Genomic DNA, 46,959 nt, shown 5'->3' on the forward strand with positions numbered 1-46,959 from the left:
CTATCCGCGCGCGCTCCGCGCCTCGACATGCGCGATCGGCTGCCACCCATCCCGGCAGAGACCGGGAGTCCCGGGAAACAAGGCGGATCGTGACCGACACGACTCACGAGAACGCGGCCGCGCCCGAGAAGGACCAGGCCATCGAGACGACCCCCACAGCGGTGCCCGTCGAGTACTCCGCCAGAGTCGTCCGACTCGGCGACATCATCCCCGTCGCCGTCGAGCCGGAGGCCGCTCCGGACATCACCGATTCGGGCGACGAGGACCTCGAGCACAAGACCTTCACCGACTTCGGCGTCACCGACCCGATCGTCGACGCCCTCGAGGACAAGGGGATCATCCATCCTTTCCCGATCCAGGCGCTCACCCTGCCCCGCTGTCAAGTTTTTGCGCAGAATTACACCCCTTCCTGTCTGCACACCGCATAAAACCGGGGAGGTGACAAGGCAATAAGAGGGCTGGGCGACGAAGCGCAGACACAATTTTTTCAACAGTTTGTTGACGCGAACCTATTGAGTCACTAAGATAAACGATTAAAGCGTCAAAGCCGGAGGTTCTGCATGACTGCTTCACCGTCGAAGCTAAACGAGCACGATCAGATTATCTCCACCCTTCAACAGCTGGTTGAACCAATGAAAGCAACACTTGTCGGACCCGCCGAGATCATCGTTCACGATCTCACTCGGCTCCCGAATTCAATCGTCGCGATTGGCGGCGATGTCACCGGTCGATCGATCGGCGATCCGGCGACCGACAAGCTCCTTGACGCCGTCGCCTCCGGAAATCTGCACACCAGCATCGGATACCGGACAACGTCTCCGAGCGGTAAGGAGCTTCTCTCAACAACCGCCATCATCCGCGACTCGACCAACCAGCCCGTCGCCGCCCTGTGCATCAACCGCGACATCTCCAGCTGGGAGATCCTTCATTCCCTCACGGGCGCGCTCGCGGGCCTCTCGCTCCCAACTTCCGCCGAAGAGGAGCAGGCGACGACCGAAGTCTTCGTTAGAGACGTCGACGAACTCGCGACGCTCCTCCTCTCACGAGCCGTTGCAGAGTCGGGGGTTCCCGTCGACGAGATGAGAAAGGAACACAAGGTCGAGGTCGTCCGACTCCTCAAAGCGAGGGGCTTCTTCCTCCTGCGGGATGCAGCGGAAATGGCCGCCGAAGCCCTCCACTGCACGCGATTCTCCATTTACAACTACCTTAACGAGACCGAGGGGGAATGATGACCGCTACTGACGAGGACTTCAGCCGGCACCTGTCGCGCTGGGGCACGCATTCGGCGAAATGGGATCTGCTCGCCAAGGACCTCGGCGAGAACGCGATCGCCCTGTCCGTCGCGGACATGGAGTTCGTCTCCTGCCCCGAGGTCCGAGAGGCGATCGCCGACGCCGCCGCCCTCGGCGCCTACGGCTACACCGAGGTCTTCGACGACTTCGCCGAAGCCGCGACCGCGTGGATGACCCGCCGCCACGGATGGTCCTGCGAGGTCGAGGACGTCCACTTCTTCCCCCGAGTCGTCCAGTGCGTCGCCGCCCTCGTCGATCACGTCCTGCCACGAGACGATCGACCGGTCCGCGTCGTCACGCTCGATCCGGCCTACTCGCCCCTCCTCGAGGTGTGCGAACGCGCGGGCACCGATCTCGTCCGCGTGCCCATGCGCGACACCGCGGCCTCCGCCTCGATCGACTGGGAGGCCCTCGAGGAGGCGCTCGCCGACGCGGACCTGTTGCTGTGGACGAACCCCCACAATCCGACGGGCAGGATCTGGAGCGTCGACGAGCAGCGCCGACTCGCCGAGCTGCTGCGCGAATGCCGCGCCCTCGTCCTCTCCGACGACATTCACTGCGACTTCGAGCGCCCCGGCGGGCAGCGCTATTCGGCCCTCGCCAGCGTCGCGAAGGACCTGTGGATGAGCGGACGGATCGTCCACTGCGCCTCTCCCGGCAAGACCTTCAACATCGCGGGCCTCGAAGCGACGGCGATCTGCGTCCACGGGCCCCTCGGCGCCGAGCTCGAGGCGGCGAAGAGGCGCATGGGTCTGCACAACCCGAATTACTTCGCCATCCCGGCGGCCATCGCCGCGTGGACGAAGGGCGACGCGTGGGTCGACGCCCTCGCGAAGGAGATCGACGCCAACCTCGAAGCCGCGAGGCCCCTCCTCGCGCGCCTCCTGCCGGAGGCGAGGGTTTCGGACCCGGACGGCACCTATCTCCTGTGGATCGACGCCTCCGCGTACATCGGCTCCGAAGCCGACCTCGTGCGCGCCGAGCGCGCCGCCTCCGTCACGGTCAGCCCGGGACCCGATTTCGGTCCCGCATACGATCGATTCTTCCGTATCAACACAGCACTCCCCCGTCAAGAACTCCTCGAGGGGATCACCCGGCTCGCCGGGGCGCTCACGAGGAACTGACGACCCATATCGAAAGGACAACGATGTCTCCTACAACCCCCACCACCCCGGCGAAGGCCGAGCGCAGGACTCCGAGCCTGCTCCTCGCCGCAGTCCCGGTCATCACGCTGATCGTCCTGTTGGGAGGTGGCTACATCTTCGCTGAACTCCCGGTCGAACCCCTCCTCATTGCCTCGGCTGTCGTCGCTGGCCTGGTCGCCTGGCGTCTCGGGTACTCATGGAACGAGATCATGGACTCGGTCGCGGAGAAGATCGCGAAGACGATGCCCGCGATCCTCATCCTTATCTCGGTCGGCCTCCTCATCGGCACGTGGATGGCGGGCGGCACGATCCCGATGCTCATCTACTACGGCCTGAAGATCATCGATCCGCAGTACCTCGCGGTCATCGCCCTCGTCGTCACCGCGATCGTCTCCCTGTGCACGGGCACCTCCTGGGGCTCCGCTGGCACGGTCGGCGTCGCCTTCATGGGCGTCGCGGTCGGCATGGACGCGAACCTCGCGATGGTCGCCGGCGCAGTCGTGTCGGGCGCCTACTTCGGAGACAAGCTCTCCCCCCTGTCGGACACGACGAACATCGCCTCGATGGCAACCGGCGTCAACCTGTTCACGCACATCCGCCACCTCCTGTGGACGACCCTCCCCTCCTTCCTCACGGCGGCCGTCGTCTACCTCCTCTTCGGCCTCGGCTTGTCCGGTGGCCAGGTCCCCGAGAAGGTCGGCACGATCCTCGGCACCCTCGATTCGGCATTCAACTGGAACCTCCTGCTCCTGCTGCCGGTGATCATCGTCCTGGGCGGTTCGATGTGGAAGAAGCCGACGATCCCCGTGATCCTCGTGTCCAGCGCGGTCGCGATGTTCAACGCCGTGGTCTTCCAGGGCATCTCCTTCAAGGACACGGTCGTCGCAGGCGTCAACGGCTTCAACGTCGAAATGGTCGGCAAGACCGGCTTCGACGCCGAGAACGTCATCGAGGACGTCACGCGCCTCCTCAACCGCGGCGGCATGAACTCGATGATGTCGGTCCTGCTCATCTGCTTCTGCGCGATCACCTTCGCCGGCGTCGTCTCGGTCTCCGGTTCGCTCGACGTCCTCATCTCGAAGCTCCTCAAGCCGGTGCGCTCGACCTTCGGCCTCATCGCGGCGACGATCGCGACGGGCCTCGCGACGATCGGCATCACCTCGAACGGCCAGGTCTCCCTCCTCATCCCGGGCGAGATGCTCCGCGGCGAGTACGTGAAGCGCGGCCTCGACCCGAAGAACCTCTCGCGCACGATCGAGGACTCGGCGACCCTGTGGGAGCCGATCCTCCCCTGGACGTCTGCTGGCGCCTACATGGCGGGCACGCTCGGCGTCGCGACGCTCTCGTACCTGCCGTGGGCGGTGTGCAACTGGATCGCCATCGGCTTCGCCCTCCTGTGGGGCGCGACCGGCATCGGCATCGCGCGCCTGAGCGAGGAAGAGAAGGCAGCTCTCCAGGAGGCCTGAGCCTCCATCACACGCCACTCCTCGTGGACGGGAGTTGCGCAATCGAGCGGGGTCCGGAGCTTCGGTTTCGGGCTCCGCTCGTCGGCGTTTGAGCCTCTCGCGTCGATACGCGGCTGATGGCAGGGCGGTCGACCTGTTCCGCACGAACTACCTCGAGGTCGCTCACAACGATGCCACGCCCGTCACCTATCCTTACGCCTGGCCAGGCCCTGTAAACACCGGCGTTGCCAGCGAGCGCGATCTTAACCACGACGGAAAGACGGACGGGCCGTCAGACGCCTGGGGGTTCGGAAAGTTCCCCGGCCAATACGGTTTCATCGTCTACTCGAAATACCCGATCAAGACCGACACGATCCGCACCTTCCAACACTTCCTGCGGAAGAACATGCCCAGAGCGCTCCTGTCAACCAATCCGGACGCAACACAGTGGTACTCCGATGAGCAGATCGCCCACCTCTCGTTGTCCTCAAAGACACACGCTGATCTCCCCATCGATATCGACGGCACGATCATCCACATCCTCGCAGCCCACCCGACTCCACCTTCATTCGATGGGCCCGAGCAGCGCACTCACTCGAACAGTCACCGACGACATACGAACCTCTTTCGTACGACAATTTCACACTATCGCCTTACGCACTGACCGACAATAGCTGAGCACAGTTCACCCTCGCCCACTCCACCCGCCCACTCCACCCGCTCACCCCAAGTTCTGAAGGTAGTATCATTAATCTTTATTAGCTCTACCTAACTTAGATAATGGAGTCCGAATATGGAGAATCAGACAGCAACGACAGACCAGACCGTCACCCTAGACGCAGACGCACACAAGACCGCAGACCTCCCCACAGCTCAGCAGGCCACCGCGCCTCAGCCTCCAAAGACCAACCCCCTGAAGGAATGGGGAGTCCGCGAAGTCGTGACCGCAATCCTGCTGAGCGCCCTGACCGTCATCGTCATGTTCATCGGCGCATCACTCACAATGTTCGGCTTGGATCTGCAGATGCTTGCATCCGGTGGCCTCGGCGTTTTCCTTGCCGCCCCCGTCTTCATGCTGATGACCCTGCGCGTCAACCGCCTCGGCACAACCTTCATTTTCACGACGATCGCGTCGATCCTCTTCACCGTCCTCGGAAACTACCTGTACCTGATACCCTTCTATGTCGTTGGTGGCATCATCCTGGACCTGATCTTCCTGCGCACTCCTGAACATCGCCAGAACTCCTGGTGGATCACCGCCACATGGACCGTTTTCTCCGGCCTGTACCTGCTGTCAACGATGATCCCCTTCATGGGCAATCTGCAGAAGTACATCGACGACGTAGTCGCAGCCCGTGGCTTCACCCAAGAATGGGTCGACACGTTCCTGAAGTACTACTCCAACCCCGCGTGGGTTTTCGGCATCTTCATCGCGACGATGATCGCCGGCTTCCTGGGCAGTTTGATCGGCCGGAAGCTGATGGCGAAGCATTTCTCGCGCGCCGGCGCACTGTAAATCTGCGTTGTCAATCTGCGCCTCAACCTGCGTTGTAAATCCGCGCTCAAACCTTCACTGCAACCCCACACCGTAAGCCCGATGAGCCCCATCCTGACATCCGAGCCGACCGCGTCCACTACCCCCACGCCAGCCTCCACGCCGACACTCGAAGGCGCGAGTACACAGGCCAAACCCGCCGACGCCCGCCCCACGTACGAGTCCCACTTCCCCGGGTTCACCGTGGCAACGGAAGTGATCGTCTTGGCGCTTGTCATGGTCACGGCGGATTGCGATCTGAAACTGTTCCCGATGCTCGCATTGAGCCTCGCGTCGCTGGTCTACATGATCGTTGCCCGCCAGGCGCGCGCCGCTTTCAGTATGCTGATCTACTTGGCGGTCCTCGGTCCGATTTACGTGGGGTACATGGCGTACGGGATGCGCCCAGTCTTCCTGTCCCCCATTCAGATCTACCAAGCGTGGAACACGTTCCCCGTTCTGGCAGCAGCGTGGATTGTCTTCATGACGCCACCCGGGATGATCAGCGCCTCGCTCGCCCGCATCCACTGCCCAAAGAAGATCATTCTGGGCGTACTGGTGTTTCTGCGATTCTTCCCGACTTTCACGGCCAGCTGGCGCCTGCTTCGCGACGCTCTGCGCAAACGAGGCCTCAGTCGCCCCACCCAGATGATCACCAATCCGCTCGACACCTACGAATACGTCATGGTTCCATCTCTGCTTGCTCTGGTTGATTCCGCTGATCAGTTGTCGTCGTCGGCAGTCACGCGCGCGGCCGAGGCCCCTCACGCGCGCACCAGCTACTACAACATTCCAGTGCGCACGAAAGACGTTGTCTGCGTCGTCATCGCTGGCATCGTCTGCGCCTCCGTTTACTACGCGAACGGCCTCGTCGCATGAACCCGACCAGCGTCGATGTGCCCCTGGCGTGCTTACGCGGAGTTTCGTTCTCATACAAGGATGCTCCGCAAACAATTCACGAGGCCACCTTCAGCGTCAATGCCGGTGAGTGTGTGGTGTTATGTGGCCCTTCGGGTGGCGGGAAAACCACTCTGATCCGCCTGATTAACGGGCTTGCCGGCGGTTTCTATAAGGGAACAACTACCGGTAGCGTGTCTTTGGGCGATCAAGATGCAGCGAGCCTTGCTCAGTGGGAGCGAGCCGAAAAAGTCGGCAGTGTTTTCCAGGACCCGTCATCGCAATTCTTCTCTAGCCAATTAGCAGGAGAAATAGCTTTTACCTGCGAGAACCTAGGCTACGGCCACGAACGCGTCGTGTCCCTTACCGACCAGGCAATCTCTTCTTTCTCTTTGGATAACCTGCGTTCCATCCCGAACGATTCACTTTCATCAGGGCAAAAGCAGAAGGTCGCTATCGCGTCCGCACTGGGACCTCGTCCCTCTTTGCTCGCCATGGATGAGCCATCGTCCAACTTGGACGAGGACGCGTCGGCACACCTCGGGCGCACCCTCAAAAAGTTGAAGCAGCAGGGCTTCGCGATGGTCATCGCCGAGCATCGCCTGGCATATCTGATGGACGTCGCTGACCGTTTCCTGCTGGTGCGTGGTGGCCGAATTGAGCGCGAGCTGACGCATAACCAGGTAATGGACCTTCCAGAGGAAATCCGCCTTGAGTGGGGGCTCCGCGATCCACGCTGGACCTCACGTCCCACCCTCCCCCGACCTCACCAGCACCCAACGGGCACGTCGGCGCACGACTCCACTTCGCAAGCCTGGAATCAGCCGACGCTTCAGATCCGCGAACTCGGTGCTGCCTACGGTTCACGCAGTATCTTCACCAACGTGTCATTCAGCGCCAACGAGGGAATGATTGTTGCTCTGACCGGTGATAACGGGGCTGGCAAGACGACCCTTGCACGCATTTTGGCGGGCTTGAAGAAAGCGTCCGGGGGCAGTGTTATCGTCAACGGAAAAGCCTGCAAACGACGCGATCTCCTCCGGCGTGTCTGGTTCAGCCCCAACGACGTCAAAGCGGAATTCTTCACCCCCAGCGTCGAAGAAGAAATTATGCTTCAAGTGCGCACTGACGAGGAGCATAAAGAGAAAGCGCGCTCAGTCCTGCGCAACCTTGGCCTGTGGGAGATGCGCAAGCAGCACCCCGTAACCCTGTCGGGCGGACAAAAACAGCGACTGTCCATCGCCTGCGCAATCATGTCCGACCGACCCGTTCTGGTCCTCGACGAACCAACAAGCGGGCTTGACGCTCTCAATATGGAGCTCGTGTCGCGCGCCCTCGAATGCGCGGCCGAGGCAGGCAAAGCGATCATCGTCGTCACACACGACAACGAGTTCCTGCGCCGTTGTTGCACGCACTCCTACGTCCTCAACATGAAAGAAGGACAGTCCATGAAGGCAGATGGTTCCACGGACAGCCTCAATGGCCCCTCGGCGAAAGATGACCCCCAGGCGAAGAAAGAAAAGACCGCTGGCTTGAAAGAGCTGTATCTTCGACTGACGAAGCCGGCACACGGAATGATTATCCGTGGCATGGTCATGTCCGCTTTGTCAGTTGCCGTCGGCTTCGTGCCGTATGTCATCGCGATCCTCATTGCGCAGGACGCGTTACGTGGCCAACTGCCACCAGCGTCGACTCTGGTCATCATGTCCGTGGTTGCCATCGTGTGCGCTGCCGTCGACCGTATGTTGTTCGGCGCAGGCACTGGCGTCTGCCACGTTGCGGATGCTGATTTCAGAGTCCATGCCCGCCACATTTTGATCGATCACTTCTCGAAGCTACCGCTCGGTTGGTTCAATGACCGCAGTTCTTCGGAGGCGACGCAGGCTGTTTCCGACGATGTTCTAGGTATGCACCAGACCATCGGGCATGCTCCCACCGAGATCGTGCGCGCGGTCCTTTCCCCACTAATCCCATTGGTCATCCTGTTTATTGCCGACTGGCGAATGGCACTGGCATTCCTTGCCTACATCATCGTCTTCATCGGCATTTCAGGGATGTTCATGTCCCGCGACTACGCGACGCTGTCCGAGCAATACAACGCCGCAAAGATCGAGCTTTCTTCGTCGATCGTCGAAATCGCTGAGGGCATCGAAGTTGTGAAGACCTTCGGTAGCACACGCAAAGCCGGTTCACGCTATCGCGAGGCGGTCGAACGCCTGACGGAAGTCACCTTCGAGTGGACGAAACTAACTGCCGGACCGTTCTCGATGCTCAGCGCATTCATCTCGCCGGGCACGGTCCTGGCGTGCCTCGGCCTGGGCTCCAGCCTCTTCATCTCGAAGGGCTGGTTCGACTTCGCGTCCGCTGTCCCCTTCCTTGTCTTAGGGCCCTCAATCCCGTCGGGCCTGGTGACCGTGGCATCGTCCATGGGATTCTTGCAGACGGCATTGCACAATCTCGAACACATCGGGCAGGTACTTTCCACCGACCAGCTACCTGAACCCGACAAGCCAGAGCCTCTGCCAGCGACTGACGTGGATATCGCGTTCGACGACGCCTCGTTCGCCTACACGCAGGACGGAAAGTTCGCGCTCGACCACGTAGACGCGCACATCGAAGCCGGGAGCGTCTGCGCACTGGTTGGCGATTCGGGCAGTGGCAAGACAACATTCGCGCGCTTGATCCCACGCTTCTGGGATCCGACCAGCGGGAGCGTCAGCCTTGGCGGACACGACCTGCGGAATATCTCCACACAGTCCCTGTTGTCGCAGGTAGCCATCGTTTTCCAAGAGGCCATGATGCTGTCACTCCCCATTCGTGACAACATCAAACTCGCCTGCCCTTCCGCCACGGACGAGCAGATGATCGAAGCCACACGCGCGGCACAAATCCACGATCGCATCTGCGAATTCCCCGCTGGCTACGATTCCGTCATCGGCTCAGCCGACTGCAACCTGTCGGGAGGCGAAGCTCAGAGGATTGCCATCGCCCGCGCAATTCTGCAGAATGCGCCGATTCTGGTCCTCGACGAGGCCACCGCACACACCGACCCCGAAAACGAAACTGCGATCCAGACTGCTCTGAATCACCTGTCGCACGGTCGCACGACCATCGTCATCGCGCACCGGCTCAACACGGTTTCCGGAGCGGACATGACGCTCGTCCTCGAAGACGGTCGCGTGCTCGAGGCCGGCCAGCACGATAAGCTCTTGGCCGCCAATGGCCGGTATGCGCAGCTCTGGAACACGCAACAAGTCCAGGCATTCCATGGTCGCGACGAAAAAGAAGACTTCGTGGGGAGCCTCGTCAATCCCAATAGGCACACACCCGCTACCCCTGAATACACCACGAATCCCACACCGGCACTCGCTCACGATTCGCAGGAAGGCGCGCAATGATCGTCAACAAGATTGATAAGCTCGCTGGCCGCTCGACTGGAGTCAAAGCTCAGGCCGTCTACTTCGCGATCTGCGGAGTGCTCGAGGGAGCCGTCTACACATCCCTCCTCCCCTTGCTTCACGCCCTTTTTGATGGCGACGGACACACAGCGTTCACGTGGTCGATGGTTGCCGTCGGGCTCGGCGTCGTCTGCGCGCTTGCGAACTATTTCGCGGAAACGCACGGGTACATGATCGGCGACGTCATCGTTTTGCGATCGATCCAAGAACGTTTGGGCGACCACGTTGTGAAGCTCCCTCTCGGCTGGTTCACCGCTGGGCGAGCCGGCGAACTCGCGTCCCTTTTGGAACGCGACCTGCAGATGATCATGAACCTACCCGGCATTTTCTTAAAACAACTGATCACCGCAATGACCATCCCCGCGTGCATTGCCCTGCTCTACGTATATGTCGATTGGCGAATTTTCATCGCCTACGTGATCACAATGCCACTGCTGTACACGTGGGCGCAGAAGATGGGCGAAGCAGCCGGAACCGGACACGCTGAAGAAGAAAAGTCGAACGCACAGCTGGCTAGCCGAATGCTCGAATTCGTTCATGCTCAGCCGATCCTGCGCGCAACGGGCACGGCTCAAACCGGTTGGAAAGCTCTCGAAGACGACATTCAACGCGACCACGAAACAACGGTTCGCACTCTCAATCAGACCCAGAAGCCGATGACCATGTACACCCTGTTGGTGTACCTGTCATTCGGCCTGACATTCCTGTGCACGACCGCGCTTCTTGCCTATGGAACGCTAACCGCGGTTGAGTACCTGTTCGTCATCGTTTTAGCCCTGCGATCGGTCGACGCGCTCCTGAAGGCAGGTAGCCAAGCCATGTCCTTCAACGTCTGCCAGAACGCGATCAATGCGTCCGAGAAGATCCTCGCCACCTCCCCACTGCCGGAGACAGATTCACCGAAGAACCCCGCGGACGCCTCGATTTCCTTCGACCACGTGCATTTCTCCTACGATGGCACGCGCCAGATCATCAACGATGTCACCTTGGAGTGTCCAGCCGGACAGATGACCGCGCTTGTCGGCCCGTCCGGTTCCGGCAAAACGACGTTGACCAGGCTGATCGCTCGCTTCTGGGACGTCACAGAAGGCTCCGTCCGAATCGGTGGCGTCGACGTTCGAGACATGGCAGTCGACGACTTGCTGTCGATGGTGTCGCTGGTCTTCCAAGACGTGTACCTGTTTGACGGCACGATCGAGGACAATATCCGCTTCGGACAGCCGGACGCCAGCGACCAAGATGTGCGCCGAGCAGCACGCATCGCCCGGCTCGACGAGGTTGCGGAGCACCTCGAAGATGGGTGGGAAACCCGCGTCGGCGAAGGTGGTGGACGACTATCTGGTGGCGAACGTCAGCGCGTGTCAATTGCGCGTGCGTTACTCAAGAATGCGCCGATCGTCCTCTTCGACGAGGCCACCGCGGCACTCGATGCTGAGAACGAGGCAGCGATTGTGGACGCCATGCATTCACTGGCCAAGGACAAGACCGTCATCGTGATTGCGCATCGCTTGTCGACTATCGCTGAGGCTGACCAGATCGCCATGCTCGAAGACGGGCACATCACGCAACTGGGAACCCACAAGGCACTACTCGCCCAAGAGGGGCGCTATCGCAGTTTCTGGTCGGATCGCCAGCAAGCGCAAGACTGGAAGGTCCGATAAGGGCGGGGGTCCACTCCCCTTTTGGCGTGCGTAGCCGGCTTCTTGGATGTTCCTGTCGAAGTGCTTGTTCCAGCTGAAGCCATCGAAAAAGCAAAGCACCCGACCCTTTCGGATCAGGCACCTGAGTTTATTGAAGCAGTGCCCCAAGTCGGGCTTGAACCGACGACCGACGGGTTATTGATTTGCTGTTGGATTATCGCCTTTGTCAGAGTCGCTATTCATCTTTCGTCTATTGGGGTATTAAGCACTGTTGATGTTCCGATTCATGGTGACGACAGGCACGATGAATCGCATGAATACGAATCACCCTTTAGTACTCAAAGTTCCACCCCTTTGGCAATCTGCTCTTGATTCGTGGGAGCAGGAAATGACCGTTTCAGGATTGCGTGAGCGGACAATCGGCACACGCTTGCGTCATGTACGGCAAGCTGCGCGAGCGCTTAAGCCGGATCCGCGAGAAGTGACATCCGTCGAGCTTTTAGGCTGGGTGTCTGAGCGCTCTTGGCAGCTTGAAACACGCCACGCGTATTATTCATCGCTTCGATCGTTTTTTGGCTTTATAAAAGGCGTTAATAGTCCTGCGTTGGCGTTGCCTCATATTCACCGCCCGAATGCTCTTCCTCGTCCAGTTCCTGATACTCAGCTGATAGAGGCGCTGAATAGCGCATCGCCTCGCACTCGCCAGATTCTTCTGCTTGGAGCGTGTGTTGGTCTGCGTGCAAGCGAAATCGCGCGCGTACATATCGACGACTTCTTTCATGATCTGCATGGATATTCCTTGCACGTTGTCGGCAAAGGCGGGGTCTCTCGGTTCGTTCCGATTGATAGGGGTTTTGCTGAAGAGCTCATGGAATGCGCCCGAGCCAATAATGGGTGGCTTTTCCCTGGTAAAGATCATGGGCATCTTTCACCGCGTTACGTGTCGAAGCTCGGCTCTTGTGCTCTGGCTTCACCGTGGACTTTACATACTCTTCGGCATCGCTTTGCCACTACTGCCTACAGGAATAGCCATGACCTTATTGCTGTTCAACGGCTTCTTGGTCATTCCTCGGTTGCAACGACGCAACGTTATACAGCCCCTGCCGATGACGCTCTGCGTTTGGTAGCCGAATCGACTCATCTCAATGTGTCACACCCTTAGAAAGGAAATCACCATGTCCGTTACGTGTCGCGTGACTGGAAACATCTCTCAACCGATATTGCGTCAGCTTGATTCAGGGTCGGTTGTTCTCAATTTCGGTATCGGAGCGACCCATCGAAAGAAAGATCAGAACTCTGGAGAATGGAACGACGTTGGCGAAGAGCTATGGATAAACGTCTCTTTTTGGGACGAGAAAGCAGAGCGCCTTGCTGGTGTTTTGCGTAAGGGCTCAAAAGTGTGTGTCGAGGGCATTCTGGTGCGAAAAGAGTATGAGGGACGCACGAACCTAGAACTGTTCTCCCCTTCTTTCATTGAATCGGTTTCACTTTCGACTCACACTGATTCGAATTCTGACCCCTGGAGCGTGCAAGAGAACGACGAGTAATTCGTTTGTTTTCTAGGGCTACTCAATGCAGTAGCCCTATTCCACTCGCCTATTACCGGCAAATACGGCAAAGACGGTAACGGCGGTAATAACGGTAAATACGGCAATGACGGCAAAGGAAGGCTCTGATTGCAATGTCGAGTACACGCAGAAGCGACCCGGCCACTTCACATGAGGCAGAAGCGCGTTTAAAAGATCGAACGAGGGAAAAGCGTCGCATTCTTTCAGCGTTTCTTGAAGTGGGCGATATGACTGACTCTGAGTTAGAGAGCCTTGCTACGGCTGAAAACTGGCCACACGCAGGTAGTACCTATTACCGCAGGCGGAGGTCAGATCTTAAAGCCGAGGGAAAGATTTACGCGACGAGTGAGCGTCGTAAGAATCAAGCTGGCAATTCTGAGACTGTCTGGGGGCTTGCTCCTGCCCCGCTCGGTCAGGTCGAGGAATCGATTTTGGCAGACGCGCGTGATGCAGTCTTTGCGCGTTTAGACGATGGAACGTTCGTTTTGAAAGGTGTGGGGCTTGTTGAAGGAAGTGTTTTAACTGTCCATGCCAAGAGTGGACACGCACGAAGGGTGATCGTACGGAGAGTGACTGAGCACTCTGATGGCACTTCAACAGCGTCATTCGATTGGGCTCCTACAAAGGCAGGTTTCAAAGAGCGCGTTGTCTTTGTTAAACATGGCCAGATTTTCTATGTGCGAGGAAAGAACCTCGTTGAGGGAGCGCGTGTAGATGTGAGCGTGAAAGGCAAAAGGCACACGCGCCCGGTGGTAGTGGATCGAATTGTTCATAGCGATGAGGCCGGTTATCAGACTGCAAGATTCCACTGGCTTAATGCACTGGATATGGATAGAGACAAGGAATGCCGGTAAATACGGCAATGACGGTAAAGACGGTAAACACGGCGATGCCGGTAAAGCCGGTAAAGGCTTTTGAGAGGAACATGCATATGAGAATCGATGAGTTTGTTGAGGGCTGGCAGGGGATGCCTCCAGATGAGGGCAAGACAGCCCTGATGGGCATTCGGGTGTTTGCGCGGTACGTGCTTGGGGAGTTATCCGCTAGGGCTGATGACACCGAGCATGATGCACAGACGTTCTTAGCGCTGATGGATAAGCGTCGTGAGCAGAAGGAATCGTCAATGATCGATTGGGAAGAAACGTGGGCGTGGGCGAAGTTGCAGTACGAAGCGTGTACATCAAAAACATTCGCCTATGTGAAGTCAAAGGCTTTGATTTCTGATGCGCTCGATTTAGCAGAAACGCACTTGCAACATAATGAGGACACGAAATGATTATTGCGATCTGTAATCAAAAAGGTGGCGTTGGTAAGACGACGCTCGCAACGAACATCGCCTATCAGCTTGGGCTGAGGTCTGAAAAGCCGGTTTTACTTGTTGACGCTGATCCTCAAGGTAATGCCACAACGATGATGAGTATTGATGTTGATTCATCAACGCTGACGCTCAATGATGTGATGAGCGCGATTGCAACAGGTGGGTCTCCTGAAGTGACCTCTCATGCCGTTTATCCTGCTAGCGAAGTGTGGGGCAACATTGAGGTTCTGCCCGCTGATCGTCTTTTAGCCAGTAGAGAAAACGACGTTTCATTAGGCCGTGAGCAACGCTTGGCGTCAGCGTTGAGTGTCATCAAGCATGAGTACGCGCATATTGTGGTTGATTGCCCTCCGTCGCTTGGAATGCTCACAACGAACGCTTTGGTGGCTGCTGACCGAGCCTTGGTTGTTTCAACGGCTCGTGAGTCTTCGGCGGACGGTGTAGCTGAAATGATTACGACACTGGCTACTGTACGTAGTTGCTATAACCCGAAGCTGAGCTTGTCGGGGATTGCTATCAACGCCTACAGGAACGACCGAGTTGATCGGAGAACGTGGAAAAATGCGCTCAGTGACACGTATGAAGACCTCGTGTTGTTGGACGCGATTATTCCTGAACGTGAGGCAATCGCACGTGCAGGTAGCGATCATGAGCCAATCCGAGACATTGACAGCATGAAAGCTTTTGAACTCATTGCCGACAAACTCATCTCTTCGACTCATAAGGAATGATTGTGAAAACCCCTGATGCTAGCGCCCTTACCGCTTTGCGTAAGGCAGAAATTCTTGATCCCATCATTGCGGGCGACTCAACAATTACCGGCAAAGCCGGTAAATACGACATTGCCGGTAATGGCGGTAAAGCCGGTAAAGAATCAGTACGTAGTGGTGGTGTCCCTCGAAAGTCGAAGCTCACTTTGACGCTTGATGCGGATCTGGTTGGTCGGATCAGAGCAGCCTACCGCGCAGAGCTTGCCGACAAACCTGAGCTCTCATCTCTTTCTCAGTGGGCTTCAGATTATCTCTTGCAAGCTGTCAACCAGGTTGAGGCGACGCATAATCATGGCCAGCCTTTTATCCCTGTTCAAACAGGCGTCCTACGACCTGGGCGATCAGTATAAGTTCAGCCTAAAGCCACCATAATTGCCGTCTTTACCGCCATTACCGGTAAAGACGGCAAAGCCGGTGGAATTGGGTTTGAAAGAACTCAAGATTTTCGTTTAAAAGCGAAAGCCGGGGGACACCCCCGGCACTTGGAGGTAGCGTCACCGCCACCGCTTTAATTAAAGCACGCCGGATGGGAAAGAAAAGAGTAGATGTCTTGTCATCCGAGGGCAGGGTTGTGCTTAATGACGATGCTGCCGTTTTGGATTGCTGCGTCTCCGACGGTGGCGAGCATGGTCGTAACGAAGTATTCGTTGGTGCCGTAGTTTTCGATGGTGATGTTTCCGCTCGCGTCCACGGCTGCGATGTAGGCGACGTGGCCGTAGGAGGGGTGATATCCGAAAGCGCCTGGACGGTAGGAGATGATGTCGCCTGGTCGGACTTGTCGCATTGAGGGGACTTTGATCCAGCCTGGCATATTGCCGTCGAGTCCCCATTGTCCGCCGTGACCGCCTAGCGGGGTGAGTGTTGCCCATGTGTATTTCCACTGGGTGTTTGCGCCTGCGAACTTGACGCCCATGTCGCGATTGACTCGCCAGAAGGCGAAGTCTGTGCAGTTGCCATAGGCGTAGCGAGTGTTCCAGTTGATCTCACCGTAGGGCCCGTTGGCATATGGGTAGTCGTTGCCCATCGGCCCGCCTGCTGCTCCAACGCCTAGAGGCATTCCTACTTGCGCGTATTTTGAGGCTGCGAGAGCTGGAATTTTCTTCACGTAGTTTTGTGTTTCCGCAAATGGTGGGACTCCACCATATCGGAGGACGTTTCCGATACCTGCGTTGTAGGCTGCGAGGGCGAGTTCAACGAGGTCGCCTGAGACTCGGCCTTGTTGAATGTAGTTCTTCAATGCGCTGACTTGATTGCACATGTAGGTGCCTTGGCTCATGATCGCGTCGGCTGGATTGTAGATATCGGCTTTACCGTCGCCATCTCCATCGACTCCGGCTGCCGCCCAGGTGCCCGGCATGAATTGAGTAAGTCCGGCTGCGCCTGCCGGAGAGACGGCGCGCGGGTTCCAGCCTGATTCTGTTTCGATCTGTGCTGCGAGCAGTGGCGCGGTAATTTCTTCACAAATCTGGCCTGCTTTGAGTACCCATTGGACGTATTCTGCGGGCACGTTTGATTCGTTGAGTCCGGCTGCTTGGGTTTCATCATCGCCACCTCCGCCGAGGATTGCGAGGGTCAGTGGAAATGTTGCAATCGTCAGTAGCAACGACATGAGTGCAGCCAGTAGTTTCATAGTCGTGTCAGTTCACCGTGATAGAGCCAGAGTTGATGAGTCCATCAGCGCTTGTGCTCCACGAATAGGTTCCCGTAGGAACTGAGATTGAACCACTAAACGTGCGCGCGCCTGAGACTGTTCCTTGCCCGAGGGTCACAACATTTCCTCCGACATTTGCAGTGACAGTGACGGGGGCGGAGCCAACCGACGAGACGGTGACGCTGAAGCTGACTGTTCCTGACGAGGAAGAGACAGACGTGTTCATGTCTGCGATGTAGCCTCCAACGTCTGCGCCTTGCGTGGGCGAGGCAGGTGTAGGAGCCGGTTGAGGAGTAGACGGCTCTGAGGGCGTGGGCGTTGGTTCTGTCTGGGTCGGCTCGGTGGGGGGAGCGGTTTGCTGATAGGTCGCATTTGAGTCAAGAACCGCTTGCTTAGCAGTGTTGAGCGCCTCTGTTGCATTCTTGAGTTTGTCTAATGCCTGACTGTATGAAGCCGATGTTTCAGGCGCGGGCTGGGAGGCGAGTTGGGAGAGAGCGTCGATTGCCAAACGGAGCGTCTGACGTGTTGCTTCGTCCGATACTTTTCCTTCAGTGTCAGCGAGCAGTGTTTCGCTTTCGCTGATAAGCGAATGGGCGCGGGTAATCTCCGTTTGCCACTCTTGGGTTTCTTGTGAGCTCAATCCTGCTGATTGGGCAGATTGTGCGCTGTGAGGTTGCACTGTTTGCCCGCTGTTTGGCTTATCTTTTCCGCTTGGAGTGGTTGCCATGTATATGCCAGCACATGTTGCGCCAGCAAGAAAGAGCAGAGCAAACACGACGATGAGTATGCGTCGGGCTAGTTGTCTAGGGCGTCTATCGCCCTCCTGGTCATCATCTGATGCTGGTGAGGATTTGGGAGTAAAAGCTTCAGGCGTGTGGTGGGCTGGCAGGGTTTGGGTCTGAGCGTCTTGGGCTTTGAGTTGAGATTTGAGAGCGTCACGTTGGCGCATGAGTGCATCGCATTCTCTCTTCCGGCTTTCAACGTTCTGAGACAGGGTTTCAACGCGCTCGGTGAGCGTGTCACGCTGGGTGCGTAGGCGCGCGATCTCGGCCTCGTGTTCGCTGATGTTGGCGTGGAGTTCTTCGAGGTCGGCTCGGCTTGGGCGAGCGTCAAGCTGGTGTGTCAGATCATCGATCTTTTTGGCGAGCTGGTCGCGCTCATCAGTTGAGTCTTTAAGCTGGGCTTCAAGGGCGAAGCGTGCGCGCTCGGCTTCGACATTGGTCTGTTCAGCTGCGCTAAGGGCTTGGCGTAAGTCATGTTTTGCTTGTGATAGTTCGCCTGCGAACTGGGCGTTTTCGCTTCTCAGTGTTGCGATTTGTTGCTCAGACTGCTCGTTTTGTTGGAGTAATTCACCGGCGTGTTCGTCTAGGGTCGCAATCTCGGCAGTCTTTGCGACGATGTCGGCATTCAGGCGAGTGATTGTGTTTTCGAGGTCGAAAATACGCCCCTGTTCTTCTTTGAGCGACAGTGTGAGAGCCTGCTTTTCCTGTTCCACGCTCGCCAGGAGTGCTCGGGTTTTCTCGGTTTCGCTCTGAGCGATGTCGAGGTCGTGGGCGAGGTGGGCGCGCTCGGTTTTCTCAGCAGTGAGCGCCTCCCTGAGTTGGGCAAGCTCAGCTTTAAGCTGGGTTGTTGTGGCGTCATCTGTTTCTTTTTGCTCATACGCCTCGCGTACTCGCCTCAGCTCTGATTCGGTGGAGGCGCGTTCAGAAGTGAGGGTTTCAACCTGGGAGGTAAGATCAGCGATCAGAGCTTGAAATGTTGTTTCCTGCTCATGCCATTGGTCACGCTCATGCGCGAGCGTGGTATGCGCTTCATCGCACCGGCGGGTCAGAGTTTGAATCTGAGCGTCAGTATCGCTGCGGCGAATGCTTAATGCTGATGCGAGAGCTGCTTCTAACTCGCCGTTGCGTTGTTCGAGCTGGCGAATACGTGCGCCCATATCCTCGTGTGAGTCTGACTCTTCTGGTTGGCTTGAGCGAGCTGGTTTAACACCGGCTGGACGTGGAGGGTCAAGCGTTATGTCTTGTCCGTCAATCGTGACAGTGCCGTCAGGATTGATACGTGCGCTCTGACCGTCGTTTAACGAGAACATGATCGGCTGGCGCGGATGAGCGGAGATGATCTGGCGGATCTTGGCTTCATCTGACGGGTTCACGAGAGCTCCACAAGTACTTAATACGAGGCTGAATACTGATATGTGGAATGAGCGCTCACGTTGCTCACAACGAAAAAACTTGACTATGCGTAGCTTCGTGTGCGTGTTATTATAAAAGGTTGGATAATTTCAGGCTGAAGCGACTGGTTGGTGAGAGTGCGCGCGTGCGCGCACTGGTCACATTCCTTATAAATCCGCCGTTTATAAGGAGTGACCAGTGGCTTCACAACGAAAAAGCTCATTCGAGCCTCAGCCAGCCTTGTTTGATCTAGATTTTCTCTTTGAAGGAGCAAAACATGAACATCGAAGACTTCGACGTGTATCAAGCGATCAACGGTGGCGAGCTGGCGAGACTCGAGTTACTGAAGTGCCCTCTACCCGAGCCGTTGAAAACGATCTGCGAGAATCAACAGACGTGGGAGGCGACAGCGCTCGGGGAGGATCTGAGCATCGACCCGATGGAGGGGTGCGACGCCCAGGAAATCATCGACCTGATCGGCGAGAGCGCGTGGGAGGAAGAGGGCGAAGCCTACTGGCAGGCACGATTGACGATCGACGAGAAGGACACCCTGCAGGATCTACTCGAAACAATCGAACAGATGCAGCCGTTCTACGAGAGGCTCGTGTTGAATCTGGCGAGCGAACTGCTGATCGAAGCGATCGACAAAGAGATTCCGTTGATGGATATCAACGAGGAGACGTGGTGGGAGCGCAGGCCAATGAAGTATTGGCAGATGACTCTCAGGGACGTGAAGCAACAGTTGTTGGACCTGCGCAGTCCCGAATGGGAGCCAGTTCTTCCCTGGGCTCATCTTCTTCATTTCCTGAAAGATTGGGCTCAGGACAATCGGAAGAACATTCCGAGCTCAATGCACGAGCCGGTGTGGGTGGGCGAAGTCTTGGACAAGAACCTGACGCTGATCGAAACCGAAGCGGACAAGGCACTGTTCCCGCTGACGTAAAAGCACGCACGACCCCTCCACGCTGGCGGGCAACTCATCTTGTTGTCCCCCAAGGCGCGAAAGCGCGTGCGCGCGCGAACATTGAGGCAATTCGTTTGCTCGATGAGCTCGGTGATCGGGAAGCGGATGAGCGTGAGCAGGAAACACTCGCGAAGTATTCAGGGTGGGGAGGACTGGGCTCCATCTTCGATCCAAAACGGCAGGATTGGCAGGCTGAACGTCAGAGCTTGCGTCTTCTTTTGGGTCAAGAGGAGTACCGGTTGGCGCGCGAGGGTGTTCTGAGCGCGCACTACACGAACCCTGCTTTTGTTGCACCGATGTGGAATGCGGTACGCGGACTTGGGGTCGAGCGCGGGCGAGTGTTGGAGCCTGGGTGCGGGTCTGGCAATTTCATTGGCGGAGCCCCTGAAGGCTTTGACATGGTGGGTGTTGAGATTGACTCTACGACAGCAAGGATCGCAAGCAAGCTCTACCCTGATGCGAAGATTCTCAATGAGTCTTTCGGGGATACTCGCCCTGACGGGGCGTGGTTCGACGTGTCGATCGGTAATGTGCCGTTCGGTAATTTTCAGGTGCGCGACGATACATACAATCCGTCGCATTTTCCGATTCATAATCACTTTATTGCTAAGTCTGTTGCTCTAACGCACCCTGGTGGTCTTGTAGCGGTCATCTCTTCACATTGGACGCTCGACGCTAAAAACCCTGCTTTCAGACGATACCTGTATCAGAGTGCAGATCTGGTTGGAGCGGTGCGACTGCCCACCGGCGCTCATGATGAGGCAGCTGATACGCAGGCTTTGACTGACGTATTGATTTTCCGTCGGCGCATGGACGGGGAAGAACCCCAGCCTTTTGAGTGGGAGAGCTCGACGCCACGCTTTTTTGGTGAGCATTCCGTGACGATGAATACGTATTTTGATCGTTACCCTGAGCGTGTTCTCGGTGAGCTGTCAGCCCAATTGGGTATGAATTCTACGGTGAATCTGACTGTCACCTCGCCTTCGCTTTCTGAAGTAGGTAACGAGCTTTCTCGTGCGTTAGAGACTGTTGTTGCACGCGCTGTAGAGCGAGGTTTGACCTTTACTCGCCCCACAACCACCGCCCCGCAGGCCAGCAACGTCATTGACGTCCGTCAGCTCGGACATATTAGCCAGAATGAAGATGGGTCTTTCTCTATCCAGACCACGCATGGGCTCCAGGTGCACAAGGTAGCGAAAAAAGATCGTGCTGAGATGGCTTCGCTGTTAGCTCTACGCGATCAGACCGTTGAATTAGTGAATGCTGATGCCACCAGCACGGTCGATACGCCTGAGCTTGAGGCTCAACGAAAGGCTCTCAAGGAGTCCTACCTTGCCCACGTTGATCGCTTCGGCCCTATTAACGAACGAAAGTACGTCTCGCGTCGCACGAGGAAGAAAGATGAGGACGGCAACCCCATCATCACGACAACTGAGCAAGTGCGAAGGGTCATTGCTGCGTTCCGCAAAGACCCTTACGCTGCGGTGACGCTCGCGATCGAGGACTATGACATTGAAGAAAAGAAGGCTTCTCCTGCTGACATTCTGACCAAGCGCACTATCGGTGTTACTCCGCAGATTCTTGGCGCGGATAGTCTCTCTGATGCTCTTGCACTGTCGCTCAATCAGACCGGTAAAGTCGATGTCGATCGGATTGCGTATCTTTTAGATTCTGATCGTGATGCTGTTCTTGCTGATTTGCTGGAACAACGACTTGTTTTTAGAACGCCAGGGTGCCCCGATGAGCTTGTTGCTCGCGAAGAATATCTGGCAGGCAACGTTCGTGCCAAACTCGCTCGCGCAAATGAGGCAAGCGCTCTCGATAGTGTGTTTGAAGCCAATGTCGAAGCGTTAAAACAGGCTCTGCCTGCTGATATTCCATTGGAGGATATTCAGATCACTCCTGGGGCACCGTGGCTTGGGCGAGCTGTTCACGTCGAGTTCTACCACAGTGTTATCTGCGATCTGCCATATCGCAATGACGATGCCGTGACTTTCAACCCGAGTAATGCTCATTGGAGTATTAGTAAACGGCGCGCATGGACGGGCGCGTTTGAACGCTGGTCAGTGTCGAACCGTGGAAACGCAGACCGCATTTTTGAAGCTTTGCTTAACCATACAGACGTTACTATCACGGCAAAGGATTCTGACGGCACCACGTATGTTGATGTCACTGCGACGGCTGAAGCAAACTCAAAACTGGAGGAAATGCGCGAGGCTTTCATCGAATTCTGTTGGTCTACACCTGAGCGCGTCGAAGACCTCACTCGACGCTACAACGATACGTTCAATAGTTTCGTTCAACGCAGCTATGAGCGTGCTGGGCAAGCCCTTCAACTCCCAGGCTTGAATACTGACATCACACCATATTCACATCAGCGCAGCGCCGTTGCACGAATCGTGTCTGAACCGACCGTCGGCTTGTTCCACGAAGTCGGTGCAGGCAAAACCCTCGAAATGATTATGGGGGCAATGGAGCTCAAACGTTTGGGGTTGGCATCAAAGCCCATGATCGTGGTGCCAAACCATATGCTCTTGCAGTTCGCGAATGAATGGCAGCAGGCGTATCCAAGCGCGCGCGTGATGATTACTGACAAGGAAGATTTGAAGACTGCGGGGGCAAGGCGAGAGTTCCTCGCGAGAGTCTCTACGCATGACCTAGACGGTGTGGTGATTACTCAATCTCAGTTTAAGCACATCGGCATGAAGCCGAGTAGCGTCAGAGCGTATATGTCCGCTGAAATCGAAGAGATTGAAGAAGCGTTAGAAAACGCTACTGAGCGCAATTACTCGGTGAGCCAGCTGACGCAACGTCTTAAGACTCTCCAGTCTGATCTTGAAAAAGAAGTGAACAAGGTCAAGGACACAGGCTTGTTCTTTGAAGAACTTGGTATTGACTATCTGATGGTTGATGAAGCTCACCACTTCAAGAATCTTGGTGTGGTGACGAGCCTTTCTGGCATGAGTTCTAAAGACTCAGGGCGGGCACGCGATCTGCATATGAAGATTGACTATTTGCGCACAATCAATCCCGATCATTACCTGACCCTAGCCACAGGTACTCCGATCGCGAACTCGATTGCTGAGTCACACACGATGTTGCGGTATCTCTCGCCTGATCTTCTCCGGGACGCAGGAATCGCTAAGTTTGATGCGTTTGCTGGAGCTTTTACTCAAGAGACGCGCGACATGGAGATCACGGCGACCGGTAAGTTAAAAGCTCGCACTCGTATTGCCCGTTTTCAGAATCTCCCCGAGTTTATGAGCATCTGGGGGCAGGTAGCTGACGTAAAAATGAGTGAAGACCTCAACCTCGCGCGCCCTATTGTGCACGTTAATTCTGAGGGGAAACACGCCCCAGAAATCGCTTCAATCCCCGCAGGCGCTGAGATGGAAGCGTTCTCCCAGACTCTGTCTGATCGGGCAGACAAGATTCATTCTGGTAGCGTCGAACCGAGTGAAGATAACTGGCTCAAGCTGTCTAATGATGGTCGGCAAGCAGCAATTGACTTGCGCCTGGTTGATTACGATCCTGGGAGCATCACGAAAGCCTCAACGATTGCAGCAAACGTTGTGCGCATTTATAACGAAACCAGTGATCGTGTCTACGTTGATAAATCTGGCGAGCACATGAGTCTGCCCGGTGGCCTTCAACTGATCTTCTCTGATCGCTCCACCCCTAAAGGCAACGGCGAGTGGAACGTGTATCAGGAGATTAAAGACAACCTTGTTGAAATGGGGATACCGAGTGATGAGATTGCGTTCATTCACGAAGCGAATACGGATGAGCAAAAAGAAGATCTGTTTATGCGCTGTCGTGAGGGGCAAGTCAGGGTCATCATCGGCTCGACAGACAAGATGGGCACGGGGACGAACATTCAGCTTCGCGCGGTTGCACTTCATCATGTTGACGCCCCGTGGAGGCCTGCTGATATTACCCAGCGTGAGGGACGCATTATCCGTGCTGGTAACCAGAACAGCCAGGTGTCAATTTTCCGCTACGTTGCCGAAAAATCGTATGACGCGGTGATGTGGCAGACCCTAGAGCGTAAGCAAAAAATGATCTCTCAGGTTATGCGCGGAAAAGCTGGCGAGCGAGTGTTTGATGATGAGTTCACCGATGAAATGGGGTTCGCGCAAACTAAGGCAGTGGCAACCGGTAATCCGCACATTATTGAGCGCACTAAGGTTGAAGCAGATGTTGCTCGCTTCAAACGCGACAAAGCCTCGCATCGTCGCATGGTGATGAACCAGCGAGCTGGCCTAGCTCGCGATCAGACGCTGTTGGGTAACATCGAGCGCGCCCTGCCCCTAGCGAAAGAACTGGTAGGAAAACTTCGACCCACAAGCGGTGACGCATTCGCGATGGTAGGGCGCGCAGGCGAACTCATCCGTGATCGTAAGAGCGCGGTTGCGTATCTGAATGCTCAGCTCACTACAGGCTTAAACACTTGGGTAATTGAAGCTCTACGCAACGGTCACCAAATGCACGCATTTTTGCGCACCCCGATGAGTCTTACCCTCGGTGGGATCACGCTTGAATGCGAACGCGCGCTTGGCAAGAGCCCCACCCAACCAGCCTGTCTTGAATTTACGATTCAAGGCGTACGCGAGAAGATTTTTAGCGTCACCATCGACTTAAACGCAGCGCTAGAAGGCAACAATATCGGGTTGATTACTCGCCTTGAACACCATGTTGGGTCGTTGCCTCAAAAGCTTTCTTCGCTAGAGGAAAAACGCGATCAACTCACCCGAGAGATCGACAAGCGCCAGGCTTTTATTGCGACTCCGTTCTCTAAAGCAAAGCAACTCGAAGATGCTGAGACAGAGCTCGCGCGCCTGACCAGGCTCGTTGATGAATATGAGGCCAACTACCAGTCTCAACGGTCGAATACTGCTCAGGCTGATCTTGAACACGATCTGAACAATCAACTCCGTTTTAGCGACGGCCACGAGGGGTTCTACACGGGCATGAGCACGTGGCCGGTCTGGGGGGTGGAGGACGCGGAGGCGATTATCACTAACTCTGCCTTAGCTGAGAATCTCAATGTTCCCCCTGTGAGTGCTTCATACGTTGGTGGCGACACATGGAGGGTCGATGTTCATGCGATCATTGGCCCGTTGCCATCGACTCGGGTACTTGCGCTTCAAACCCATCAAGGACATAGCATTCCAACGATTCTTGACCTCAAAGATCTTGAAGAGCGCACAAGCGACCTCGAAACGGTCGACGCTGGGTTGTTCAACGGAGCATTCTTCACACGCGTGAATACCCCTGCGAGTGATGCAGCAAAGGCCGATGATGCTGTACAGGTCATTGAAACGACTACCACGCTAACACGCACTGTTGGCAGTTCTGATGATCGAGTTCCTCGAACATGGAGAGACAGTCCCATCGAATCCTCGACACTGGTGCCATACGGGGTGAACGGAGACTCTGTTGTCCTAGCTACTTATGAGGACGGGTCTAAGTGGACAGTGCTTTCTCCAGACCAACATCAGCAGGTGGCCTTCAGCTCATATTCTCATGCCACTGAGGGAGCAGTCGCTACGGGGACTGGGCACTTCATGTACCGCGAACCAGGACAAGACGAGTGGGATATTAGCGCGAATGCTCGAATTGCTCGGTTTGTCCTTGATGCGCAAACCTTTAGTAGCGACGCTAACTACGTTTCTCGAAGAGAAAAGGCGCTCAACGCCTATTCTGATGACAACATTCAATTCGGGGTTGTTGATCTGACTACGCCCCGCCTAGCGCCAGACGCCGTCGGCGCTACACCGGTCGAAGAAGCTAACGCTTCGAACGTCCGAGTTGGTGGCGAAGATCTATCGAGAGTGGTGCCTTTAATGTGGGCTAATCGCGGAGAAAGCATTTACGGAGCGAAGAACGGGATTGAATCAGTAACGTTCGGTGGCGGTCTATCGTTCGTTTTACTTACCCAAGAACAGCATGACAGTCTGCCTGATGAGCTGAAAACCAGTGAGCCAGCGTACATGGTTGCGAGCAGTTGGCGCGCACCATCAAGCGTGAGCGCCGTTGCGCGCTACTGGTACAAAGAGTATCCACTCAATGCGATTAGTTCTGATACTCCCCTTGGTGGCAACGGGACAGCTGTACTTGGCTATCTCAACCCACGAATTTTCCGCAAAGAGCACTCATATTTGCGCACTCTTCAACGAAACCAACCCGGCTCCTCACCCTCAGCGCGAATCTTGGATATTACTCGTGGGACAGGTGGCAAACACGCGGGAAGCAGCGGACATGTGCCTGCGCCCCCTACGAGTCTGCGCCCCAAAGCCAGCGACGTTAGCCGCAAAACATTGCGCTAATACTCGCTAGGTGGCGTGCCTCCAAAAAAAGAATGTTCCCCATGCGCGATGTGCATGGGGAACATTGTCTTTATCCGAGTTCATAGGATAGGTCGCTGGGTATCGCGACCAGAATGCTTAATGTTGTGTCCCATAGTCGGGAAGAATCTGCGATTCAAAAACTTTCCTCAGCTCATCTGCTGGTAGTTCTACGCTCATTACACGGCAACTGCGGGAGCCGTTTCAGGCAGAGATTGGAAGAGTTCACGGAGTTCTAAGCGCTTGGCGTCAATTAGCGCAACGTCATCGGGGTCGATAGCACGAACCTGGGCGCGCAACGCAATTCCGGCTTGTTTCCAATGTTCTTGTTCTTCCAAAGCCGTAGCTTGACGCTCCCACTCGACATATTGACCACCGATACGGGTAGTCAGTTCCAAGAGGGCGTCGTAGACCATAGGATCGAAAGCCTGCTTCATTTCAATCCCGTGCGTCCCTTTCCCCGTTTTACGTGTCTGGCTTTAGTTTAGTGGCCGGTGGATTGGGTGCGCGAGACGTTGAGCGCGAGAGCGATTGAACTGTCCCCGGAAGTTGGACTGATGTATCCAGTTTTCTTCCAGGGGATTTGTATGCATTCAAGTTCAAATGTTTTGACAAATGAACAAAACATCTTGAACGCCACCCAATTTTTGCCTCCGTCAGCCTCAGGTTTTAACCCCCCTAGACCCCTATGGGGGGGGGGGCGTATATTATCAATTTACGTTTTAGCCGTAGGTTCTGGCTACCTCTAGCGCGGTATCATTTCGGGTAGTATGATGGGTAATATCATAGGTATTATTAGGGGGTGTGGTGGTAGTTCATCCGAACGCTCTTAAGCATGGTTTGACCACGGAGCAGGTGCAGTCAGCTTGGGAGAATTATCTGGTTGGAGCAGTGCGTGTCCCTGGAGAGCTGGAAGTGCGTATTGGTTTGACTCCCGAGGGTAGAGAGGTTGAACTCGTTGGCTCATTGCTTGCTGATGGCAACTGGCTTATCTTCCACGCAATGACCCCACCTACTAAGAAAGTCCGCACCGAGATCGATAAGGCGTTAAGGAGAAGATGATGAGTGAATACAAGCTAGCTAACGGCACCACGATCACTGACGCAGACATCGATGAGCTGTGCAAGGCGTTTGAATCTGAGTCATGGACGGGTCACCTTGAACGTATCCACCACGGCCCGACTGCTATTAGTGACGAGCAACTAGTCACCGTTGCGGTGAAGTTCCCTAAGTCGATGGTCAAGGCCATAGACGACCAGACTAAGAACCGGTCTGACTTCATCCGCAAAGCCGTAGCCGCATCCCTCTAGGAGTGCCCAATCACCGAATTATCTGACTTGGTTAACTGCCGAGTTGGGACACGTGCGGGTTTGGTTTGGTTACCGGCTACGGCCGTGGGTGTTTTGATTGACTCTATGACCGCGAGGATTGTGAGCAAGCTCTACCCTGATGTGCAGATTCTTAATGAGTCTTTCGGGGATACTCGCCCTGACGTTTGGTGCTGACACGGGTGTATCCGATCTTCATGCGATTACCGGTTGCCTTTCGCCCTGTTGTGGGAGGCGCACAGCATTTCGCAGTTGGATTCATCGGTAGCGCCACCATGCGACCATGCGGTCACATGGTCGGCGTCCATCTCTTTCAGCTTGTAAATACGTGTCTTATTACTGTTAGAACCCACGGCGCACAGCGGACAGTTAGAAACCCCCGTAGTCGCTGCTGCCGTCTGACGCTCATAAGCAAGGCGCTTGGTCTTATCATCAAATACTCGAATATCCAGTATCGGTCAATCCCGTACCTCCGCCAGGGCAGCCTCCAGCTCATCAAGGCTTGCAGTTTCAAGTCTGCCAGCGCGCCATTCTTCAACCTTTTGCGTGAGGCCATACTCGTATTCAAGGCGGTCATATTGACCTGCAAGGTCTTGCGGAATGCGTAGTGCTGCGACTGATGTTGCCATAGCCCCTCCCAAGTGTTTACGTGTAATCATCTTAGTTGCTTCCTGCTTCTTGATGAGGTCTCTGGTGATCGTTTTCGTGGAAAGAGTATTGCTTGGAGATTCTCATTATGAGTCGGGCAGCGGGGATGTACGTCCGGTTGAGCGGGTGACTTTTGGTGCCTGTGAGTGAACTGTTTGCGCGCACATTCCACATGTAGGTGACAGTGTTTGACACCTATGTGAAAGTGGGGTTGGGGTCTGATGGACGTCACCATTTATTCAAAGCCGAATTGTCCACAGTGTGAGGCGACGAAGCGGAAGTTTACGAAGGAGGGGGTTGCTTTTAGGGAGGTTGATGTTAGTGAAGATAAGCGTGCGTTTATGAGGGTGCGTGATGAGTGGGGATACCAGCGTGTGCCGGTGATTGAGGTTCGCGGTGAGGGTTTTGATGTGCGGTGGGATGGTTTTAGGCCTGACCGTATGAAAGCAGTGATTGACGAGTTCAACAGGTTGGTGGCGCTCAGCGTTGAAGCTGGGCACGATGTGGACGAGGAGGAGGCGCGGATAGCGGCGTTAGTTGATGGGGTTGTAGAGGCGCTGGTGAACGCGAGCGAGCCACACCAATACGGTTTTGTTGACGATAGTGCACAGCTGTCGGATGGGCGGGTCAACATTCTTTTATCGGGTTTGAACCCACATGATGAGCCATCCTTTAACTGGATATGGAACAACGAGGTGCGGGCGCGCGAGGCGGAAGCGCTTTCCCTCGCCGAGCAGGCGGGAGTTGATGTTGACGCGCTCACGGAGGAGCAGTTCGAGCAGATCGATACTGCGTTAATGGACAATGGTGAGTACGTGTACTTTGATGACCTTATTCGTCACACTGATGCAACGTTGTTGCGTATACCAGTCCAAGGTTTTCCTGGAAGAAGCCTTGAAGACATTTATGACGACATTAAGGCGGCGAGCGACATCAATGCCACCGCTTCGAACGGCCTGGCTGAACGGATAGAAGGTCGCGACCGAGAGTTCTTGTTACCAGCTGTCAGTGAGTATTTGGCTTCAGCTGGTATCGATGTTGAGTTGAACAAATATAAGGTGGCGCACCTGATCGAGGACAGCGCGTTGAGTGAAATACATGAAGGTGTCTATCTTGATGTTGTTTGGCATGGCAAGTTTCAAGAGTTCATTCCAGATAATTTCCACGACAAGACGGTGACGTTTACAGATCCACATGTTGCGCTCGGTAATTCACTGACTGGGGATTGTGGCTACGTTCGGTTGAAAGGCACGATGAGTATGAAGATCGAAAGCCAAAGGACGTTGAAGCGGTGCGGATATCCCGGTGACTGGCATGTGCGCACCGATAAGTGGTTTCCTGAACGAGCACGTGTTGAACGCTTCATTAGTGTGGATGATGAGTTGGAGATGCGTCGTGTGAAACCGGTTGTTGCATGTGGTGTAGAGCGTGATGCGCAGCGTTTTGTCACGATGTTGGAGCAGGGTGCGGGCACTTCGCGCCCTGGTTCGTTTCACCCGGCGGCCGCTCACGTGAGTGGCTTTAAGGTTGCTCAGAGCGTGCGCCCGCAAGCTCGGGGACGCTAACACTCCCGCTACGCAAAGAGGGTCGGACACTATGGTGTTCGACCCTCTTTGTGTTGTGTGTGCGCCTAGGTGTTACTGTTCGGGAACCTCGTTAGTGTTCGATTGTGATATGCGGGTTTGGCGCTTTGAGGTGCGTCGTGTTTTAGGTTTCACGGGCGGGGTCAGTCCGGCTTTATTCAGTTCGTTTTCCTGCCAACCAACCGCTGTCGCTTGCGCCCAGGCGCTCGCATATTCTTCCCTAGCGTGTTCCAAAGCGGCTGCCGCGTAGGCGAGTGTGTCGAGGCTACGGTGCCTGGCCTCAAGACCGGCAGTAAGAGTGTCTTTAATGCGTTGTGCGCGTTCATTCATATCCATGAGCGCCAGTATAGGTGCACGCTCATAGTGCGGGCTAAAAACTCGCGCGAAATAAGGAGGTGCACACTGGGTGCGCACCACTGCAATCACCTGTAAATGCTCACTTGCACATTCACAGAGCCTATCCTTAATCGTAGCTGATTAAGGAGCAAGCTATACAATCTTATGCTAAGATTATGCTTGAAAACGGCGGGCTTGCTCCGCTGGCCGTTTTGGTGTCCCGTTCGGGTCGCTGCGCTGGCTTATTGGTTGGAGGGCGAATGAGTGATTCGCGTGAGCGTCGTTTGCCTCCGGTGCGTAAGGTTTCGAAGGCAACGAACGCAAAGGGAATAAAGACGTTTCGGCTGAATATGCCAGTTGATGATTATCTTTTGTTGCGTGTGAATGCGCGTAAAGCAGGGCGCACGATGACGCGCTATCTGTTGGAGTGTTTGCGTCCACCTGTAACGCAAGTTGATGGCGAGCTCTTACGAGAATTGATGAGTGAATTGTTGAAACTCAATCGTCAGCTGCAGGGTGAGGCGACGAATCTTAATCAGATTGCTCACTGGGCAAATGCTGAGCACGCATTTCCGGGTGAGGCTCATTCGCTTGCTCGCCAGGTGCGTAAGCAAGTGACGAAGGTTGAGCAGCTGTGTTTGCGGATTAGTGATCTTCTATGATGCCTAACATTACTCGTGGCGGTAACACGGTTGGTTTGTTGGCTTATCTTTTGGGTGAGGGGCGGGCGAACGAGCACAAAGATCAGCACATTATTGCTGGTTCAAGTTCGTTGATGTTTCAGTTTGGGAATAGGACTTTAACCCATGAAGAAGCATTGCATGCTGGAGCTCTTTTAGATCTTGATAGGCGTGTTCATGGTACGTCGATGATGGGTAAGCGTACGTCTTGGGATTATGAGAATGAGCAGTATCGTGACGATGGTGAGGGTCCTAATCACGTGTGGCACGTGTCCTTGTCGTTGCGTCCTGATGAGCGTCCTTTGAGTGATGAAACGTGGGCGCATATTGCGACTGATTTTGTTCGTGAGATGGGTTTTGCTGACCCTGATGATCCGAATGATAATCCGTGTAGGTGGGTCGCTGTACGCCACGGTGTGACGAAGAATGGTGGCGATCATATTCATATTGCGCTCAACTTGGTGCGTGAAGATGGTCGTCCTTCACGCACGTGGAATGACTACTCTCGTGCTCAGCACACTGCTAATGTGCTTGAGCATAAGTATGGGTTGGAGATTCTTGATTCGCGCGAGCATGGTCGTGGAAGTAAAGGTATTCAACCGGCTGAGCAAGCGGCTGCGTTGCGTGAGGGTAAAGACTTAACGGATCGTGAAGCTTTAGAAGTTCGCGTGCGTGCAGCGCTTGTTGTTGCAACGACTGAAGCAGAATTTTTGCGCGAGTTGCGTGGTCAAGATGTTATCTTCCGTCCCCGTTTTGCTCGTGGTGATACCACCGCCGTGGTCGGCTATTCTGTTGCGTTGCGTCCCAGGAGTGGCGGTGAGCCAAAGTGGTATGGCGGGTCGAGTCTTGCTTACGATTTGACGTTGCCTCGCATGAGGCAGAACTGGCATGACTACTCTCATACTCGCCGTGAGGCGCTGGAATTATGGCACCATACCGAGCGCGCTACGCCGCCTGATCGCCCGGAGCATGGTGGCAATTATGATCGAGCGATTGCTGATTTGACGGTTGAGACGATTGAACGATTGCGTGCGCTCACCCCTGGAGACAGAGTTGGTTTAGCGAATGTCGCAAGCGATCTAGCAGGCGCGTATGCTGCGCTTGCCTTTGATATGGGCAACACTCACCCCCATATCGCTGCGACTGCGCGCGCGTTTGGGCGTCTTGCTCAACTCAAAGATGACCCTCGTCAACATCGGGTTTCATCACTGGCAGTTCGTAATGGTGTGCGCGCTCTGCGCGCAAGCCGAGCGTTCGGTAAACACAATCGTGGTGTGGCTATTGCTGCGTCCATGATTGAGATTTCTATGGCGCTCAGTGAAGCGGTGCGCTACCAAAAACAACGTGATACTGCGTTGCGTATCATTGGCGAGATTTCGAACGTACAGAGCGCGTGGGATATGCACGACCTGAGTGCTGCCGATGAGTTTCGCACCTACATTGCCGAGCGTCGCTCGCAAGCGACTCAGGGGCGCAAACAGTCGAATGCTGCAGTCTTGGAGCGCCCCGTTATTTTGGAAACTGATGCACCCATTGACACTGTCACGCCCAAGCCAGAGGCTGATGAGGTGAATACTGATGGGGATACCAGACGCATGACGAAGCAAGAGCTCTTAGCGACCAACCGCTTCTTGAGCGTGCTGGGAAGTAAAGGTAAGAGGCAAGGTACGCCCACTCCCCCGCCGATGGGTACACGTCCTCGTCCCCGCCCCCAACCCCCTCAAGGGCGCGCGAGATAAAGAATCGAGAAAGTGCGCAGGTTCGTGGGCGATGACGAGTGCGAAGTGAGTTTTGAATTGAAGGAGGGCAGGAGTTTACATGACTGAGCCACTGATTCGGGGGATTGATCTTTTTTGTGGAGCTGGTGGGCTCTCCCTTGGGCTTCAACAAGCTGGTATCAACATCGTTTTAGGGATTGATAATAATCCGGCATGCAAGTGGGCGTATGAACATAACATTCACGCTCCTTTCCTTGAAGCGTCCGTTCGGGATGTTGAGGCGAAGGATCTCAATAAGGTGTGGGCGGATGCGCGTTACCGGTTGCTCGCAGGTTGTGCGCCGTGTCAGCCGTTTTCTCAGCAACGACGTGGCAGGGACACCAGTGAGGAAGAGGCGTGGGATCTGCTTGATGAGTTTGGTCGTTTGGTTCGTCAGAGTCGACCAGAATTTGTCACGATGGAAAATGTTGCGCCATTGCGTTTTCAGCCTATTTTTGAGCGTTTCCTGCTCACGCTACGCGAGTGCGGGTATTGGGTGGATTACACGGTGCTGAAAGGTGAAAAGCATGGTCTTGCTCAAACACGTCGTCGTCTTGTGCTCGTAGCTTCTACTCTCGGTTCGATTGAGATTCCCGAGGACAGTGGCGTTGAGGCTCCTAGTGTGAATGATGTTCTGCGCGGACTACCTGCTCTTGTCGCTGGGCAGGCAGATCCGCATGATCGTTTGCATTATGCTCGGGCTTTGACTCCGATCAATCTCGCACGTATTCGTGCATCTATTCCTGGGGGAACATGGCGGGACTGGCCTGAAGAGTTGCGTGCACCATGCCATCGCAAGGCCAGCGGAGCATCGTTTCAATCGTTTTACGGAGTAATAGATGGGACGAAGCTAGGACCAACGATCACCACTGAGTTTTATAACTACGGCTCAGGACGTTTTGGGCATCCATCACAGCCACGCACGCTCACTCCACGCGAGGCTGCGCTCTTGCAGGGGTTTCCTCGTGACTTTGAGTTCATTGCTCCATGGGAGAAGCCGAGGCTGGCACGTTTAGGAAAACTCATTGGCAATGCAGTTCCCCCACCATTCGGTAAGCACGTTGGAACGCTTATGATGAGTTGTGTCATCAACGATGAGGCAGCCGAACACTAAAGGATTCACATGAGTACTCCAAACACCAGTTTCTCGTTTGAAATTTCGTTGACGGTACTCAATCACCTCGGACGTCAGCTGTATCGCAATTTCATCACTATTCTTGGTGAAGCTATCTCCAACGCTTGGGATGCTGACGCTGAACACGTCGAGATCACGTACGACCGTAAGTCACAATCAATGTTGATTGTTGATGACGGTGAAGGCATGGATGCTACCGACCTGCAGCATCATTTCTTACGAATCGGTTATTCCAAACGTAAAGACCGCAAGACGACTCGTTCTGCACGCCTTAACAGAGCTTTTATCGGAGCGAAAGGCATCGGCAAGCTGGCATTGTTGTCGTGCGCCGATACGGTAAGCGTTGCGTCGTGCAAAAACGGGTCGACAGTGGTTGGCTGTCTGATCGATAACTCCGTTCTGGACGCTCAAATCACGAATGACGGTAATCCTCATGATGTGCAACTTGGCGCACCCGCTCAGCAAGCGCTTGATGCATTGAGCACGAAACAACACGGGACTGCGCTCTATCTTGAAAACGTTCGAGTACAAAACAACACGTGTGAAACGCTTCGAAGACTCATCGCCCTTTTCTTCACTCACACGATCCGTGATGAGAGTTTTGAGATTCGGTTCAATGACGTTCCAATCACCGTCAATGATCTTGCAGACCTTGCAGAACATACTCAGTTTATATGGGCACAAGACACACCCGATGACCCTTATCTTGCGTTGTGTCCGTCAACAACACGAATGCAGGAGATCGTGTTTGCTCCAGGAGTTCACGGTTTTATCGCGTCTGTTCACAAGCCATCACATCGACAAATTCGAGGCACAGGGGAACACCTAACGGTGGATCTGTACGTGAACGGGCGTTTACGTGAAAAAGATATTCTGCGTCGTTGCCCCGATGCTCGTCTTTTCACGCAGTACCTCTATGGGCAGATCCATTTTGATGAACTTGACGCCACAATTGATGCAGATCCTTTTACGTCGTCACGAGAAGGCGTCGTTGATGGGAACAAGCAGTTTGACACAATGCTTGACGGGCTCACAAAAGCTCTTGGCACGATTGCCTCACAATGGGATTCGTGGAGACGTGAATCGAAGCAGACAGGTGATGCTGAAAATGAGAGTATCCGTCCTGTCGAACGTGCATCTGAAGATCTCGCTCATGCAGTTGAAGATAAGGTCGCTAGGTGGATTGATGACATTTCGCGCAATGTAAACGATCCTCAGATCGCCACAATCGGTAAGAAATGGCTTAACGATGCTGGTCAAGGAAGCACGCAAGCGAGTATCCAGTATCAGTTTCTGTTCACGCTTGAAAATCTCGCTCGCATAGCAATTCGAGAACGCCACCTCCCTTTAACAGGGAAAGCACGCGCGGAGGTGACGCGCGGGAAACGCTCAGAGGAGCAATTGTTTGCCAATGACAAGGTAAAGCCGAGTTTTCGCAGACAGACTGATGATCCCGCCTACATAGGTATTCGATATCTCCTATCTTCATTGAACAGCTACTTTGATGATCCTGATCTGACGGTGATCCCCGATTCCTACAAGATTGACGAGAAAGAGCTTCGAGTCAGCGCATATTTGCGTAACATCGTCATGCACACCTCTGAGCTGAACGACGCAGGTGTTCGCGAGTTCTATCGTCTCCTGCCTATTCTTCTCGAGAAGGCGTTGTCAATCTTCAATGACGATGAGGTAGCCCAGGACTCCCCTCTTGACTCATAGTCGATCATGATATTCACGTGTTCATATGAAAGTCTTGGCGGAGTTCTTCATAGTAGGGCTGGAATGGCAGGTGTTCTTTGTCGGGGGTGCGTACTTCGTGGCGGTCGATACAGCGTTTGAATGTGCCCTCGGGGCTGAAGAGTTCGCGCATCATCGGGTCAGCGATATTGACAAACCATGTGGCTAGGCCACTCATTGTGTCATCTTGGCGGGCTGCTTCCCATGATCGCCATAGAATCTGGATGCGGGTCAGGGCTTCGGGGTGGTCAAACCAGCGTTCGCACCAGAGCGTGGTTGATCGGCCTAGGTCGCGCCTGTAGAGGTAGGACAGGTAGTCCTCGAACCAGGTGGGCGCATCGGAGTAGAGCAGTTCGGGGGTAGCCGTGTCTGCTTCTTCTTGTTCAACTTCTTCAAGGTCATCGTTCATGAGAGGCTCCCAAGGGTTTTATCGGCTACGTCCGGTGGATTGGGTGCGCGGGCGAGGCCGTGGCGTAGCAGATACCGTAGTCTTTTTACCGAAGCGAGCACGCAGGCCTTTGAGGGCTGAGGTGGGGAATGATTCTTTCGCGACGCGCACAGATGTTTGCGTTTGGGCTGTCCCAACGTAGTGTGCTTGCGCTTGGGCTTGACGGGTGGTGGCGTGACTGACTTGTGCTCGCGCGTCGCCAACATCGCGGGTCGCGTCCTGAGCAGCAGCGGTGGCCATATCGGCGCGGGCGCGCATTGCGTCCTTTTCGTCCTGGCTGGCAAGTCCTCGTGACGCTTCTAGGTCGGTTTGTTCGCTCTGGGTGCGTGCGAGGGTTTCTTCATCGCGGGCTACTGATTCCAGGTGAAGCATCTGGTCAAGGTTGGCGTTGGCGTCGTTGGTTTCACGTTGGGCTTGGGCGAGTTGGGCGCGCGTTTCTTCGAGCGTCTGGGCAGATTCAATGACCTGGCTCAGGGTTTCTTTGACTTGACTGGGTAGCGTCGAGTTGTTCAGGCGTTCTTGGAGTTCTGTCTTCTCAGATTCGTCCGTCACGATGCTGAGGTTGCCTGTCAGCTGGCGGGTGAGAGTGTTTTTGATTGTTGCGCTGAGAGCGTCATTAGCCCACGTCTGCTCGATTGAGTCCAGTGTTTGTGTTGCGTGGGCGATGGGTTGAGCGAGCCTGGAGTCAAGGTCGTGGAGTTCTTGACGAATCTCTACGGCGGTTTTGGCTGGCTCAATAACGGTGCGTTTGTCAGCATCGACGAGCACATCATCGGAGACAGTGGTGTGGGCACCGTGCGCGTGAGGCTCGTCGAGGTTGACCTGATATCGCTCATAAACCTCGCGGTGGACTCGCTCGTAGGCTTCATCAATCATGGGGTCGTGGCCACGGTACTTTTCCACGTAGGAGATCATTCGCGCGACGTCATCGTCGCTAGCAGCAGTCCACCAACTCGGTTTTGAAGCGTTCGTAATGTAGCTCTTGGCAGTATCAATTTCCATGCGGTATTGCTGCCAACGAATGTTTGATTCTTGCGATGCACTCATTGCTTCTTGCTGGAGGCGAAATCGTCGCGCTTGGGCAATGTCTTGTGCCAGGCGCATCATTGTTTGCGCTTTCTGGCTGATTTCTTCGAGAACGGTATCGTCTTGCATGAGCTACTCCTAAAGGTGTGGTGGGGTGGATTAACGGTGTTATGCGAGTGCGCGTTTAAGGGACTGTGCGACCGCTTGTTGGTCAGATGTTTTGAACCAGGGGACGAGCTCGATCATGAGTGGGCGCGCGTGTGTGGCGAACAGCCAGGCGCGCCACTCAGGTAGGGCTGCCAACTCATCGACTCTCGCGATAGGGCGTTCCTGGGATTCGACGGCATTCGAGTATGAGGTCACGCCTTGGGTTGTCGAAGTGGAGTGTTGATCGACGTAGTGAACGCCAATCATTTTCGAGAAGTTTTCCAGCGCACTTGTCTCTTTCACGCCTCCTGCGTACAGGGCAATGTTTGAGGCTGACCAGAGCTTGGCCATTCCGGTCTCGCCCCACACGTCAGACCCTTGCGACCAGGACTGCAAGATTGTGACCAGGCAAATGCCTTTTGAGCCAAAGTGTGAGTAGAGCTTGGGAAGATCACGCCAGGGACACACGTTTGCTGCCTCATCGAGGACGACCATCATGGGAAGCGCGAGCCTGCCTCCACGCGCCTCTGCTTGGAATTCTGCTGCAAGGCAGGTGACGGCCGTCAGTGCTGCGACTAACGGAGTGGCTTGGCTTTCGTCTCGTGAGAGCGAGTAGAGGGTTTGGCAGGTGGTGACGAACTCGTGAGGCTTGAACTCGGTTCGCCTGTCGTCTGGTTGCCACCATTGATTAAATGATGGGTCTTCAACCCATTCGAGTCCTTGCCTGGCGCACGCCCACATTCCTCCACGTGTTTCATGGGGAAGATTGATCGCTGATTCCAACGATTTAGCCATGATTGTTAGACCGGCATCGTGGAGAATCTCAACGGGGCGCGTGTCTACTTCTGCTGATGCCCAGGCGTACACGTCACTCATCGTGTATCCGCCTAGGGCTGCTGCTGCGATGAGCTGGCCACGGATACGATCGCCACCACCGTCCCAAAAGGCACTGTAGGTGCCTTTGCCGTCCGTAGACCGTGCTGCGTCTCCCATGATTGCGCTCAGGCGGCTGGCACGGGAAACGATTGACCCGTCGTAGTGGTCTTGATCGCGGACGAACTCTAGTGGGTTCCAAAAGCAGGTGGCCACCTGCTTGCGGATTGATGAGGGGTCGAACACCCATACTGGTTCACGCGTGCGCTCTTTTCGCACGAACATCGTGGCGTCCACGATGTCTCGCTTGTTTGATGTTGCAAGCACGGGGCCACGAGTAGACAAGATGATGGGGACTGCGATTGCAGTGGTTTTACCGGTACGCGGTCCGGCAATGACTGTTGCGACTGCTTCGAAGTCTGCGAAGATTGCTCCGCCGTCTGCGACTGCCCGCCCAATCGGATAGCCTGGCCGGTGGGTAGAGTCGAGCCCGAACTTGTCTGCTTTGGCTCGAACTTTCTTTTCTCTAATGGCTTGGGTCGTTGCTTTCGTGCCCGCCAGGCGTGCAGCTTCGTCGCCTCGTTGCCGAGGTGTACGTGCAACGTAGACTCCTAAGCCGATAGCGAAGGCGAGCGCATAGAAGCTGAGCGTGACCACGGCAAGGACGATGAGACCTCTCCCACTCAGCCCTGTTCCACCTTGGGCGAGTTGGAGGGCGAGAACCACGGGGTTCCATGACCCTTTTCCTTGTCCTAATACGGCAAAGGTAAGGTGAGAAGCTAGGGTGAGAGGAATCGTTATCAGTGCCAGCGCCCCAAGAGCCCAGAGCACATACCGGTCGCCTCTCATGGGTGCCACCGCAGGTTCGTATCATTGACTTCGCGTTCATAGTGCGTCAGGCGCACTTGGGTTGGAATACCTGGTCTGCCACCGACTTTGATGAGGAATTTTCCTTGCCCTGGAGGCGCTGCCACTTCCCCACGTTTAGAGTCCCATGATGGCGGGGATGACCAGCTGGCAACCATTTCACGTTCTTTGCCTGAAAGGCTCATGACTTCTTCGAAGCTCGCGAGGTCTGAGCCTGGTAGTCCTCCCATAATGACTGCTCCGGCGCGCTCGATAAAACCTTTCGCTTTCATGCGATCTTCAGGTAGCGGGAGTGATTCAAGGTCTTTCATGGTGTGGGTAATCATGATGTTGCCAACGCCTTTTGCGCGGTTCAGGCGTGTCAGAGCGTCGATACGATCGACCATTCCGTCGCCTGCTCTCATGACCTGCCAGGCTTCATCCATCACCAGTAGGTATTGGCGTCTGGGTGCTAGTCCGTGCTCGCTCAACGTGTGGGCGAGATCGACCTGGGCGAAACCGTATGACCAGCACACCAAAAGGGTTGCAGCCTTCAAACCAGTGTCGAGGTCATTCATGGAGGAAATATCAAAGACGACGCTACGGTCCAGACGCATCGCGGTTGTGGTCTTTCGACCAAACACTTCTCCGAATACTCCCGAAGACAGGGTCATCAAAGAGATTTCAATATCTTCAGTTACCTGCCGATAACGACTCATGTCCCCGCGATCCATTGCGACTTCCCGTATTTCGTCGGGAGCCTCGCGGATCACATCGAGAACGTCAGAAATAACGATCTGACTCTCCGATCGGTCATTCAACACACTCAGCGCACGCGAGACGATCAAGTGGTCGCGTTCAGAAGGGCGGCTACGGCGCACAAGCTGGACGAGCCCCATGAGCAGGTCAAGCTGACGCGCCTTTGCTTCCGACATGAGGCTAGTCGCCACATTCTTAGGTAGCTGGGCGCACGCGTGACGCACACTCGTCAGGTCGAGTGGGTTCAAGGCTCCATATCCGTGGCCAACGGAAATCACCTGCCCGCCTAGGGCTGCGATCAGGCTGACGTGGTCAGGCTTTAAATCTCCGAGCACCATCGTGTGTGTTCCGAATGCTTCTAGGCCAGTAATCATTCTGCGCACGATCGTGGACTTGCCAAGACCAGGCAGACCAAGAACGAAAGCGCTCGGGTTAGAGATCAGCGAGGCGCGCTGAAACCAGCTGATGGGGTCAAAGCACACGGTTGACCCCGATAACAGGTTTGTTCCTAGCGGGACGCCGATCATCGGTGCGCCAGCTCCAATGCCAAACGGCCAGAGGCCACACACTTGCATACTGGTTCCACGCCATTCAGGGTGGACGGGCATACGCGCCCACGCGCCTCCGCCAGGCATGGTAAAGCCAAGCCGTGAGGGGGTAGGAGTCGTAGTGCGTGCGGGTTTCTTTGAGGTTCGCTTGCCCATCACATCTTCCCTGCCATCATCGACGCAACAGCTGCGTGTTGGACGGGAATGAGCCCCAGTGGCAAAGAGATCGCAAACCCCGCGTCTTGGGCTCCGTAGACAGGGCGGATACGCAAACGCGACGAAGCAGCCAGGCCGGTCACGGTTGATCGAATCTGGTCAAGTTCTGCCCTCGATGTTCCCGTTGCGCTGACCACCACACCGAAGTTCACCAAGCCTGCGCCCGAGGCTTCTTCTTGCGCGGTCTTTTGTGCCTGAGCAATCTCAATCTGCGCACGCGCAGTGGGGCGCGACTGGTTGTTCGCGCGAGCCAAAGCTTGGTTCAAATCTGCTTCGGCAACATCAGCGGTTTTCGACACGTCGACAGGCCGATACATGAGCGCGACCCGCTTGCGAGTAATCCTCGCGTGGGGTGCGAGCAACGCATTTAAGACATGCGATTGGACAATACCTTTGGGCGCGCCCGTCATCGCCCAGGTGACGGACACTCCCGAATCGTGCGTGTAGTAGTCCCATTGAGCTTCAGCTCCGATCGGTCCGACATCGTTCCACTCTAGGTCAATGGATTGTCCGCGTACTGCTGCTTCATCAAAGAGTTCGCCAGCAGCCGGGTCGTAGGAGGTTCGAACGAATTGTGCAAGGTCAAAAAGGCTACAGGGGTGGACAACGCCTGCGCCCGTGCCCGCGAGGTTGCCAGTCAGGTTGGCAAGGCGGGTCTGCATCTGGCGACCGAACTCATCTCGCGTGCGCCCGGCTTTGCGGTAGGTCAGTGTGATGAATACTCTCAGGTTTGCTGACCCCGTCGGGTAGGCGATCTGCACTTCATTCATCACCTCGCGAGCAAGATCTGGAGCATCATCTTTCATGCGCGTTTGGATTTCTTGACGCAGACGACTACCAGTATCAGGGGCTGAGTCGATGACGACTTGCGCGCCCGCAAGGTCTGCTTCTTGGCCGAGTGTGGCCAGCCAGAAGCCGAAGCGTGACACCCACGTATCAATGGTTTCTTCATCGACCAACGCCTGCCCGTCCGGTGAGGCGTGGAAAACGAGTGCGAACGTTGAGCGTGATTCGACGACGACGAACGTACGCATCAGGGAGTCTTGATACTCCATTGCACGCAACTGGCTAGCGATGCCCGGTAGCTGGCAGGAGCCCAGAGGGGTTTTGCCTGTTGTTCCCGCGCGGTAGATGTTGGTTTTCTTTCGACGGGCTTTCATGAACATCATGCGTTCTCCAATCCGATCGACGATGGTCAGCCCGTCTCGGTCGCGGGTCATCAGGCCGAGCATGACTAGGCCAAAGAATGCTGCGACCGCGACTGCATACAGCGGGCCGATAATTGTTTGAGTCAGGAATGTGGCCACGAGGCCAACGAAGAGGGTGACTGTTGCAGCACCAGACAGCTTCCCTAGACCAGCGGAGGCTGGCTTACGCCAATTACCGTAGGTACGCGGCCCTTTAACTGGGGTTTGAACGCTAGGGGTACTCATGATTGGCCTCCATCAGTGGCTGAATCTGCAGCGCCTTGCGCCATTGAGGCAGCAGTTTGAGCGACGGCACCTGCTGCGAGAACAACTGGGGCTGCGGGCCCTGCAGCTGCTGCAGCGCCACCACTTGCAGCAGCGCCTCCGGCGCTTCCAGCTGCTCCAGCAGATGCACTCGCACCCGTTGAAGCACCTGCGCCGACTTGTCCGCCAGCGCTCGACGCGCCACCGCTACTACCAGCGCTTCCAGTTGCCCCAGCAGCTCCGGACGGTGAGGCTCCTTGGGAGCCACCAGACGCGCCTCGCGCGCCTCCCCCACCAGAACCAGACGCGACCTTCATCGCTGCCATGCCACCGACTGCGGCAGCAGCACCTCCCCCGCCTCCAGAGCCAAGCGAAGCGGTTGAGGGAACGATGAATTTCACGAGCGCTGGCAGGGCTACCATCGACATTCCGATGAGCAAAAGACCTTGAATGAAGTTCAACATTCCATCAGCGGTATCTGACGTGTCTGGCTTCATCATTTTTAATCCCAACGCGAAAATGATCGCCACGGCGGGCTTGTAGAGGAGGAATGCTGCAATCCACCCCGTGAGTTTGGAGAACCACTGGCGTCCCCAGTCAGTATTCGTAGCTGCTGCGCTCAAAGGCCAGAGTCCAACCATGAGGATGAGGAACGGCTGGCGAATCATAAAGAGAACGACTTGAATGGCTCCGGCGATGATGGCGAGCAAACCGAAAAGGATCGCCATGAGAATGCCTGAGTGCCTGCTGAACGGGTTGAGTGCGAATAATGCGATGAGGTTGTCGTTGAAGCTACCAGCTGTTGCCTCGTCAAGCATCCACGCTGACCATTCATCTGAGGCTTGGGACAGGGTTGCAACAAGGGTCACGCCTCCCGCCGAAATCAGAATGAGGCGAATCAGCATCGCGAGAATATCTTTGAGTGGTTCTGCTTTACGTTGCCACATCAGCATCATCCCACCGATCATCACAGAGACGACCGCAAGGAGGGCTGTCAGATACTCTGTCTGACCGGCGAGCCATTGCGCGTTCGACTGGTGTTCGCTCGTAAAAGACGGAGGCGAAATCACCATGTCGCCCACCAGGACGAGCATCTTTTCAAGACCTTGGGATATTCCGTCGAACAGAGCACGCAAAATGCCGGTCTTTGCTTTACAGGCCAGGTCGATAAACCCACAGTCCTCAAGGCCAATGTCTGAGTTGTCCACCATTGGTAGCAGTGGCATCGTCATAGTCGCACGAGTCCTTTACTGCCCAGGCCGGAGATCCCAGGCGGTAAACCCGTTCGGAATCTTCGCATTCGCGTCACGCATATCAATGTCGCTTCCTTGTGCGACCGGAACGATCTTCCAATCGTTGTCAGTCCACACCAGGCGGTTCCACAGCTCGATAGAAGCCCACCTGTCTGGCAGACCAAGAGCAACGCCGATCTCATATTCATTCTTTGAAATCGGTTGGATTAAAAACCCGTTCACTGACGAGCTGGCATAGCGAGGACTCGGGGACGCTTTTGCGCGCTCGATCATTGCGTCCGCGTCAGCGCCTGGAACCAGCAGAGCCTCCAGCACGTCCGGTATATCCGTGCCACCTGAGGCTAAAAGCAGGCTGTAGTTCACCGCTGCAGTCAGAGCACCTGTTGGGGAATGAGCATATGTGGTGGGGAATGGTTCAAGAGAGCACGGTCCGGCGTTTGTCACCGCTAAAGTCACGCGCGACCTGGTGACGAAAGGCGTTACTTCAAGCGTCGAATCAGGGATGAGTTCAGATTCAGTAAGCCACGAGCAGGCATCATCATACGAGCCAGCTTCTGGAGGCGAATCAGTAGATCCGCTCGGCACACTCATTGGAACAGACGACGCGCTCTGAGCAGTCTGGGTGGCATCACTCTTATGGTTGATCGCGTAAAAGGAGGTGCCTGCGATTCCGACAATCAACAAGCCCAGAACCATAAAGCGTCCCACGCGCGCGTATAGAGGCTTTGTATCGGATTCGCCCGTCACGTTAGCGTCATGTTTCTTCATCGTCAGATACTCAAGAACGTGCCAACGATCGCGCCAGCGGAAGAGACGATAATCAGGCCTGCGATTACCCAGCCCAGCGAGCTGGCTGCTTCCATGCCCTCGCCACGACGGTTTTTGATTGCCATCATGCCACCAACGATGATGAGGCCGAGCACGCCCATGATCGAGGCAATCCAGGCAACCCACTTGACCACGGTGAGCAAAGAATCTGCACCCGGAGGAGCAGCAGGAGTCGTGTCCACGAGCGGAAGAAGCGCGCTCAGGGCGTGCAGCGCAGTGTTCATAATCAGTGTTTCCTTTCAACGGTGAGCTCTGATAGCTCAGTGATGGTGTGAGCAAATGTGCGTGGGAACCTAGAGGGTGTTTCGCCCACGCGAAGCGCACTCGAAAACTCCAGCGTCCATACGCGCGGGAAAGCGCCTCGCACAAGACGGCAGGCTTCAGCCAACGGGCGTGGCAAGCGTTTACCTGGGGCATCAGCGACAAGGACACACCCGAGAACATGGATGCCACTAACAGCGCCAGAGAAAACTTCCGCAGCAGCGCGCCTGGCTGCGTGCAAGCCACTCATGTGGGTTCTGGCAACGCAGATGACCGTATTAGCGTCAGGAAACGACGTAGGCCACACGTGCCCGCAATCAACAAGGCCGGTCAGGTTCGCCAACGTGGTCGTACCCGCCCCACCATGCAAACCAACAACACCCACACGCCCCAAAGGCTCACAATAATGGGACTCCAACAACGCCGTTTCGGGCACAGGAACACCCGCTTGCACTCCCCAAGAAGAAACCGCAACCGAATGAGGGCACGCCGGGGCAACCTCAGCCTCTTGGTGGCTATCCTCATCTGGGGTCGCCCACGGGTTAAACGGTTCACTCATTTTGACCGGCTTCTCCAATGCGAAAAAAATTGCAGTGTCTCTCTGCTGTGAATGTGCGCCACGTGCGCACTTAGCTCACATTCGAGACGCAACACTTTCAACCACAAAGGCAGGAAACCGTGAGTTGGCCACACATCAGCGTCGAAATCGACCAATCACACACGATTAAGACAATCATCAGCGGACTCACCACCTACCTGGAAGCCCCCACGCTCGCTGAAGCACGCCAGAAAGCCAGCGCCTATATCGGCCAATACGCAACAAAACTGGGGCGCACACTGACAGTGAAAGTGAGTGACCCTGAAGGAAAATGGACAATCAAAGTCGCACCCGACGGGACAGTCAGTGGCCTACCTACAGTCAAACGATCATTCTTCGCTCGTAAAAGGAGCCGTCATGCGCGGTGAACCTCGCACAATCGACACCACTGAAGCAACCCTGTATGCACTCACTCCAGGCTCACTGCCCCCTGGATACAGCAGCGAAGCAACCTACTATGCGACCTGGCAGGCAGTCGAAGAAGCACTCGCAGGAGCATCAGAGAACATGACACTCTGGAGTGCGCGCGTACTCTCAACAACCACGACAACCAACTGGGAGAAAACCGAGCTTACGCGCTAACAGCTTTACTCTCACCGCCTCGCAGTCCTTGTTCAAACGCCCAGTTTTCGATCGTGGCAAGCCACTTGTCCTCATGAGGTTCAACCCCCGTCCCCCCACGCACAATGCGCAGAACAAACGACGAGTCCACCCCACCGCGCCTTGTCCCACAAATAAGGGACATCCACGCTGAGATCACATGCGGTGGAAGTGCGAGCGAGGCAAGATACTCATCAGAGCGAGCCACTTTGATTTGGCGTGACCTATCCGTGGTCGCTGCGATCTCAACCATGCGCCTCGTCGCCTGCCAGGCCAGGCCTTGCCCCACCCCGCGCGCAACCAGCTCAGCGATCAGATGATGATGTCCCCGCGAAAACAGTTCAGTCAGATCAACAAAAGACACCTGGTCAACAGGACGCACGTCATCGGTGCCCACTGCTCGAAAATCGCTGTGTTCACCGATCGTGTCTACCGCAAGCTCACGCAGGAACATCTCGTCCGCGTGACCCACTTGCCTGACCACAATCGAAACCGCTAAACCCCACGGGTTCGATTCAGCCGACAACACCTGCTGCGTATGCTCTCTGAGCACGCTCCACAACCGAGAAATCAGATCTTGGCGCGCCTCCACGCTCGACATATGCGAACGCCTACGCACAATCCACCCCAGCCGAGCATCAACCTCAACCTCACAGGCAACAGCAAGAGCACGAGACGCGTTATCCCCCCACCCTGACTTCACACACGCCTCAAGGAGTGCAAGCAAGCCCCTGGCAGACAAAGGGTCAATCCCAATACCAGCATTACCGTCTTTACCGGCAAATCCGGTAAAGACGGCATTGCCGGTATTGTCGGCAGACTCATCAGTGTTCAACGTGGACGTCGATACGCTGTTCACGACAGGAACTCGGGTCAGAGCAAGCCTGGCAACGATGTGTTGCGCGATCTGAATCTGGCGCGCCCCCAGCTCACTCGCCCCTCGAACAGGCTCATCACACACGCACACCGATTCGCCAATCAGGTTCGCGACGCACTCGCGCGCAGCCTGCGGACTCATCATCGCCTGTTCGCCAAGCTCACCGTAGGTGATAATCACACCCCCGCTTTGGTCAGCGTGCCAGACCAAGCGAGCTAAAACCATCGCTTCGCTAGGCGTTGCGAGCCTCAGATTCAACGCACCCAAGGAGGCGTACATCACGGCCGTCATGCGCGCTTTTCCTGCTCGTCATACCAGGCTTGAGCCATGTCCCGCACTCGGTCAAACAGGCCAGGGTCATCATCGTAACCGCGCTGGGCAATCGCATTGACGCGCTTGAAAACTTCCCAGTCGAGGGCTAGGCGTTGTGAGGCAACATCTTCGAGGAAAACACGCTTTTCGCGCTTGGCCTCGGCGCGCCTTGCGCTGGCACTTGGAGGCTTTCCAACAGCGAGAACATCACGCACCCTAGCAATCAGAAAACCCGTTGGATTGCGAACATCCGACAACGGGGGCAAGGGGTTCGAAGCCAGCACATCGCGCAGGCCACTGGGAGTCCACCCGCTTCCAGCACACGCGTTTTCCGCAAGAGTCTGAAGCTGACGCACGCCAGCGCCAGAGAGCCAGTCAAGCCACGATTCAGGCAAGACCGTCGCTAAAAACGCCCAATCCGCGCCACCCGAATCCAACACCCTCAAGGGCGGTGGCAGGCACTCCGCATCCGCCTCCACCAACGGCGAATCAATCACCTCGACGTCCAC

General features: G+C 55.7%; 43 protein-coding genes and 2 pseudogenes. 28 read left to right on the plus strand and 17 right to left on the minus strand.

What is annotated here, in order from left to right; all coding sequences use genetic code 11:
- Window positions 1–140: 140 nt before the first annotated feature.
- From AC5RE1_RS02625 to AC5RE1_RS02700, 16 genes and pseudogenes are all read left to right on the plus strand, one after another.
- A pseudogene (locus AC5RE1_RS02625) lies at window positions 141–371 on the plus strand (DEAD/DEAH box helicase); the annotation flags it as partial.
- 189 nt (window positions 372–560) lie between these two features.
- Window positions 561–1,229: a helix-turn-helix transcriptional regulator gene (locus tag AC5RE1_RS02630; protein ID WP_493938298.1), complete on the plus strand. Its 669-nt coding sequence runs from the start codon at window positions 561–563 to the stop codon at window positions 1,227–1,229.
- Window positions 1,229–2,416: a MalY/PatB family protein gene (locus AC5RE1_RS02635; RefSeq protein WP_493938299.1), complete on the plus strand. Its 1,188-nt coding sequence runs from the start codon at window positions 1,229–1,231 to the stop codon at window positions 2,414–2,416. Before AC5RE1_RS02630 ends, AC5RE1_RS02635 begins: the two co-directional genes overlap by 1 nt.
- A gap of 23 nt (window positions 2,417–2,439) precedes the next feature.
- Entirely contained in the window at window positions 2,440–3,903 is a 1,464-nt protein-coding gene (gene nhaC, locus AC5RE1_RS02640; protein WP_493938300.1) for a Na+/H+ antiporter NhaC, read from the plus strand.
- 88 nt (window positions 3,904–3,991) lie between these two features.
- The gene (locus AC5RE1_RS02645; protein ID WP_257878479.1) at window positions 3,992–4,546 is read left to right on the plus strand and encodes a hypothetical protein; all 555 of its coding nucleotides are present in this window, start codon (window positions 3,992–3,994) and stop codon (window positions 4,544–4,546) included.
- 129 nt (window positions 4,547–4,675) lie between these two features.
- Window positions 4,676–5,398 (plus strand): MptD family putative ECF transporter S component, encoded by a 723-nt coding sequence (locus AC5RE1_RS02650; RefSeq protein ID WP_179370196.1) that lies wholly within the window; start codon window positions 4,676–4,678, stop codon window positions 5,396–5,398.
- Between the two features lie 81 nt (window positions 5,399–5,479).
- A complete protein-coding gene (locus tag AC5RE1_RS02655) occupies window positions 5,480–6,295 on the plus strand; it encodes an energy-coupling factor transporter transmembrane component T family protein (protein ID WP_179370195.1) in 816 nt (271 codons plus the stop codon).
- Entirely contained in the window at window positions 6,292–9,711 is a 3,420-nt protein-coding gene (locus AC5RE1_RS02660; protein ID WP_218840363.1) for an energy-coupling factor transporter ATPase, read from the plus strand. Before AC5RE1_RS02655 ends, AC5RE1_RS02660 begins: the two co-directional genes overlap by 4 nt.
- Entirely contained in the window at window positions 9,708–11,432 is a 1,725-nt protein-coding gene (locus tag AC5RE1_RS02665) for an ABC transporter ATP-binding protein (RefSeq protein WP_179370194.1), read from the plus strand. Before AC5RE1_RS02660 ends, AC5RE1_RS02665 begins: the two co-directional genes overlap by 4 nt.
- A 42-nt stretch (window positions 11,433–11,474) precedes the next feature.
- Window positions 11,475–11,783 carry a hypothetical protein gene (locus AC5RE1_RS02670; protein ID WP_285101564.1) on the plus strand — a complete coding sequence of 103 codons (309 nt, stop codon included), beginning with the start codon at window positions 11,475–11,477 and terminating at the stop codon, window positions 11,781–11,783.
- 16 nt (window positions 11,784–11,799) lie between these two features.
- Window positions 11,800–12,573 (plus strand): tyrosine-type recombinase/integrase, encoded by a 774-nt coding sequence (locus tag AC5RE1_RS02675; protein ID WP_493938301.1) that lies wholly within the window; start codon window positions 11,800–11,802, stop codon window positions 12,571–12,573.
- A 13-nt stretch (window positions 12,574–12,586) separates the two neighbouring features.
- Window positions 12,587–12,958 (plus strand): single-stranded DNA-binding protein, encoded by a 372-nt coding sequence (locus AC5RE1_RS02680; RefSeq protein ID WP_493938302.1) that lies wholly within the window; start codon window positions 12,587–12,589, stop codon window positions 12,956–12,958.
- Between the two features lie 248 nt (window positions 12,959–13,206).
- Window positions 13,207–13,833 (plus strand): hypothetical protein, encoded by a 627-nt coding sequence (locus AC5RE1_RS02685; protein ID WP_493938303.1) that lies wholly within the window; start codon window positions 13,207–13,209, stop codon window positions 13,831–13,833.
- Complete coding sequence (locus AC5RE1_RS02690; RefSeq protein WP_493938304.1) at window positions 13,824–14,255, plus strand: hypothetical protein; 432 nt, start codon at window positions 13,824–13,826, stop codon at window positions 14,253–14,255. The genes AC5RE1_RS02685 and AC5RE1_RS02690 overlap by 10 nt, the downstream gene beginning before the upstream one ends.
- Window positions 14,252–15,028, plus strand: a complete 777-nt coding sequence (locus AC5RE1_RS02695; protein ID WP_285084285.1) for a ParA family protein — start codon at window positions 14,252–14,254, stop codon at window positions 15,026–15,028. The genes AC5RE1_RS02690 and AC5RE1_RS02695 overlap by 4 nt, the downstream gene beginning before the upstream one ends.
- A gap of 2 nt (window positions 15,029–15,030) precedes the next feature.
- A complete protein-coding gene (locus AC5RE1_RS02700; protein ID WP_493938305.1) occupies window positions 15,031–15,417 on the plus strand; it encodes a hypothetical protein in 387 nt (128 codons plus the stop codon).
- Between the two features lie 203 nt (window positions 15,418–15,620).
- On the opposite strand, the gene AC5RE1_RS02705 is transcribed toward AC5RE1_RS02700, so the two are convergent.
- Entirely contained in the window at window positions 15,621–16,697 is a 1,077-nt protein-coding gene (locus AC5RE1_RS02705) for a lytic transglycosylase domain-containing protein (protein ID WP_493938306.1), read from the minus strand.
- 7 nt (window positions 16,698–16,704) lie between these two features.
- Window positions 16,705–18,873, minus strand: a complete 2,169-nt coding sequence (locus AC5RE1_RS02710) for a hypothetical protein (RefSeq protein ID WP_493938307.1) — start codon at window positions 18,871–18,873, stop codon at window positions 16,705–16,707.
- 296 nt (window positions 18,874–19,169) lie between these two features.
- Here AC5RE1_RS02710 and AC5RE1_RS02715 point away from each other — a divergent pair, with 296 nt between their 5' ends.
- On the plus strand, window positions 19,170–19,835 hold the full coding sequence (locus AC5RE1_RS02715; RefSeq protein ID WP_285101548.1) for a hypothetical protein: 666 nt from the start codon (window positions 19,170–19,172) through the stop codon (window positions 19,833–19,835).
- The gene (locus AC5RE1_RS02720) at window positions 19,757–26,185 is read left to right on the plus strand and encodes a helicase-like domain-containing protein (protein WP_493938308.1); all 6,429 of its coding nucleotides are present in this window, start codon (window positions 19,757–19,759) and stop codon (window positions 26,183–26,185) included. The genes AC5RE1_RS02715 and AC5RE1_RS02720 overlap by 79 nt, the downstream gene beginning before the upstream one ends.
- Window positions 26,186–26,382: 197 nt before the next feature.
- Here AC5RE1_RS02720 and AC5RE1_RS02725 read toward each other — a convergent pair whose 3' ends face one another.
- On the minus strand, window positions 26,383–26,640 hold the full coding sequence (locus AC5RE1_RS02725) for a hypothetical protein (RefSeq protein WP_285084279.1): 258 nt from the start codon (window positions 26,638–26,640) through the stop codon (window positions 26,383–26,385).
- A gap of 367 nt (window positions 26,641–27,007) precedes the next feature.
- Here AC5RE1_RS02725 and AC5RE1_RS02730 point away from each other — a divergent pair, with 367 nt between their 5' ends.
- Both AC5RE1_RS02730 and AC5RE1_RS02735 read left to right on the plus strand, forming a co-directional pair.
- Window positions 27,008–27,265 (plus strand): hypothetical protein, encoded by a 258-nt coding sequence (locus tag AC5RE1_RS02730; RefSeq protein ID WP_229038062.1) that lies wholly within the window; start codon window positions 27,008–27,010, stop codon window positions 27,263–27,265.
- Window positions 27,265–27,513 carry a ribbon-helix-helix domain-containing protein gene (locus AC5RE1_RS02735; RefSeq protein WP_285084278.1) on the plus strand — a complete coding sequence of 83 codons (249 nt, stop codon included), beginning with the start codon at window positions 27,265–27,267 and terminating at the stop codon, window positions 27,511–27,513. The genes AC5RE1_RS02730 and AC5RE1_RS02735 overlap by 1 nt, the downstream gene beginning before the upstream one ends.
- Before the next feature lie 221 nt (window positions 27,514–27,734).
- Here AC5RE1_RS02735 and AC5RE1_RS02740 read toward each other — a convergent pair whose 3' ends face one another.
- Together AC5RE1_RS02740 and AC5RE1_RS02745 are read right to left on the minus strand one after the other, a co-directional pair.
- Window positions 27,735–27,884 (minus strand): HNH endonuclease, encoded by a 150-nt coding sequence (locus AC5RE1_RS02740; protein ID WP_465245948.1) that lies wholly within the window; start codon window positions 27,882–27,884, stop codon window positions 27,735–27,737.
- A 105-nt stretch (window positions 27,885–27,989) separates the two neighbouring features.
- Window positions 27,990–28,160: a hypothetical protein gene (locus tag AC5RE1_RS02745; RefSeq protein ID WP_285084277.1), complete on the minus strand. Its 171-nt coding sequence runs from the start codon at window positions 28,158–28,160 to the stop codon at window positions 27,990–27,992.
- 240 nt (window positions 28,161–28,400) lie between these two features.
- On the opposite strand from AC5RE1_RS02745, the pseudogene AC5RE1_RS02750 reads away from it, so the two are divergent.
- A pseudogene (locus AC5RE1_RS02750) lies at window positions 28,401–28,568 on the plus strand (glutaredoxin family protein); the annotation flags it as partial.
- A 51-nt stretch (window positions 28,569–28,619) separates the two neighbouring features.
- The gene (locus tag AC5RE1_RS02755; RefSeq protein WP_493938321.1) at window positions 28,620–29,744 is read left to right on the plus strand and encodes a hypothetical protein; all 1,125 of its coding nucleotides are present in this window, start codon (window positions 28,620–28,622) and stop codon (window positions 29,742–29,744) included.
- Window positions 29,745–29,816: 72 nt separating this feature from the next.
- Here AC5RE1_RS02755 and AC5RE1_RS02760 read toward each other — a convergent pair whose 3' ends face one another.
- A complete protein-coding gene (locus AC5RE1_RS02760) occupies window positions 29,817–30,098 on the minus strand; it encodes a hypothetical protein (protein ID WP_493938309.1) in 282 nt (93 codons plus the stop codon).
- A 176-nt stretch (window positions 30,099–30,274) separates the two neighbouring features.
- Between AC5RE1_RS02760 and AC5RE1_RS02765 the strand changes: the two genes are divergently transcribed.
- The 4 genes from AC5RE1_RS02765 to AC5RE1_RS02780 all read left to right on the plus strand — a co-directional run bounded on the left by AC5RE1_RS02765 (window position 30,275) and on the right by AC5RE1_RS02780 (window position 35,389).
- Window positions 30,275–30,760 (plus strand): MobC family plasmid mobilization relaxosome protein, encoded by a 486-nt coding sequence (locus tag AC5RE1_RS02765; protein ID WP_493938310.1) that lies wholly within the window; start codon window positions 30,275–30,277, stop codon window positions 30,758–30,760.
- The gene (locus tag AC5RE1_RS02770; protein WP_493938311.1) at window positions 30,757–32,517 is read left to right on the plus strand and encodes a relaxase/mobilization nuclease domain-containing protein; all 1,761 of its coding nucleotides are present in this window, start codon (window positions 30,757–30,759) and stop codon (window positions 32,515–32,517) included. The genes AC5RE1_RS02765 and AC5RE1_RS02770 overlap by 4 nt, the downstream gene beginning before the upstream one ends.
- 79 nt (window positions 32,518–32,596) lie before the next feature.
- Complete coding sequence (locus AC5RE1_RS02775; RefSeq protein WP_285084272.1) at window positions 32,597–33,649, plus strand: DNA cytosine methyltransferase; 1,053 nt, start codon at window positions 32,597–32,599, stop codon at window positions 33,647–33,649.
- A gap of 9 nt (window positions 33,650–33,658) precedes the next feature.
- The gene (locus tag AC5RE1_RS02780; protein ID WP_493938312.1) at window positions 33,659–35,389 is read left to right on the plus strand and encodes an ATP-binding protein; all 1,731 of its coding nucleotides are present in this window, start codon (window positions 33,659–33,661) and stop codon (window positions 35,387–35,389) included.
- A gap of 13 nt (window positions 35,390–35,402) precedes the next feature.
- On the opposite strand, the gene AC5RE1_RS02785 is transcribed toward AC5RE1_RS02780, so the two are convergent.
- From AC5RE1_RS02785 to AC5RE1_RS02825, 9 genes are read right to left on the minus strand one after another with little or no spacing between them, the layout of a single operon-like run.
- Window positions 35,403–35,816 carry a DUF4913 domain-containing protein gene (locus AC5RE1_RS02785; protein WP_285084270.1) on the minus strand — a complete coding sequence of 138 codons (414 nt, stop codon included), beginning with the start codon at window positions 35,814–35,816 and terminating at the stop codon, window positions 35,403–35,405.
- Window positions 35,817–35,834: 18 nt separating this feature from the next.
- A complete protein-coding gene (locus tag AC5RE1_RS02790) occupies window positions 35,835–37,010 on the minus strand; it encodes a hypothetical protein (protein ID WP_493938313.1) in 1,176 nt (391 codons plus the stop codon).
- Between the two features lie 39 nt (window positions 37,011–37,049).
- Window positions 37,050–38,750, minus strand: coding sequence for a type IV secretory system conjugative DNA transfer family protein (locus AC5RE1_RS02795; RefSeq protein ID WP_493938320.1), 1,701 nt, complete (start codon window positions 38,748–38,750; stop codon window positions 37,050–37,052).
- The gene (locus AC5RE1_RS02800; protein ID WP_493938314.1) at window positions 38,747–40,210 is read right to left on the minus strand and encodes a putative type IV secretion/conjugal transfer ATPase; all 1,464 of its coding nucleotides are present in this window, start codon (window positions 40,208–40,210) and stop codon (window positions 38,747–38,749) included. Before AC5RE1_RS02800 ends, AC5RE1_RS02795 begins: the two co-directional genes overlap by 4 nt.
- Entirely contained in the window at window positions 40,210–41,703 is a 1,494-nt protein-coding gene (locus AC5RE1_RS02805; protein WP_285101522.1) for an SCO6880 family protein, read from the minus strand. Before AC5RE1_RS02805 ends, AC5RE1_RS02800 begins: the two co-directional genes overlap by 1 nt.
- A complete protein-coding gene (locus AC5RE1_RS02810) occupies window positions 41,700–42,953 on the minus strand; it encodes a TrbL/VirB6 family protein (RefSeq protein WP_493938315.1) in 1,254 nt (417 codons plus the stop codon). The genes AC5RE1_RS02805 and AC5RE1_RS02810 overlap by 4 nt, the downstream gene beginning before the upstream one ends.
- A 15-nt stretch (window positions 42,954–42,968) precedes the next feature.
- A complete protein-coding gene (locus tag AC5RE1_RS02815; RefSeq protein ID WP_493938316.1) occupies window positions 42,969–43,742 on the minus strand; it encodes a DUF8175 domain-containg protein in 774 nt (257 codons plus the stop codon).
- A 2-nt stretch (window positions 43,743–43,744) separates the two neighbouring features.
- Window positions 43,745–44,026, minus strand: coding sequence for a hypothetical protein (locus AC5RE1_RS02820; protein WP_195226025.1), 282 nt, complete (start codon window positions 44,024–44,026; stop codon window positions 43,745–43,747).
- A gap of 2 nt (window positions 44,027–44,028) precedes the next feature.
- Complete coding sequence (locus AC5RE1_RS02825; protein WP_493938317.1) at window positions 44,029–44,622, minus strand: DUF6668 family protein; 594 nt, start codon at window positions 44,620–44,622, stop codon at window positions 44,029–44,031.
- A gap of 119 nt (window positions 44,623–44,741) precedes the next feature.
- Here AC5RE1_RS02825 and AC5RE1_RS02830 point away from each other — a divergent pair, with 119 nt between their 5' ends.
- Window positions 44,742–45,029, plus strand: a complete 288-nt coding sequence (locus AC5RE1_RS02830; RefSeq protein ID WP_285084264.1) for a hypothetical protein — start codon at window positions 44,742–44,744, stop codon at window positions 45,027–45,029.
- Window positions 45,019–45,243 carry a hypothetical protein gene (locus AC5RE1_RS02835; protein ID WP_285101518.1) on the plus strand — a complete coding sequence of 75 codons (225 nt, stop codon included), beginning with the start codon at window positions 45,019–45,021 and terminating at the stop codon, window positions 45,241–45,243. Before AC5RE1_RS02830 ends, AC5RE1_RS02835 begins: the two co-directional genes overlap by 11 nt.
- On the opposite strand, the gene AC5RE1_RS02840 is transcribed toward AC5RE1_RS02835, so the two are convergent.
- Together AC5RE1_RS02840 and AC5RE1_RS02845 are read right to left on the minus strand one after the other, a co-directional pair.
- Window positions 45,233–46,429: a hypothetical protein gene (locus AC5RE1_RS02840; RefSeq protein WP_493938318.1), complete on the minus strand. Its 1,197-nt coding sequence runs from the start codon at window positions 46,427–46,429 to the stop codon at window positions 45,233–45,235. The genes AC5RE1_RS02835 and AC5RE1_RS02840 overlap by 11 nt on opposite strands.
- A partial coding sequence (locus AC5RE1_RS02845; protein WP_493938319.1) for a hypothetical protein occupies window positions 46,426–46,959 on the minus strand: 534 nt, incomplete at its 5' end. The genes AC5RE1_RS02845 and AC5RE1_RS02840, both read right to left, overlap by 4 nt.

Source organism: Actinotignum sp. usb-actsch-rep-73 (genome assembly GCF_059082735.1).

Bases quoted from the DNA above. Each gene is read 5' to 3' on its own strand.
- AC5RE1_RS02630 (WP_493938298.1), top strand. From the start codon at position 561: ATGACTGCTTCACCGTCGAAGCTAAACGAGCACGATCAGATTATCTCC.
- AC5RE1_RS02635 (WP_493938299.1), top strand. From the start codon at position 1,229: ATGACCGCTACTGACGAGGACTTCAGCCGGCACCTGTCGCGCTGGGGC.
- nhaC (WP_493938300.1), top strand. From the start codon at position 2,440: ATGTCTCCTACAACCCCCACCACCCCGGCGAAGGCCGAGCGCAGGACT.
- AC5RE1_RS02650 (WP_179370196.1), top strand. From the start codon at position 4,676: ATGGAGAATCAGACAGCAACGACAGACCAGACCGTCACCCTAGACGCA.
- AC5RE1_RS02655 (WP_179370195.1), top strand. From the start codon at position 5,480: ATGAGCCCCATCCTGACATCCGAGCCGACCGCGTCCACTACCCCCACG.
- AC5RE1_RS02660 (WP_218840363.1), top strand. From the start codon at position 6,292: ATGAACCCGACCAGCGTCGATGTGCCCCTGGCGTGCTTACGCGGAGTT.
- AC5RE1_RS02665 (WP_179370194.1), top strand. From the start codon at position 9,708: ATGATCGTCAACAAGATTGATAAGCTCGCTGGCCGCTCGACTGGAGTC.
- AC5RE1_RS02675 (WP_493938301.1), top strand. From the start codon at position 11,800: ATGACCGTTTCAGGATTGCGTGAGCGGACAATCGGCACACGCTTGCGT.
- AC5RE1_RS02680 (WP_493938302.1), top strand. From the start codon at position 12,587: ATGTCCGTTACGTGTCGCGTGACTGGAAACATCTCTCAACCGATATTG.
- AC5RE1_RS02685 (WP_493938303.1), top strand. From the start codon at position 13,207: ATGACTGACTCTGAGTTAGAGAGCCTTGCTACGGCTGAAAACTGGCCA.
- AC5RE1_RS02690 (WP_493938304.1), top strand. From the start codon at position 13,824: ATGCCGGTAAATACGGCAATGACGGTAAAGACGGTAAACACGGCGATG.
- AC5RE1_RS02695 (WP_285084285.1), top strand. From the start codon at position 14,252: ATGATTATTGCGATCTGTAATCAAAAAGGTGGCGTTGGTAAGACGACG.
- AC5RE1_RS02705 (WP_493938306.1), bottom strand. From the start codon at position 16,697: ATGAAACTACTGGCTGCACTCATGTCGTTGCTACTGACGATTGCAACA.
- AC5RE1_RS02715 (WP_285101548.1), top strand. From the start codon at position 19,170: ATGAACATCGAAGACTTCGACGTGTATCAAGCGATCAACGGTGGCGAG.
- AC5RE1_RS02725 (WP_285084279.1), bottom strand. From the start codon at position 26,640: ATGAAGCAGGCTTTCGATCCTATGGTCTACGACGCCCTCTTGGAACTG.
- AC5RE1_RS02735 (WP_285084278.1), top strand. From the start codon at position 27,265: ATGAGTGAATACAAGCTAGCTAACGGCACCACGATCACTGACGCAGAC.
- AC5RE1_RS02745 (WP_285084277.1), bottom strand. From the start codon at position 28,160: ATGGCAACATCAGTCGCAGCACTACGCATTCCGCAAGACCTTGCAGGT.
- AC5RE1_RS02755 (WP_493938321.1), top strand. From the start codon at position 28,620: ATGAAAGCAGTGATTGACGAGTTCAACAGGTTGGTGGCGCTCAGCGTT.
- AC5RE1_RS02760 (WP_493938309.1), bottom strand. From the start codon at position 30,098: ATGGATATGAATGAACGCGCACAACGCATTAAAGACACTCTTACTGCC.
- AC5RE1_RS02765 (WP_493938310.1), top strand. From the start codon at position 30,275: ATGCTTGAAAACGGCGGGCTTGCTCCGCTGGCCGTTTTGGTGTCCCGT.
- AC5RE1_RS02770 (WP_493938311.1), top strand. From the start codon at position 30,757: ATGATGCCTAACATTACTCGTGGCGGTAACACGGTTGGTTTGTTGGCT.
- AC5RE1_RS02775 (WP_285084272.1), top strand. From the start codon at position 32,597: ATGACTGAGCCACTGATTCGGGGGATTGATCTTTTTTGTGGAGCTGGT.
- AC5RE1_RS02780 (WP_493938312.1), top strand. From the start codon at position 33,659: ATGAGTACTCCAAACACCAGTTTCTCGTTTGAAATTTCGTTGACGGTA.
- AC5RE1_RS02785 (WP_285084270.1), bottom strand. From the start codon at position 35,816: ATGAACGATGACCTTGAAGAAGTTGAACAAGAAGAAGCAGACACGGCT.
- AC5RE1_RS02790 (WP_493938313.1), bottom strand. From the start codon at position 37,010: ATGCAAGACGATACCGTTCTCGAAGAAATCAGCCAGAAAGCGCAAACA.
- AC5RE1_RS02795 (WP_493938320.1), bottom strand. From the start codon at position 38,750: ATGAGAGGCGACCGGTATGTGCTCTGGGCTCTTGGGGCGCTGGCACTG.
- AC5RE1_RS02800 (WP_493938314.1), bottom strand. From the start codon at position 40,210: ATGGGCAAGCGAACCTCAAAGAAACCCGCACGCACTACGACTCCTACC.
- AC5RE1_RS02805 (WP_285101522.1), bottom strand. From the start codon at position 41,703: ATGAGTACCCCTAGCGTTCAAACCCCAGTTAAAGGGCCGCGTACCTAC.
- AC5RE1_RS02810 (WP_493938315.1), bottom strand. From the start codon at position 42,953: ATGACGATGCCACTGCTACCAATGGTGGACAACTCAGACATTGGCCTT.
- AC5RE1_RS02815 (WP_493938316.1), bottom strand. From the start codon at position 43,742: ATGAAGAAACATGACGCTAACGTGACGGGCGAATCCGATACAAAGCCT.
- AC5RE1_RS02820 (WP_195226025.1), bottom strand. From the start codon at position 44,026: ATGAACACTGCGCTGCACGCCCTGAGCGCGCTTCTTCCGCTCGTGGAC.
- AC5RE1_RS02825 (WP_493938317.1), bottom strand. From the start codon at position 44,622: ATGAGTGAACCGTTTAACCCGTGGGCGACCCCAGATGAGGATAGCCAC.
- AC5RE1_RS02835 (WP_285101518.1), top strand. From the start codon at position 45,019: ATGCGCGGTGAACCTCGCACAATCGACACCACTGAAGCAACCCTGTAT.
- AC5RE1_RS02840 (WP_493938318.1), bottom strand. From the start codon at position 46,429: ATGACGGCCGTGATGTACGCCTCCTTGGGTGCGTTGAATCTGAGGCTC.